This is a genomic window from Citrobacter sp. Cu231 (genome assembly GCF_030332265.1).
Taxonomy (GTDB): Bacteria; Pseudomonadota; Gammaproteobacteria; order Enterobacterales; family Enterobacteriaceae; genus Citrobacter; species Citrobacter meridianamericanus.
The window spans coordinates 57,672-114,953 of record NZ_JAOWIE010000044.1 but is presented as its reverse complement, the minus strand read 5'-3'; the positions used below and the strand labels follow the sequence as shown (position 1 = coordinate 114,953).

Annotated in this window: 58 protein-coding genes and 1 pseudogene (1 of these 59 cut by a window edge); 25 read left to right on the top strand and 34 right to left on the bottom strand. The window is 48.6% G+C overall.

What is annotated here, in order from left to right:
• Positions 1-193: 193 nt before the first annotated feature.
• Positions 194-1,144 (top strand): universal stress protein UspE, encoded by a 951-nt coding sequence (uspE, locus tag OGY15_RS18210; RefSeq protein WP_151219325.1) that lies wholly within the window; start codon positions 194-196, stop codon positions 1,142-1,144.
• 46 nt (positions 1,145-1,190) lie between these two features.
• Here uspE and OGY15_RS18205 read toward each other — a convergent pair whose 3' ends face one another.
• The gene (locus OGY15_RS18205) at positions 1,191-1,451 is read right to left on the bottom strand and encodes a DUF2534 family protein (RefSeq protein ID WP_003020403.1); all 261 of its coding nucleotides are present in this window, start codon (positions 1,449-1,451) and stop codon (positions 1,191-1,193) included.
• Positions 1,452-1,695: 244 nt separating this feature from the next.
• Here OGY15_RS18205 and OGY15_RS18200 point away from each other — a divergent pair, with 244 nt between their 5' ends.
• On the top strand, positions 1,696-2,727 hold the full coding sequence (locus OGY15_RS18200) for a mechanosensitive ion channel family protein (RefSeq protein WP_187252360.1): 1,032 nt from the start codon (positions 1,696-1,698) through the stop codon (positions 2,725-2,727).
• Positions 2,728-2,765: 38 nt separating this feature from the next.
• Here OGY15_RS18200 and OGY15_RS18195 read toward each other — a convergent pair whose 3' ends face one another.
• The gene (locus tag OGY15_RS18195; RefSeq protein ID WP_151219326.1) at positions 2,766-3,149 is read right to left on the bottom strand and encodes a VOC family protein; all 384 of its coding nucleotides are present in this window, start codon (positions 3,147-3,149) and stop codon (positions 2,766-2,768) included.
• Between the two features lie 118 nt (positions 3,150-3,267).
• On the opposite strand from OGY15_RS18195, the gene OGY15_RS18190 reads away from it, so the two are divergent.
• Entirely contained in the window at positions 3,268-4,038 is a 771-nt protein-coding gene (locus tag OGY15_RS18190; RefSeq protein WP_151219327.1) for a DeoR/GlpR family DNA-binding transcription regulator, read from the top strand.
• Positions 4,039-4,046: 8 nt separating this feature from the next.
• On the opposite strand, the gene OGY15_RS18185 is transcribed toward OGY15_RS18190, so the two are convergent.
• The 9 genes from OGY15_RS18185 to OGY15_RS18145 form a co-directional block, all read right to left on the bottom strand.
• Entirely contained in the window at positions 4,047-4,337 is a 291-nt protein-coding gene (locus tag OGY15_RS18185) for a Rho-binding antiterminator (RefSeq protein ID WP_187252359.1), read from the bottom strand.
• Between the two features lie 425 nt (positions 4,338-4,762).
• Positions 4,763-5,965, bottom strand: a complete 1,203-nt coding sequence (locus OGY15_RS18180; protein WP_093954599.1) for an MFS transporter — start codon at positions 5,963-5,965, stop codon at positions 4,763-4,765.
• A 4-nt stretch (positions 5,966-5,969) separates the two neighbouring features.
• Positions 5,970-6,998, bottom strand: coding sequence for a zinc-binding dehydrogenase (locus OGY15_RS18175; RefSeq protein WP_286540486.1), 1,029 nt, complete (start codon positions 6,996-6,998; stop codon positions 5,970-5,972).
• Between the two features lie 37 nt (positions 6,999-7,035).
• A complete protein-coding gene (locus OGY15_RS18170) occupies positions 7,036-7,554 on the bottom strand; it encodes a carboxymuconolactone decarboxylase family protein (RefSeq protein ID WP_286540484.1) in 519 nt (172 codons plus the stop codon).
• Between the two features lie 41 nt (positions 7,555-7,595).
• Positions 7,596-8,078 (bottom strand): OsmC family protein, encoded by a 483-nt coding sequence (locus OGY15_RS18165; RefSeq protein WP_220574224.1) that lies wholly within the window; start codon positions 8,076-8,078, stop codon positions 7,596-7,598.
• Positions 8,079-8,123: 45 nt separating this feature from the next.
• The gene (locus OGY15_RS18160) at positions 8,124-8,900 is read right to left on the bottom strand and encodes an SDR family NAD(P)-dependent oxidoreductase (protein ID WP_278237980.1); all 777 of its coding nucleotides are present in this window, start codon (positions 8,898-8,900) and stop codon (positions 8,124-8,126) included.
• Positions 8,901-9,079: 179 nt separating this feature from the next.
• The gene (locus tag OGY15_RS18155; protein ID WP_058842680.1) at positions 9,080-10,384 is read right to left on the bottom strand and encodes an aromatic amino acid transport family protein; all 1,305 of its coding nucleotides are present in this window, start codon (positions 10,382-10,384) and stop codon (positions 9,080-9,082) included.
• A 144-nt stretch (positions 10,385-10,528) separates the two neighbouring features.
• On the bottom strand, positions 10,529-11,716 hold the full coding sequence (locus tag OGY15_RS18150; protein ID WP_286540477.1) for a mandelate racemase/muconate lactonizing enzyme family protein: 1,188 nt from the start codon (positions 11,714-11,716) through the stop codon (positions 10,529-10,531).
• A 244-nt stretch (positions 11,717-11,960) separates the two neighbouring features.
• Positions 11,961-12,740 carry an AraC family transcriptional regulator gene (locus OGY15_RS18145; RefSeq protein WP_286540475.1) on the bottom strand — a complete coding sequence of 260 codons (780 nt, stop codon included), beginning with the start codon at positions 12,738-12,740 and terminating at the stop codon, positions 11,961-11,963.
• Between the two features lie 325 nt (positions 12,741-13,065).
• Here OGY15_RS18145 and OGY15_RS18140 point away from each other — a divergent pair.
• The 9 genes and pseudogenes from OGY15_RS18140 (at position 13,066) to OGY15_RS18100 (ending at position 21,642) form a co-directional block, all read left to right on the top strand.
• Positions 13,066-13,990, top strand: a pseudogene (locus tag OGY15_RS18140) (LysR substrate-binding domain-containing protein).
• 359 nt (positions 13,991-14,349) lie between these two features.
• Complete coding sequence (locus OGY15_RS18135; RefSeq protein WP_278237983.1) at positions 14,350-16,779, top strand: DMSO/selenate family reductase complex A subunit; 2,430 nt, start codon at positions 14,350-14,352, stop codon at positions 16,777-16,779.
• Between the two features lie 10 nt (positions 16,780-16,789).
• Positions 16,790-17,407 (top strand): DMSO/selenate family reductase complex B subunit, encoded by a 618-nt coding sequence (locus OGY15_RS18130; RefSeq protein ID WP_000213087.1) that lies wholly within the window; start codon positions 16,790-16,792, stop codon positions 17,405-17,407.
• Between the two features lies 1 nt (position 17,408).
• Positions 17,409-18,266: a dimethyl sulfoxide reductase anchor subunit family protein gene (locus OGY15_RS18125; RefSeq protein WP_278237984.1), complete on the top strand. Its 858-nt coding sequence runs from the start codon at positions 17,409-17,411 to the stop codon at positions 18,264-18,266.
• A 41-nt stretch (positions 18,267-18,307) separates the two neighbouring features.
• A complete protein-coding gene (dmsD, locus tag OGY15_RS18120; RefSeq protein ID WP_278237985.1) occupies positions 18,308-18,922 on the top strand; it encodes a Tat proofreading chaperone DmsD in 615 nt (204 codons plus the stop codon).
• Between the two features lie 236 nt (positions 18,923-19,158).
• Entirely contained in the window at positions 19,159-19,440 is a 282-nt protein-coding gene (locus OGY15_RS18115; protein ID WP_278237986.1) for a hypothetical protein, read from the top strand.
• A 34-nt stretch (positions 19,441-19,474) separates the two neighbouring features.
• Complete coding sequence (locus tag OGY15_RS18110; RefSeq protein ID WP_079807995.1) at positions 19,475-19,819, top strand: carboxymuconolactone decarboxylase family protein; 345 nt, start codon at positions 19,475-19,477, stop codon at positions 19,817-19,819.
• Positions 19,820-19,861: 42 nt separating this feature from the next.
• A complete protein-coding gene (locus tag OGY15_RS18105) occupies positions 19,862-20,545 on the top strand; it encodes a cupin domain-containing protein (protein ID WP_117103971.1) in 684 nt (227 codons plus the stop codon).
• Complete coding sequence (locus OGY15_RS18100) at positions 20,542-21,642, top strand: flavin monoamine oxidase family protein (RefSeq protein WP_286540465.1); 1,101 nt, start codon at positions 20,542-20,544, stop codon at positions 21,640-21,642. Before OGY15_RS18105 ends, OGY15_RS18100 begins: the two co-directional genes overlap by 4 nt.
• 192 nt (positions 21,643-21,834) lie before the next feature.
• On the opposite strand, the gene OGY15_RS18095 is transcribed toward OGY15_RS18100, so the two are convergent.
• On the bottom strand, positions 21,835-22,785 hold the full coding sequence (locus OGY15_RS18095; RefSeq protein WP_278237989.1) for a bifunctional helix-turn-helix transcriptional regulator/GNAT family N-acetyltransferase: 951 nt from the start codon (positions 22,783-22,785) through the stop codon (positions 21,835-21,837).
• A gap of 352 nt (positions 22,786-23,137) precedes the next feature.
• Between OGY15_RS18095 and OGY15_RS18090 the strand changes: the two genes are divergently transcribed.
• Entirely contained in the window at positions 23,138-23,362 is a 225-nt protein-coding gene (locus OGY15_RS18090; RefSeq protein WP_286540462.1) for a LysR family transcriptional regulator, read from the top strand.
• The gene (locus OGY15_RS18085; RefSeq protein WP_278237991.1) at positions 23,355-23,588 is read left to right on the top strand and encodes a hypothetical protein; all 234 of its coding nucleotides are present in this window, start codon (positions 23,355-23,357) and stop codon (positions 23,586-23,588) included. Before OGY15_RS18090 ends, OGY15_RS18085 begins: the two co-directional genes overlap by 8 nt.
• 17 nt (positions 23,589-23,605) lie before the next feature.
• Here the strand turns inward: OGY15_RS18085 and mppA are convergent, their stop codons facing one another.
• Entirely contained in the window at positions 23,606-25,219 is a 1,614-nt protein-coding gene (mppA, locus tag OGY15_RS18080; RefSeq protein WP_286540459.1) for a murein tripeptide ABC transporter substrate-binding protein MppA, read from the bottom strand.
• A 184-nt stretch (positions 25,220-25,403) separates the two neighbouring features.
• Here mppA and mpaA point away from each other — a divergent pair, with 184 nt between their 5' ends.
• Positions 25,404-26,132, top strand: a complete 729-nt coding sequence (gene mpaA, locus OGY15_RS18075) for a murein tripeptide amidase MpaA (protein ID WP_151219328.1) — start codon at positions 25,404-25,406, stop codon at positions 26,130-26,132.
• Here mpaA and ycjG read toward each other — a convergent pair.
• Positions 26,107-27,072 (bottom strand): L-Ala-D/L-Glu epimerase, encoded by a 966-nt coding sequence (ycjG, locus tag OGY15_RS18070; protein ID WP_151219329.1) that lies wholly within the window; start codon positions 27,070-27,072, stop codon positions 26,107-26,109. The genes mpaA and ycjG overlap by 26 nt on opposite strands.
• A 115-nt stretch (positions 27,073-27,187) precedes the next feature.
• On the opposite strand from ycjG, the gene tpx reads away from it, so the two are divergent.
• Complete coding sequence (gene tpx, locus OGY15_RS18065) at positions 27,188-27,694, top strand: thiol peroxidase (RefSeq protein WP_151219330.1); 507 nt, start codon at positions 27,188-27,190, stop codon at positions 27,692-27,694.
• Positions 27,695-27,746: 52 nt separating this feature from the next.
• Here the strand turns inward: tpx and tyrR are convergent, their stop codons facing one another.
• The 4 genes from tyrR to pspE form a co-directional block, all read right to left on the bottom strand.
• Positions 27,747-29,291 (bottom strand): transcriptional regulator TyrR, encoded by a 1,545-nt coding sequence (gene tyrR / locus OGY15_RS18060; protein WP_187259604.1) that lies wholly within the window; start codon positions 29,289-29,291, stop codon positions 27,747-27,749.
• A 147-nt stretch (positions 29,292-29,438) separates the two neighbouring features.
• Positions 29,439-30,500, bottom strand: a complete 1,062-nt coding sequence (locus OGY15_RS18055) for a YcjF family protein (protein ID WP_008322369.1) — start codon at positions 30,498-30,500, stop codon at positions 29,439-29,441.
• Positions 30,497-31,894 carry a YcjX family GTP-binding protein gene (locus tag OGY15_RS18050; RefSeq protein WP_151219333.1) on the bottom strand — a complete coding sequence of 466 codons (1,398 nt, stop codon included), beginning with the start codon at positions 31,892-31,894 and terminating at the stop codon, positions 30,497-30,499. Before OGY15_RS18050 ends, OGY15_RS18055 begins: the two co-directional genes overlap by 4 nt.
• A 142-nt stretch (positions 31,895-32,036) precedes the next feature.
• Complete coding sequence (pspE, locus tag OGY15_RS18045) at positions 32,037-32,354, bottom strand: thiosulfate sulfurtransferase PspE (protein WP_151219334.1); 318 nt, start codon at positions 32,352-32,354, stop codon at positions 32,037-32,039.
• A 228-nt stretch (positions 32,355-32,582) separates the two neighbouring features.
• Between pspE and OGY15_RS18040 the strand changes: the two genes are divergently transcribed.
• Complete coding sequence (locus OGY15_RS18040; protein ID WP_286540453.1) at positions 32,583-33,593, top strand: LacI family DNA-binding transcriptional regulator; 1,011 nt, start codon at positions 32,583-32,585, stop codon at positions 33,591-33,593.
• Positions 33,594-33,623: 30 nt separating this feature from the next.
• On the opposite strand, the gene OGY15_RS18035 is transcribed toward OGY15_RS18040, so the two are convergent.
• From OGY15_RS18035 to pspA, 15 genes are all read right to left on the bottom strand, one after another.
• The gene (locus OGY15_RS18035) at positions 33,624-34,529 is read right to left on the bottom strand and encodes an OmpG family monomeric porin (protein WP_286540451.1); all 906 of its coding nucleotides are present in this window, start codon (positions 34,527-34,529) and stop codon (positions 33,624-33,626) included.
• A 68-nt stretch (positions 34,530-34,597) separates the two neighbouring features.
• Complete coding sequence (locus OGY15_RS18030; RefSeq protein WP_151225504.1) at positions 34,598-35,680, bottom strand: ABC transporter ATP-binding protein; 1,083 nt, start codon at positions 35,678-35,680, stop codon at positions 34,598-34,600.
• A 10-nt stretch (positions 35,681-35,690) separates the two neighbouring features.
• Entirely contained in the window at positions 35,691-36,359 is a 669-nt protein-coding gene (pgmB, locus tag OGY15_RS18025; RefSeq protein WP_151219338.1) for a beta-phosphoglucomutase, read from the bottom strand.
• Positions 36,356-38,632 (bottom strand): glycoside hydrolase family 65 protein, encoded by a 2,277-nt coding sequence (locus OGY15_RS18020; RefSeq protein ID WP_286540448.1) that lies wholly within the window; start codon positions 38,630-38,632, stop codon positions 36,356-36,358. Before OGY15_RS18020 ends, pgmB begins: the two co-directional genes overlap by 4 nt.
• The gene (gene ycjS, locus OGY15_RS18015; RefSeq protein ID WP_286540446.1) at positions 38,629-39,684 is read right to left on the bottom strand and encodes a D-glucoside 3-dehydrogenase; all 1,056 of its coding nucleotides are present in this window, start codon (positions 39,682-39,684) and stop codon (positions 38,629-38,631) included. The genes OGY15_RS18020 and ycjS overlap by 4 nt, the downstream gene beginning before the upstream one ends.
• Before the next feature lie 10 nt (positions 39,685-39,694).
• Entirely contained in the window at positions 39,695-40,483 is a 789-nt protein-coding gene (gene ycjR, locus OGY15_RS18010) for a 3-dehydro-D-guloside 4-epimerase (protein ID WP_151225507.1), read from the bottom strand.
• Positions 40,484-40,499: 16 nt separating this feature from the next.
• Complete coding sequence (gene ycjQ / locus OGY15_RS18005; RefSeq protein WP_151219341.1) at positions 40,500-41,552, bottom strand: D-guloside 3-dehydrogenase; 1,053 nt, start codon at positions 41,550-41,552, stop codon at positions 40,500-40,502.
• Positions 41,553-41,579: 27 nt separating this feature from the next.
• Positions 41,580-42,422, bottom strand: coding sequence for a carbohydrate ABC transporter permease (locus OGY15_RS18000; protein ID WP_286540441.1), 843 nt, complete (start codon positions 42,420-42,422; stop codon positions 41,580-41,582).
• On the bottom strand, positions 42,409-43,290 hold the full coding sequence (locus OGY15_RS17995) for a carbohydrate ABC transporter permease (RefSeq protein WP_151219342.1): 882 nt from the start codon (positions 43,288-43,290) through the stop codon (positions 42,409-42,411). The genes OGY15_RS18000 and OGY15_RS17995 overlap by 14 nt, the downstream gene beginning before the upstream one ends.
• A gap of 20 nt (positions 43,291-43,310) precedes the next feature.
• A complete protein-coding gene (locus tag OGY15_RS17990) occupies positions 43,311-44,603 on the bottom strand; it encodes an ABC transporter substrate-binding protein (protein ID WP_187252351.1) in 1,293 nt (430 codons plus the stop codon).
• A gap of 16 nt (positions 44,604-44,619) precedes the next feature.
• On the bottom strand, positions 44,620-46,326 hold the full coding sequence (locus OGY15_RS17985; protein WP_286540438.1) for a sugar phosphorylase: 1,707 nt from the start codon (positions 46,324-46,326) through the stop codon (positions 44,620-44,622).
• Positions 46,327-46,489: 163 nt separating this feature from the next.
• Entirely contained in the window at positions 46,490-46,720 is a 231-nt protein-coding gene (gene pspD, locus OGY15_RS17980) for a phage shock protein PspD (RefSeq protein ID WP_286540436.1), read from the bottom strand.
• Between the two features lie 8 nt (positions 46,721-46,728).
• Complete coding sequence (gene pspC, locus OGY15_RS17975; RefSeq protein WP_151219345.1) at positions 46,729-47,088, bottom strand: envelope stress response membrane protein PspC; 360 nt, start codon at positions 47,086-47,088, stop codon at positions 46,729-46,731.
• Positions 47,088-47,312, bottom strand: a complete 225-nt coding sequence (gene pspB, locus OGY15_RS17970; RefSeq protein WP_151219346.1) for an envelope stress response membrane protein PspB — start codon at positions 47,310-47,312, stop codon at positions 47,088-47,090. Before pspB ends, pspC begins: the two co-directional genes overlap by 1 nt.
• 54 nt (positions 47,313-47,366) lie before the next feature.
• Positions 47,367-48,035: a phage shock protein PspA gene (gene pspA / locus OGY15_RS17965; RefSeq protein WP_286540433.1), complete on the bottom strand. Its 669-nt coding sequence runs from the start codon at positions 48,033-48,035 to the stop codon at positions 47,367-47,369.
• A gap of 155 nt (positions 48,036-48,190) precedes the next feature.
• On the opposite strand from pspA, the gene pspF reads away from it, so the two are divergent.
• A complete protein-coding gene (gene pspF / locus OGY15_RS17960) occupies positions 48,191-49,180 on the top strand; it encodes a phage shock protein operon transcriptional activator (protein ID WP_187252349.1) in 990 nt (329 codons plus the stop codon).
• Between the two features lie 95 nt (positions 49,181-49,275).
• Positions 49,276-49,920, top strand: a complete 645-nt coding sequence (locus OGY15_RS17955; protein ID WP_187259598.1) for a quinolone resistance pentapeptide repeat protein QnrB97 — start codon at positions 49,276-49,278, stop codon at positions 49,918-49,920.
• Positions 49,921-50,011: 91 nt separating this feature from the next.
• Here the strand turns inward: OGY15_RS17955 and OGY15_RS17950 are convergent, their stop codons facing one another.
• Positions 50,012-50,920, bottom strand: a complete 909-nt coding sequence (locus OGY15_RS17950) for an SDR family oxidoreductase (protein WP_286540429.1) — start codon at positions 50,918-50,920, stop codon at positions 50,012-50,014.
• Between the two features lie 359 nt (positions 50,921-51,279).
• Here OGY15_RS17950 and OGY15_RS17945 point away from each other — a divergent pair, with 359 nt between their 5' ends.
• The 6 genes from OGY15_RS17945 to sapF form a co-directional block, all read left to right on the top strand.
• Positions 51,280-51,672 (top strand): YdeI family stress tolerance OB fold protein, encoded by a 393-nt coding sequence (locus tag OGY15_RS17945; protein WP_151219350.1) that lies wholly within the window; start codon positions 51,280-51,282, stop codon positions 51,670-51,672.
• Positions 51,673-52,012: 340 nt separating this feature from the next.
• Entirely contained in the window at positions 52,013-53,656 is a 1,644-nt protein-coding gene (gene sapA, locus OGY15_RS17940; RefSeq protein ID WP_151219351.1) for an ABC transporter substrate-binding protein SapA, read from the top strand.
• The gene (gene sapB, locus OGY15_RS17935) at positions 53,653-54,618 is read left to right on the top strand and encodes a peptide ABC transporter permease SapB (protein ID WP_151219352.1); all 966 of its coding nucleotides are present in this window, start codon (positions 53,653-53,655) and stop codon (positions 54,616-54,618) included. The genes sapA and sapB overlap by 4 nt, the downstream gene beginning before the upstream one ends.
• Positions 54,605-55,495, top strand: coding sequence for a peptide ABC transporter permease SapC (gene sapC / locus OGY15_RS17930; RefSeq protein ID WP_151219353.1), 891 nt, complete (start codon positions 54,605-54,607; stop codon positions 55,493-55,495). Before sapB ends, sapC begins: the two co-directional genes overlap by 14 nt.
• Positions 55,495-56,487: a peptide ABC transporter ATP-binding protein SapD gene (gene sapD, locus OGY15_RS17925; protein ID WP_003020556.1), complete on the top strand. Its 993-nt coding sequence runs from the start codon at positions 55,495-55,497 to the stop codon at positions 56,485-56,487. The genes sapC and sapD overlap by 1 nt, the downstream gene beginning before the upstream one ends.
• Position 56,488: 1 nt before the next feature.
• Positions 56,489-57,282, top strand: partial view of a peptide ABC transporter ATP-binding protein SapF gene (sapF, locus tag OGY15_RS17920; protein WP_151219354.1) — the 5' portion only. 13 nt of this gene lie beyond the right edge of the window; only the first 794 of its 807 coding nucleotides appear in the window; its start codon is at positions 56,489-56,491; its stop codon lies beyond the right edge, outside the window.

Sequence of the window (57,282 nt, the reverse complement as noted above, 5' to 3'; positions counted from 1 at the left end):
ACAGCGCTACACCAGGATGCCTAAAACGGACACAAATTCGGAGGAAAGTCGTTTAGTTTTAGCAAGATGTGAATAAAATATATAAATTTTCCCAATTTATTGATCTGGCAGGAGGTTATCCCCTGTTTCAATCCACATTATTGGGTTACTCTTTTAGTTACAAACTGCGATGACAGTTGTAAGGAGACCCTGTATGGCTATGTACAAAAATATGCTGGTCGTCATCGATCCAAACCAGGACGATCAACCAGCATTAAGGCGAGCTGTTTATCTGCATCAACGGATTGGTGGCAAAATTAAGGCCTTTTTGCCGATCTATGACTTTTCCTATGAGATGACTACGCTGCTGTCGCCCGATGAACGTACGGCAATGCGTCAGGGAGTTATCAGCCAACGAACGGCATGGATACGTGAACAAGCGAAATACTATATCGAAGCAGGGATCCCTCTTGAGATAAAAGTGGTCTGGCACAACCGTCCCTTTGAAGCCATCATCCAGGAAGTTATCAGTGCTCAGCATGACCTGGTCCTCAAAATGGCGCACCAACACGACCGCCTCGAAGCCGTAATTTTCACCCCCACAGACTGGCATTTATTGCGTAAATGTCCAAGCCCGGTATGGATGGTCAAAGACCAGCCATGGCCTGAAGGGGGTAAAGCTCTGGTTGCGGTCAACCTCGCCAGTGAAGAGGCTTATCACAACGCGCTCAATGAAAAACTGGTCAAAGAGACGCTGCAACTGGCAGAACAGGTTAACCATACCGAAGTACATCTGGTGGGGGCCTATCCCGTGACGCCAATCAACATCGCGATTGAACTGCCTGAGTTTGACCCCAGTGTTTACAACGATGCGATCCGCGGACAGCACCTGCTGGCGATGAAGGCGTTACGTCAGAAATTCAGTATCGATGAGAAAATGACGCATGTTGAAAAAGGTTTACCTGAAGAAGTTATTCCTGATTTAGCCGAGCACTTGCAGGCAGGTATTGTCGTGCTGGGTACCGTCGGTCGTACCGGTATTTCGGCCGCGTTCCTTGGTAACACCGCGGAACAGGTTATCGATCACTTACGCTGCGACCTGTTGGTTATCAAGCCGGATGAGTATCAAACACCTGTTGAACTGGACGACGAAGAAGACGATTAACCGCGTAACACATGCCGGATGACGATATCATCCGGCATTTCAACACCTAGTGCTGCTCCTCACCGCCGAGGAAATAAATACCAAGCGGGATAGCCAACAAAATCGTAAACACCATACTGTAGACACAAATCATTGCAGATTGAATGGCGTACATTGAGGCGGTCCAGTCGGATAGCGGAATGTCATACTGTTCAATAACGCCACCGATCGTCGCTCGCGTCACGACCGACGCTGCGATAATAAACACCCCAAGCAGGCACAACAGAAACTTCCGCCCCTTTGCTGTCTTCAGCTTAGCCATGATCATAGTACTGTCCTTTTGCAGATGAAAACCTTGTTACTTTGCGCTAACAATACCATGACATCAACTGACTGTCTGCTACATAAACCATACACAGGGTTGACGCCAGCGCGATTTCGCCGAAAATAGCGCTAATTGCATTATTTTTCTATCCTGGAGAATAATGCTCTGATCGCCTGAACTGAGTAAAATATTCAAGGATTAGGATATCAGATGATATTTCGCTAACACGGAGCTGCCTGGAAGAATCATGATCGCTGAACTGTTTATAAATAACGCGTTTAATTTGACAGTAATTCTCAGCTGCTGTGCCGCACTGATCCTGATGAGTGTCTGGTATCATCGAGGAGAGCGACGCTGCAAAGGATTCATATTTCATGCCGCGCAATTTTTTATCTATGCCGTTATCATTGGGACGTTTGGCAGTATTGCCAATAACATTATCGAAAGTTACAGCCTGAAATTTATCTCCTCCAGCGTGGTCGATTTTATCTGCACCTCGTTGATTGCGCTGATCCTGACCACCAAACTCTTTTTGATGATTAATCAGTTTGAAAAAACGCAGATTAATAAAGGCAGAGATATCACCAGTGCGAGGATCCTGTCGCGTATCATTAAGATTACCATCGTGGTCGCTATCATTTTGCTGTACGGCGAGCATTTCGGCATGAGCTTATCCGGCCTGTTAACCTTCGGCGGTATTGGCGGCATCGCTGTAGGTATGGCGGGTAAAGACGTTCTGAGCAATTTTTTCTCTGGCATTATGCTCTATTTCGACAGACCGTTTAGCATCGGCGACTGGATCCGCTCCCCGGACCGTAATATTGAAGGCACGGTAACAGAAATCGGCTGGCGAATGACCAAAATAAAAACCTTCGATCATCGCCCGCTATATGTACCAAACTCGGTTTTCTCTTCCATCAGCGTAGAGAACCCGGGGAGGATGACTAACCGACGCATCAAAACGGTGATCGGGTTACGATATGAGGATGCTGATAAAGTCGGTAACGTTGTTGAATCAGTCAGACAAATGTTGCAAAACCATCCTGGAATAGACCAGAAACAAACTCTGTTGGTTTATTTTAATGAATTTGCTGATTCATCATTGAATATCATGGTGTATTGCTTCACGAAAACCACCGTCTGGCAGGAGTGGCTCGCAGTACAACAAGACGTTTATTTGAAGATAATTTCGATAGTCCAGGCAAACGGCGCCGACTTTGCGTTCCCAAGCCAGACGCTCTATATGGAGAACTCCACCACACAAGCGTCTGCCAATTAAAATGATGATACGGATCCTGCACCAAATTTTTTAAGGGATTAGGCTACTATCTCAATTAAATTTCCATCAGGATCCTGTATCACTGCTTCGTAATATCCGTCACCAGTAGTACGTGGGTCAGAGACTAATATCCCCTGTTCTTTTGCCAGTGTTGCCATAGCATCAACATTTTCTCTCCCCCCCACTGACATGGCGAGATGCACCCATCCTGAAGTGTTATTGTCAGGAGTTCGTTGTGTCAATCCAGGCTTCGTCATTAACTCAATCGCAATATCCTCACCAATAGTGACAAAATAAGATTCAAATCCAGGATTGGTTTTACTGCAGTATTTTTCGTTGATCTTTGCGTCAAAAAACGTAACCCAGAACTGCGCTTGCTGTTCAAGATCCCGTGTCCATAGCGCCATATGCGCAACTTTCATAGCGAACCTCTCTCATAATATCTACTACAGGACGCCCCTTTAAGGGGTGTTGACATCGTGAACCATAATGCACGATTATGCTTGTTATTGCTCGATGTTTATTTTTTCTGGAGTACACATGCTCGATTACGCCGCATTTCCGGAACAGCGCCAGGCGCTCATTTATCAGATCCTGCAGGAAAACGGCAGGGTCATCTGTTCCGAACTCGCCAGCAGGTTGGGCGTTTCAGAACACACAATCCGCCGCGACCTGCATGAGCTGAGTAAAGATGGCGTATGTAAAAAAGTCTATGGCGGCGCAGTCATTGCCCTCCCTGAATCCGAAGACATCAGCGTGCGTAAGCGTATTAATGTGGCGAAAAAGAGCAATATCGCGCAGAGATGCGCCCGGCTGGTTAAATCAGGAAGCTGCATTTTTATCGATACGGGCAGTACCAATATGGCAATGGCTGAAGCCCTGCCCGCCGAGCTGGCGCTAACCGTGGTGACAAATTCACCGGAGATTGCCGCCGTTTTACTAAAAAAACCGCTATTTGACGTCATTATACTGGGCGGTGCAGTACAGCGATCTTCAGGAGGATGTGTGGGGGCCGCCGCTATTGCACAGGTGCAGGGTATTTTATTCGATCAGGGATTTATTGGCGGTTGTGCAATGTCGCCTGAACCCGGCTTAACGGGATTTGATTACGCGGATTGTGAGTTCAAAAAAGCAGTGATCAAGCAGTGCAATGAAACTATCGTCGCGCTGACAGCGGAGAAGATCCCGGCTGTCGCCCGTTATGTCGTCACCGAAAGCAGCAATATCGATGTGATTGTTGTCGAGGATAATATTAGCAAAGAGTATGCCACGGCTTTCCAGGCGCACGATATTCGTATTTATACCGTATAACATCTGTACTACAGTTCTTTCTTTATGGCTCGCTGAAAACTCACCGTGCTAAATAGCGCCCCGGGCGTCAGCGCAGTGATCGTTGACAGGTGATCCAGACGTATTGTTTGCTGGTCTTCATCGTGCTCCACCAGCAGAAATTCTTCTTTATCCGTTGTGGTACACGTCGTCAACGCTTTGGCATCAAAACATCTGCTATCCGTTAGCTCAATGCGTAACCAATAGTGGTACAGGCAAGCGATTTCCAGATAATCATGAAGATCGCAATCTATCGGATAATATTTTTCCGTCGCTTTCATCACTCCACCTTGCCTTGTCTGTTCGGGAAATGGCTAACACCACGTCCCGAACGTGCCTGCAATATTAGTGTTTGGTTATGTACTCGTCCTGTAACACCTTGTCTGATAATGGTTTTTTCTTATCTGCAAAAAACCAACACCGTCATTTTTACCGCAGGCAAAAAAGTTTTCCGTTTTGTGATCTAGCAACGCTTTCAACAAAACGCTTTAGTCCATAGAGATAGCGTCACGAACACCTTCCAGGTCCGGCCAAAAACGGAATGCGTCCTCACGAATAATGGCAAGAATGATACCAGGGTGCCCTGTTGCTCTCTCAACCCAGGGATAAACACCAAAAAGCCGAAGCTCGAATTACGATTGCGTGTGTCGTTCCCCTCATTATCCCATAACTTACACCGGTTACCTTCCCGACACTGAGTTAAACATCACTCATGCTTTACGACAACTGTCTTACGATCCCCTTTTAAGATACACAGGAATGCAATGCCAACAGGGATAAGTGAACCCCACAATACGGCATTCCAGCCATAAAGATTCAGCAACGCACCGGATGAAAACGACCCGACAATCATTACGCCAAATACCACAAAATCATTCAGGGACTGCACCTGAGTCTTCTCTTCGGGGCGATGATAATCAATGATCTTCGCTGAAGCGCCAGTAAAGCCAAAATTCCAGCCAACTCCCAGTAATATCAACGAGAGCCAGTAGTGGAAGATATCTGTTCCGCTGAGCCCGGCAAGAACAGAACCAGCCGTGATAAGCAATCCAGTTGCTGAAATCCGCATAGCGCCGAAACGGTTAATCAGCCTGCCGGTAAAGAATCCAGGACCATACATAGCAATAACGTGCCATTGAATCCCCAGATTGGAGGCTTGTTGAGAGATTCCATGCATATGCATTGAAAGGGGAGCGGCGGTCATCAGGAAATTCATCACCATATATGCAACTGCGCCACTGAACACGGTCTTCAGGAAACCTGGCTGCCGAACAATTTCCTTCAGAGAACGCCCTCCTGATTTGGCTGTCACAGTTGGCTCGGCAGGAATCACGCCCTTAAGAATGAAAGCTGAAATAGCTGCTACCAGAGCCTGAGCTATAAAGGTAATAACAAATGTGTGTGGTGGCAGAAGATTCATTGTTCCCGTCACCAGCATTGGCCCAATGACACCAGCTACCACGCCGCCCCCCATTACCAGAGATAATGCACGGGCTCGCCTTTCGGATGTCACTCCATCCGTTGCAGCAAAGCGAAAACTAAGCGCCACTGCAGCGTAAGCCCCTCCCAGGAAAGCGGCAAGGCAGAATAGCAAAAATGAACTAATAAAAACCGCAAGGGCAGCAATCAAGCCAGTAATCACTCCGGCCCCCGTCCCGACCATAAATGCGGCTTTACGTCCCTTTTTTTTCGCCAGTGCGCCAAAAGGAAGAATGCAGGCGGCCATGCCCAGGACAAACATGGTGATGGGGAATGTGGACAGAGCGCCGCTGGGAGCTATGGCATTACCAACAATGGCACCGGTAGCGTAGAAGACAACAGAGTTAGCCCCGGCAAGCGCCTGAGCCGCAGATAAGCGAATGATATTATTATTCTGCGCAGCCACTGGCAGTGTATGTTCCAATGTCATTAGTTTAATTACCCTGATTCATGGTGAGTACAATCCGATAGCGTGCCTTTCCTGCTTTTAGCCTGTTAAGTGCGTCATTTGCCTGTTCGAAAGGCATAAGCTCAGTAATTGGCAGAGTCTGAAACAGATGGCTGAAATGTAATGCGCGCTCAGTTTCCGCAGGAGTACTGATAAAAGATCCAGAAAGAGAGCGCTCAGCGCCAATTAACATACCAGGCATTATCTGCATTGGCTTTCGCCCCGTACCAAGGAGAATAACTTTTCCTTGTGGTGCCAGGGCAGGAACCACCAATGAAATGGTTTCTGAATCAGGTGCTGTAGCCACAATAAAATCTGCTCCTCCCAGACTTTTCAGTCGTTCAGTCACATCCTCACGGTGGCTATCAATATAGTGATGACTACCCAATTCCCGCGCCTCAGCTTCATTTTCATGCCCACGGGCAATGCCAACAACTTCAAACCCCATTTTTCGCGCATACTGAATTGCCATATACCCCAGACCTCCAATACCCAGAATTGCCACTTTGTCGCCTGCTCTGGCCCCCGACTTTCGCAGTGCATTAAAAGTCGCAGTCCCCGCGCAGAGGACAGGTGCGGCATGGACTGAGGACAATTCTGAAGGTATGTTAATCAATGCGGTATGCCGAATAACGACATACTTCGCATAGCCACCATCGCAACTGAGACCGGGTGTTACCTGGTTTTCACACAGATGAAAAAGCCCGTTACGACAGGGTTTGCAATACTGACAGTAGCCGCCCAGACGCCCCACACCCACGCGCTGTCCAATATTCCAGTGCTCCGGTACGGCCTCGCCTTTACTAGCGATATGCCCGATAATTTCATGTCCTGGAATGCGTGGAGGGTTTAAAGCCTGTTGTGGTTTTTCACAGTCAGGAAGATCGGCTCCACAGACACCGCATACATCAATTTTAATCAGTACTTCATTGAAACCGGGAATTGGCATCGGCCTTTCAACCAACTCCAGCATCCCAGGAGAAGTGATCTGCATAGCACGAAAAGTTGTTTTCACGAAAAGTTACCTGTAGCGCGCAGTTCTGACAGTGTTGTTATATGGCGAGGGCGACGAGAAAACGTGACACCATGTTATAAGCGGCAACAGTTGCAACAGCCTCTACCGTCTCTTTTTCACCCAGCCGTTTTTTGAGCCCTTCAATAACCCCTTCTTCCACAACAACATCATAGGTGGATTGATCGGTAAGACTGATTAACAGCGACTCTGTCACATCAAACAGAGATGAAATATCTGCTAACTGCAACGCATTCGCTTTTTCAGGTGTACCACCCGCATCAAGATAGGCCGGATAATGCACATTCCATTCAAACTCAGCTTTATTTAGCCATGCCACACGCAGCATGATTAGCTCTCTGTATTCAAGATTCAGAGAAAATGCCTGGCGGACACGGACTAACAGTTCATTCCAGCCGGTCGCAAGAGGAAAGCTTTTCAGTAATACACGATCAATACCAATTAGATTACCGCCGGGGCGACGCGCCTTTATCGCCTCGAGAAGTGCCTGCTCTACAGGTTCTCCGTCTTGCCAGGGTGTAACGCGAGGGGTCGTCATAATGTGTTCCTATTTTTATTTTGAGTACAATGGTCATTGCCTCAGATCAGAATTAGATCGCCTTCAATCGTCATGTTTTGTGCCAGAAGCCATCTGTTTGGAGAGGCACTAATAACCCGGCAATGGATCTGCTCAAACTGGCGGATATTTCCATTTCCACTGACACGAATAACGTATTGAAGCCTATCAGAGCTATTATCTGCGGATGATTGGCAACGCGCGGATATATTTGTCATGAGTTCTCCGCACGTCTGAATTTCAAGATACGTAAGGATGATCCCAACCTGCTCTGCCTCATGAGCAAAAGCAGCTGTCATACAGGCATTAAAAGCAGCCAGCATGAGTTGCTGAGGATTCGCAGCCAGCCCTTGTCCGCCCAGCATTTCAGGTTCATCTGAATCAATAACATAATGTGAAGAGGGTTGAATTTGTTCCCCGATAATGCACGATCGGCAGCATGTTTGGCTGGCTTTGCCCCCCTTCCACGTCGTTACAAGATCATATTTCGCAACGTCGTGTTCCATATAACCTCCTGCGCCGCACACGGTTGTCCGCGTGCGGCATTGTTATCAGGCGTTACGACCGGCCATCACACCACCGTCGATATCCCAAATCGCGCCAGTAACCCAGCCTGTCTTGTCAGACAGCAGGAATGCTACCGTTTCAGCTATATCAACCGATGTCCCTACACGACCAATCGGATGGAAGCTATCGAAGCTGTTCATGACATCCTTCACATCGTCTTTAGGGATAAAACCTTCGTAAATCGGTGTATGTACGACCGCAGGAGAAACTGCGTTCACACGAATCCCGTTGCTGCCCAACTCAATCGCCAGATTTTTAGTCAACGCATGAAGACCCGCTTTTGCCATGGAGTAAGCTGAAGACGGTGTAGCGCCTATAGCTTGCTGTGCCCACATAGAGCCAATATTGACGATAGATCCCTTGATACCTGCCTCAACCATATTGCGCACAACATCACGGGTAATGAAGAAAGTGGCACGGTTAATGCTCATATACATGTCGTAATCGGAAGCTTCATGCTCGGTAAACGGTTTCGGGAAGAACACGCCAGCCGCATTCACCAGCAAGCTAACGTCTTTATGCTCTGCATTGATGGTATCCAGCACATGTTTCATTCCTTCTTCGGTCATCAAATCGGCAACAATAATGGCAACCTGACCTTCTGCCGCCAGAGCCTGACGGGCTTGCTCTGCTTTGTCCTGGCGATTGCCAATCAGCACCACGCTACCACCGTTTTTCAATACCAGTTTCGCTGTTTCGAAACCCATACCGCTGGTACCACCTACTACTAACAATTTTTTACCTGTAAATAATGCGCTCATCGTTAACCTCTTGAAGGATTGATTACTGCTTTTGTGTGAACGAATGATGGCATCAACGACGAGGACTGACGAATCAGAAGATTTTGCTGGCCGCTAAAGAAAATCTATCTCGCAATTAGCAACATCTAAGAGCCAGATTATCTCTTAGATGTTATACCGTTTAAGGACTTGTAAAACCTTTATTTTTCAAGGAGCTTAAATAATGGTGATACAACCAGCATAAAGCCCATAAGCGATACGAAAATCACCGCAGGGGATTTATATTTTTGTAAAGATGGCACTCGCCAGATCAGGTAGCATGGAATAAGGCAAGAAACTAACCCAAAGGTTCCCACAGTCCATTGGAGTAAAGCCATTGTAGACACATCGGCAACAACCCATCCCCAAAGAAGAACGATCGCAGTAAGTGTAACCAGATAAGGGAGAAAATTATTAAATTTCTTACCACGTACAATGAAGCGGTCTGCAATATTGATAATAATTCCTGATAATGCATCGTAAAAACCGAGATAAATACCGAAAAAAGAAGTTAAAATAGCAGAAATACTTAATAAAACTGATAGTACTGGTATAAATCCACCAGTGTTTTCAGGGATAATCTTTGCCATCAGCGCTAGAGCTGAGGTATTTTGAGAAATCCCCATCTCTGCTTGCTCAGGTGTGGTCGAAAACATAAATGAAAACGCAAAAAACAGGACAGACACAACAAGGATAATATATGCTATTCGACTTGCCCGGAGAGCGCGAAATGTAGCGATTTTAGGGTCTGATTCAATTTTTCTGAATGCAATATTCATTGGATTAAGAACCTGAATAAATACAATCGAAAATAATGCAAAAGGGAGAGAAACCAAAACATCTCTCATTAAATCAATTAAACTGTCAGGGCTTGTCATACTGACATTATTGATGTTCCAATAAGGGACCATCAATGCACCTAACACAATTATAACCATGAGTTTAAATACAATAAATGGCCCAGAAATTTTAAAGAGCAAACGTTCCCCACGAGAGGCAACCAGAACCATTGCTACCAACAATACCAGAGGAAACCATAACGTATCGGATAGTGAATGTTGAGTAACACCAAAACGCTGCAAATAACTCGATGTATCATTAGTTATAGTAGCCGCATAACCCAACATCCCCTTCAATATTGTAAAAAAATAGAGAAAGCTCAAAAAAGCCCCCCAGTTTCTCCCTAAATATTGCGTTATAGTTCCCGCATAATCTGTCTGTTGTGTTTCGGAAAGAGAGGTAATATACAATTTTGTTAATAGATAAACTATAGGATATGTAATGAGTAATGCAATCGCAGTTGCCCAAAAACCTTTAACACTCATTTGCAATGGCATAAATACAATTCCGGAGCCAATTGCCATGCCGATACACATGATTACCCAACCGACATCATAAGAAGTAAATGGGATTTTATTTTTTCCAACATTTTCCTTAACATTGTCTAATGCCATTTCTTGTTTCATTTATTAATAAACTCCAGGACAGATGTTCAGTAGGCAAAGCTTTATATTAGATCTTATTACTTAGATCATATGGGAAGAAAAGATTCTGCTATCAGATCTATTTCCCCATACTATTTAATTAGCAAAAATTTATTTTACCAATAATTATTTTTCACAGATGGTTACTATATTCATCCGTTTTTCGGCATCTTTTCTAAGTGTCATACCAAAACCGGGGGTTACAGGAACAGCAATTTTTCCATTTACTGGCTGTAAATCTTCTTCAAACAACTCCCGGTTACAAGATTTAAGATTAAAAGAGTGGTGCTCATGGATCTCAAAATTTGGAATAGCTGCTTCAAATTGTAATGCCATCGCGATAGCAAGTGGCGAACCACAATTATGCGCCTGAACCCCGACGTCAAAAGCATGTGCCAAATGAGCGATCTTCATACCTTCTGTGATACCACCAACCAGGCCAATATCAGGTTGAATCATGTCGATGGCACCTTGTTGTAGATACGGCAGGAATCCCCATCGGGTATATAATCGCTCCCCTGTTGCAACAGGAATGGATGATTCCCTGGAGACTTTTATTTGCGCCTCTGGACTATTGTAGTGGGTAGGTTCTTCCATGAACAAAATATTTAAATCAGAAAAGTGATCGGCAAGCTGTAACGCTCCGGAAGTTGAAGTAAGTGAATTCCATTCAATAATGATGTCACACTCCTCACCAATTCCTTCACGGACCGCCTCCATACGAGAACGCGCCAGTTTGCGTTCGGCTGGAGTAAACACCCCCCGTTTACGAATACGTTCCCCATTAGCATCAACATAAACAGGGCAAAGCTTCACGCAATCATAGCCTTCAGCTCGCGCAATTTGTGCTGTTTCTCGAAATTCAGCAGGATCGTTAAGCATCAATGATTCATCGGTCCAACCAAAGTGAAGCTGGCTCGCATAGCAACGCAAAGGTTCTGGTGTTTTTGCTCCCAGCAGGCGATGAACCGATAAGCCTGCGGCTCTGCCTTTTATATCCCAAAGTGCCGCATCCAAAGCGCTCATAGCCCCAAATATCACGGGTCCTTCCCCTAAGGCCCAAAATGAACGCTGTCGCATGATTTCCCATAGCGTTTCAGTATCATTAGGGTCCTGTCCCAGAAGAAAACGTTCAGCAAGTATACGAATCATCGGAGCAATAGCCTCTGATGCCGTACCATAAGCAAGGCTCGCTTCCCCCATACCAGAGATTCCTTCATCAGTATGTATTCGCACGTAAATTGGTCGCCACAAATCAAGTCCATTTTGCCCGGACAGATCAATTTCAAGTGTTTCTATCTTCGTAATCTTCACTCTAAAAACTCCTTTAGATAAAAATTTTCATCTGGCCGAATTTATCGCCCTGACTTTTGTTATTACTAAGTTCTTTCATTTATATATTATTTGGTACCGGAAAATTCTATACGCCTAATAGTTACTTTGTCATTTCTAAAAAAAGACAGATGATGTAGAGCAGCCGCCATTTATGTTACAGCGAAGAATATAAAAATTAACATACTTATTCAGTGAGTGAGGCAAGTCACATTTATAAAAAAAACTAATACCTTTTCTTCATATAATCCAGAGGAGCATGTCCCATAGTAAGATGAAATGCATAAACAAATGCAGAACTAGAGCTATATCCTAATTCTATCGCTGTTTCTGTTACTCCTTTACCACAGTCGAGTAACTCAATAGCTTTCATTAACCGCAGACGTTTTTTCCAGGAACGAAAACTCATTCCTGTTTCGATAGTAAAACGTCTTGATAATGTACGCTCCGACATTCCCAGTTCATGGCACCATTCTTCCTGTGATCGTGTATCCGAAGGGTTTTCGCATAATGATTCACATATTTTTACCAATGATCGATTTTGAGGCCAGGGTAAAATAAATTGAGCACTACGAACATTTTTCAGATGGTATAAAATTAACTGTATTAGTTTCTCTATATAATCTTCATCATTTATTCTTCTGTCTGATATTTCTAAGATAAGCGCCTTAAGGAATGGGGAAACATCAAAAATGGTGGGTTCCGATATGTCAAATTGATTGTGAGCATCGTTAGCTATCCATAAGCTATTAAAATAAGCTCCTTGTGATGAGCCGACCTGATGTTGAGTTCCCGCAGGCAACCAGACAGCCTGTAATTTCGGTGAAATCAAAAATGATTGTTCAATTGTTTTAACCATTAAATCACCTGCTGTCGCATAAACGACCTGATGCCATTTGTGCTTATGCTCAGGAAAATAATGATTTGCAGGTATAAATTCTTTCCGTATGGTTAACGGATTCGGAGCGGTGATATGGTGCGCTATATTCAGTGAAGTCCATTCCATAATATCGCCTAAAATATAAAATTATTACATTAAATATACTGTCACTGTTAATGAATGCACACCAATGAAAAAACATTTCAACATCAAATAGAATAAATTACTTGACTGATAAAGCAAAACACGATAATGAGATTTTTATATCAGCATCACAGATGCCAGAAAAAAATCATCATAAACAAAGAAATAAATCATCAGCTTATTATTTTATTCAAGATAAGCAAAACAACGTTTATTCGGTTCCGCATGAGTATTTAGATTGAAAATTGAGGAAGAAAATCTATCTCGATCACGTATACTAGTTCCATCGTATGAGATGGAGAATAAAATGCGTTCGCTTAATCGCTTGAAATGGCTGCACGCTTTCGAAGCAACTGCGCGTCATGGTAGCTTCACAGGTGCAGCCAAAGAGCTAGGCGTCACCCCAGCAGCTGTAGGACAACTGGTTCGGGCTCTTGAAGACTGGGTAGGCCACCCCCCTTTTGCACCGGACACGTTCTGGTAAAGAAAGGCTCACGCTCGTGACTGAGGCTCAGGATGCGCTTAAAGAGATCACTCAAGGGCTCGATAGCCTTGAGTCAGGACTTAATAAACTGCGCGGTCGTCAGGCTCGATCCGTCGTCATCCTCACGGCCTCACAAGTTCTGGTGATGAACTGGTTAATGGAAAAATTAAATCGTTTTTCCGAAACGCATCAAAATATCGAGCTACGCCTGAATGTGACGGAAAAACTCATGGATGTGGCTCACGGAGAGGCAGATATTGGTGTTCGTTGTGGCAAAGGAGACTGGTCGGGGGTAAATAAGACATGGTTAATGGATGAGGAAGCTGTTCTGGTATGCAGCCCACGCATTGTACCGCCTGAGAAAATTACGTGTGGCGAATGGCTGGCAGAACAAAAACTCATTCATGATGATACCCTGCACCCTGGTGCAAATTTTCCTTCATGGGAAGAAGTCTTAGCAGCAACGCAAGCTCCAGCTACGCGTTATACAGGATTGCATATTAACTCTACCTCAGCGGTTATTATGGCCACGCTTAGCGGCCAGGGTGTGGCAATTGTCCGCCGTGCGCTGGTTGAACAGTTAATTGCCACAGGACAACTGATACAACTTCATCCAAATATACGCTGGCCGCTAACATGGTCCTATTACATTGTTACACCACAAAAAGCAGTGATGCGTCCTGAAGTAAAAGTTTTTCATGACTGGTTAATTAATGATATTTTGATTAAAAATAGCCCAACCTCCTGAATTTCAGGAGGTCATCCTTTTAATTTTAGTGACAAAAGCCATCAAAGGCTATTTTTCATACACTTAAGATAGAAAATCTTTACTGCCACTAAAGTTTATCTCCCTTGCCCGTGACATTATCCACTTCGATAATACCCACAATGAAGTAAAGGGTTCGTTTTCAGAATAGAGAAAAATTTGAATTTTACTCGTAAGGTAAATAGCTCAAACTTTCTTCGCCCTTAACTCAAATATATTATATAAAACCAGCCTAATGTTAATTAATATCATTCATTATTACACAAAAATGAATATTGATATTTTAACACTGGCTATTTTTGTATGCTTTTCAAACAATGTCATAATAACAGGTGAACGTAATGGATCGTTGCGAGGAAGAACGGTTAATCGAAGTTCCTGTCTCCCGGAGAAAGCTAATTCAGGCTGGGGCAACAACAGGACTAATGGCCGCAGTGGGAGGATTATCATTACCATTCAGTTTCACAAGTCAAGCCGCGAACAAAACCGCTATCGTCGAAGATAAGGCCGTCTGGAGTTCCTGCACAGTAAACTGTGGAAGTCGCTGCCTGCTTCGATTGCATGTAAAAGATGATTCTGTTTACTGGGTAGAATCTGATACCACAGGCAACGATGAGTACGGAAACCATCAGGTCCGGGCCTGCCTTCGTGGACGCTCCATTCGTCGTCGTATGAATCATCCTGATCGATTGAAATATCCCATGAAACGCGTTGGTAAGCGCGGAGAAGGTAAATTTGAGCGGATATCCTGGGATGAAGCACTGGATACTATCGCGGATAATCTGAAACGAATTATTGCAAACTATGGCAATGAAGCAGTACATATTATTTACGCCACAGGTGTCGCTGGCGGAAATATTACTAAATCATCAATGCCCTTCCGCCTGATGAATTCCTGCGGTGGCTTTTTAGGTCGTTACGGAACCTACAGTACTGCACAAATCACAGCGGGCATGAATTATCTCTATGGTGGCAGAAGCGGAAACAGCCCGGATGATATCGCTAATACTAAATTGGTTGTAATGTTCGGAAACAATCCAGCCGAAACACGCATGAGCGGCGGTGGTGTTACCTATTATGTTGAACAAGCGCGCGAACGCTCCAATGCGCGGATGATCGTTATCGATCCTCGCTACAACGATACCGCAGCCGGACGAGAAGATGAATGGCTCCCCATTCGTCCAGGAACGGACGCCGCCTTAGCTGCAGCACTTGCCTGGGTTCTCATCACCGAAGATATGGTAGATAAACCCTTTCTTGATAAATATTGTGTAGGCTATGACGAGGTTACGTTACCAGCAAGCGCACCAAAAAATGGTCATTATAAAGCTTATATACTCGGCGACGGTCCGGATGGTATAGCAAAAACACCTGAGTGGGCAGCTCAAATCACAGGTATTCCGACAGACAAAATTATTAAGCTGGCGCGTGAGATCGGCCAGGCGAAACCAGCCTATATTTGCCAGGGATGGGGGCCACAGCGTCAATCAAACGGAGAACAAACGTCAAGAGCCATTGCAATGCTCGCCATTTTGACCGGCAATGTCGGTATTTCTGGCGGCAACTCTGGCGATCGAGAAGGCACCTTTGATCTCGGTGTTGAAATGTTTTCCCCTCTAAAAAATCCTGTTAAAACTGAAATATCCTCCTTTACCTGGACCGAAGCTATTGAGCGCGGAACTGAAATGACCTCTACTCGTGATGGCGTACGAGGTAAAGACAAACTGGATGTGCCAATAAAATTCATGTGGTGCTACGCCAGCAACACGCTGATAAATCAGAACAGCAATATTAGTCGCACACATGAAATTTTGCAGGATGAAAATAAGTGCGAAATGATTGTCTGCATTGACCATTTCATGACTGCCTCAGCAAAATATAGCGATATTTTACTCCCTGACCTGATGCCTACTGAGCAGGAAGATCTTATCCCGCATGAAGAGGCTGGGAATATGGCATATGTTATTTTGGGACAACCATCAACATCGCCAAAATTTGAACGCAAGCCCATTTACTGGACAATGAGTGAAATAGCAAAACGTCTTGGACCTGATGTTTACCAGACCTTTACCGAAGGCCGTACACAACATGAATGGGTTCAATATCTTTGCGCCAAAACGAAAGAACGTCATCCCGATATGCCGGATTATGAAGAGATGAAAACGGCAGGTATTTATAAACTTAAATGTCCGGATGAGCATGTTGTCGCGTATAAGGATTTTCGCAAAGATCCTATTGCCAATCCCCTTAAAACACCATCGGGAAAAATAGAAATCTATTCTGAGCGACTGGCCAATATCGCAAAAACATGGGAACTGAAGCCTGATGAAGTCATCGATCCTTTACCCATTTACACTCCAGGCTTTAATGGCTGGGAAGATCCAGCTCGTCGCAAGTATCCATTGCAAATGACCGGGTTCCACTTTAAAGGCCGCGTACATTCAAGCTACGGCAATATTGATGTTCTGAAACAGGCCTGCCGACAGGAGATTTGGATAAACCCCATTGATGCCCGGGATCGTGGAATCAAAAACGGAGACACCGTTCGGGTATTTAATCAGTATGGCCAGACGTTGATTCCCGCAAAAGTCACACCGCGTATCATGCCTGGCGTTACTGCTATGGGCGAGGGAATGTGGCTGAATGCCGATATGTTTGGTGACAAAGTCGACCACGGTGGCTCAATTAACATCCTGACAACACATCGCACTTCACCGCTGGCAAAAGCTAATCCTTCGCACAGTAATCTCGTTCAGGTCGAAAAGGCATAAGGAGTAACCGATGACAACCCAGTATGGATTTTTTATTGATTCCAGCCGTTGCACCGGTTGTAAAACCTGCGAACTGGCCTGCAAGGACTACAAAGATTTAACCCCGGACGTCAGCTTCCGTCGCATTTATGAGTATGCGGGTGGTGACTGGCAGGAGAATAACGGCGTCTGGCATCAGAATGTCTTTGCCTATTATCTCTCTATTTCATGCAACCATTGTGCCGACCCGGCCTGTACCAAAGTCTGTCCGAGCGGAGCGATGCATAAGCGGGAAGACGGTTTTGTGGTGGTGAACGAGGATGTCTGCATTGGCTGCCGCTACTGCCACATGGCCTGCCCGTACGGCGCGCCGCAGTACAACGCCGCCAAAGGTCACATGACCAAGTGCGACGGCTGCCACGACCGGGTGGCGGAAGGCAAGAAGCCGATTTGTGTCGAATCCTGCCCGCTGCGCGCGCTGGACTTCGGGCCGATTGACGAGCTGCGTAAGAAACACGGCGAGCTGGCGGCGGTAGCGCCATTGCCGGGTGCGCACTTCACGAAACCGAGCATAGTGATTAAACCTAATGCCAATGCACGTCCGTGCGGCGATACCACTGGCTATCTGGCCAATCCGAAGGAGGTGTAAAATGGGAAATGGATGGCATGAATGGCCGCTGGTACTGTTTACGGTACTGGGACAGTGTGTCGCGGGTGCGCTGGTTGTCAGCGGACTTGGTTGGCTGGCGGAAAAAAACGATCCGCCCGCCAGGCAACGTATTGTACGCGGTATGTTTTTTCTTTGGGTGGTGATGGGGCTGGGCTTTCTGGCGTCAATCATGCATCTGGGTTCACCCATGCGGGCGTTCAACTCGCTCAACCGCGTCGGCGCGTCCGGATTAAGTAATGAAATTGCCGCAGGGTCGATCTTTTTCGCTGTCGGCGGTTTCTGGTGGCTGGTGGCCTTTCTGGGGAAAATGCCAGAAACGCTTGGTAAACTCTGGCTGCTGTTCAGTATGGTGCTCGGTATAATCTTCATCCTGGCGATGACCCGTGTTTATCAGATTGAAACCGTCCCCACCTGGTATACTGGGTATACGACTCTCGCGTTTTGCCTGACAGCAATCCTCGGCGGCCCACTGTTTGCCGCACTCCTGTTCCAGGCGTCCAGAGTCCCCTTTAGCAGCACAATATTTGCCAGCATCAGCTTACTTGCTCTATTGGTCTGTATTGCTGTCATCGCATTACAGGGTATGGCTCTGGCCAGCATTCATAGCTCAGTACAGCAGACCAGCAGTCTGATACCGGATTATGCTGTATTGCAGGTCTGCCGTGTGGCGCTTCTTGTCATCGGCCTGGGCTGTTGGATCTGCCCATTGGTGCGTCGCAAAGAGCCACATATCGTTGGGTTACTACTGGGTCTTATCCTGGTGCTTGGCGGCGAAATTTTAGGCCGCGGCCTGTTTTATGGGCTACATATGACTGTCGGTATGGCAGTGGCAGGTTAACAAATTAGTGCGGGGAAACCCGCACTTTACGGAATGGTTTTATGACTGATTTCACACAACGTGACAACTTTTCCATGACGGCACGCGTACTGGGCGCCCTCTTTTACTTTGCGCCAGAGAGTGCTGAAGCCTCTCCGCTGGTTTCAGCATTCACATCTGATGAATGGCAAACACAATGGCCGCTGCCGTTGGAGGAGTTGCCTCAACTGGCAAGAATGTTTAAAGATGGCGGCGATGACTCTCTTACTGAGTCCTTTCAGCGTTTATTTATAGGGCCTTATGCCTTACCGTCACCGCCATGGGGCTCCGTCTGGCTGGATCGTGAGAACGTTTTATTTGGTGAATCCACACTGGCGCTGCGCCAGTGGATGCGGGAGAACAGTATTCAGTTCGAGATGCAGCAAAATGAGCCAGAAGATCACTTTGGTTCTTTATTACTGATGGCGGCCTGGCTTGCAGAGCAAAGTCGACACAGCGAATGTGAACAGTTACTGGCATGGCATCTGTTCCCATGGTCATCCCGTTTCCTCGGGGTGTTCATTGAGAATGCCGGACATCCTTTTTATCTGGCTTTGGGAAAACTGGCGAGTTTAACACTGGCAAAGTGGCAAACCATGTTATCAATCAATACTAAAAACCTACCTCTCCACCGCTAATATTGCCTATACAAGGGGCTTTGTTCAAAACAAATATTCTAATGAGGCCCCTATATTCCAGCCCTCCAGGTGAATTAAGTCCTCGTCAGCACAATACACAACATAGAAAATCTTCTCCGCCACACAAGAATATGTGATTTGTTAGATCAGACGGTCATGTTGATAATTCCCCTACTGTCATTCGTCAATGACTGTGAATACTTTGCACATCTCGGTCCCTTTTGAAGGAGAATACTATGGCTTACTTACAAATCACGCTTAATATCAGCAACCACAACCGCCCTGCCGCAGCAAATGTTTATCAAAAATATAAAGCGCCATTTTTAAATATCATTGCCGGAGCGACCTCAAAAGAATTGCTTATTCGGGATGATGATGTGCAAGTTTTACATGGCTTTGAAACTACTGCTCAAGCGCAGGCGTATCTTACCAGTGAATTATTTACAAAAGATGTTGTGGAAGAATTGAAGCCTTTTCTGAACCAGGCACCAGATATTCGCATTTATGATGTGATCTGAATACACAATCCTCTAATATAAAACAGGAGCAGATATGCTTTCAAACTGGAATGAATATCGTAGTGGCCTGCTGGCTGCCATTGGTAAATTTGCAAAATTACAGCCGGAGTTCATGAAAGGCTTTCAGCAAATGGACAAGGGGACTTTAGAAAATGGGCATCTGGATCCCAAAACACAGGAATTGATTGCGCTGGCCGTGGCGGTTACTACCCGTTGCGATGGTTGCCTGGCAGTGCACGTCGATGCGGCCGTGAAACATGGCGCAACCCGGGAAGAGATTTCTGAAGCATTGTCCGTGGCTATAAAAATGAACACTGGAGCAGCCCTCACCTACACAGCGCGCGCACTGGATGTGTACGATAACCTGCCGAATAAATAACCCTTCATACGGCATCCAATGGATGCCGTCTAATGGCAACATATGATGCAACTTAATTCTGATTTCTCACAGCACACTATCGTCACGCCAAATAATTACCAGTGGGTTTGCTCACCTCGTTCGGGTGTAAAGCGAATGATGTTTGACCGGATAGGCAATGAACAGGCAAGAGCAACAAGTCTTGTCAGATATGAGCCAGGTTCAATTTTTCCAATGCATAATCATCCCGGTGGTGAAGAAATTCTGGTATTAAGCGGCATCTTCACTGAATACAACACTGACTATTCAGCAGGATGGTATTTGCGTAGTCCTGACGGTTCTTCACATCAGCCCTCCAGTAAAGTTGGGACGACCATTTTCGTAAAACTTCGTCAGATGACTGCTGAAGAAAACCAGTATGTCAGGATAGACACTAATGACCCCAAAAACTGGCATTATTATGCACAAGGAGAAGTATGTCCTTTGTATAAGAGCGTCCGTGAATGCGTGGTATTACTGAAAGTCAAAGCTGGAGAACGTCTTTTTTGCTCACCACTGAATGGTGGAGCCGAAATTCTTCTTCTGGAAGGCGAATTAACAGATCCATTTGGTCGTTATGAAAAGGGAAGCTGGCTCAGGTTACCACCAGGAGATATGCCCTCCCTGATAGCATCAGCATCAGGCGCTAAATTGTACTTAAAAACAGGACATTTGAGTCCAGCGACTTTAACCGGAGCTATACCATGAGTAAAAGTAAAGTTCTTATCATCGGAGCTGGGGTGAGTGGACTCTATGCTGCCACGCTTCTCGAAAAAGCAGGGATCGATTACCGACTTCTTGAAGCACGGGAGCGTGTTGGTGGTCGCGTATTGTCGAGCCAGATTTTAGATGGTACCCATATCAATACACATATTGATATGGGCGCTACGTGGTTCTGGCCTGATATTCAACCTGTTCTTTCTCATCTGATTCGACAACTTGGTATTCCGATCATTCCTCAAACCAGAGCTGGGGATATGCTCTTTGAACGTCAAAATAACGTTGCTCCTGAACGTTTTCCTGCCTACGCATCCGCACCAGAATCATTCAGATTAAAAGGCGGCATGCAGGCATTCACGACCCAACTGCTGCAGTTTTTACCGGCAGAACGCATCTTACTCAATGAGCAGGTTGATGCAATTACCTGTTCCGGCGAGGATATTTTGGTCAGAACATGCTCTAATGAGGGTAAAAACACAATCTTCACTTGTGGACATGTCTTTATAGCAATGCCTCCAGCACTTGCAGCCGGAATCAAATTTACGCCTGCATTACCGGATGGTCTCCAGTCGAACTGGGAGAAAATACCGACCTGGATGGCCCCCCAGGCTAAGTATGCCGCTATTTACCAAGGGGATTTTCTCACAGGAAAGAATCTGTCCGGGGATGCCAGTAGCCGGATAGGACCAATGGTAGAGATACACGATGTATCAGAACCTGATACCGGATTTACTGCAATATTTGGTTTTATCGGTGTTCCTGCAAAAACACGATGGACTGTTTCCGAAACCGAGCTTAAACAACTGTGCCGCAATCAACTCATACGATTATTTGGGCCTGAGGCTTCGGACCCTATTGCAGAATTTATCAAAGATTGGGCATCAGACCCATTAACAACAACAGATTTTGATCTTTTGCAGGAGGCCAGCAACGTCTTACCATTCCCGGCCCCAAAACAAGGTATATGGAAAGGTAAAATCACGTGTATTGCTAGCGAGTGGTCTCCAGGATTTTCCGGGTATCTTGCTGGCGCTATTGATTGCGCATTCGAAGGTGTTCAAGACTGGTTGTTGCATTCCAGATAGTAATGAGTGCAAATTAAATTTCACCGATATAACTGGCAGCCAGCCCACAGATTGCCAGTTAATCTGCTGTCAAATCTATCCTGGCAGGCTGCTTCGTGTCGGGAGCCGACATGACTAATTTAGGGCAGAGAGAATAGTCGAAACAAGTCAACTAAGAAATCATGTCCAAAAGGGATAAGTGGTTAGGAATGTTTAGATGACTTTTCGGGTGAACTGTTGCTCAGTAATAGTACTACCCCACTGATCGCCATCCCATTCTTTCGATAATTCAAATCCGAATGATTCATACAATCGTCTTGCCACTGTAAGTTTGTTGAATGTCCACAATTGTACCGAAGTGAACCTCTGCTCATCACAAAACTTCATCGCTTCTGCAATGAGTCTCCTGCCCAATCCGCTACCACGGCATCCATCGTCAAGGATGAACCACCGCAGATGCGCCTCATTATTTCCCAAATCCTCACCGTCGATTGCAACTGAGCCGACGATGCGCTCGTTAACCATTGCAAGCCAAATCTGATTACATGGTTTGTCCAGACGTCCTGAAAAATCAGCAAGGCCTGCTGCAACCTTCCCTTCAAAAAAATGGCCGAAGTTATGCTCTCTGGCGTAATAGCCACCATGCATTTCAGTAATGCGTCCAATCATACCTGCATGATAACCCGTAACAATTTTGAAGCTGTTTCGCACTTTACCTTCGATGTTTTCGCGACAGGCTTTCAACGCGCTGGCATAAGAAGAAAGGCCCCGTGATAAAACTTCCTGGGTAAACGGATCGAGCTGACCAAGTGCTGCTGACACACGTTCGTCAGCGTAAGTATTTATGCTATGCACGGTCTCTGTGCCCTTCCCGGTGAGGCTTAGCTGTTTCGTCCTCGCATCTTCAGCGGAAGGGCTTTCTTTGAGTTCTCCTGCTTCGACAAGTTTAGCGAGCATGCGGCTGACGCTGGACTTCTCAAGCCCCAAAATCTGCACCAATTGAGCAGCAGTCAGTGACCCATGTGTTTCAATTTCAAGCATGGAGTGAACGGCTGAAGGTGGATAGTCAGTTGCAGCCAGATTTTGGTTCATGAAGCCCAGCTCTCGCACCATTAAACGTGATGCCGCACGTATATTTTGTATGTTCTTTAGTACAGAAACCATTAGCGTTACCCTTTCAGCATAGTTGTATTATACAACCATTTACATAGGGAATTTGTCAATCCGTTACTTTATTTCCGCTTCACGTCCTGAGGCATTCAACAAGTTTTTTATGGCAGTCTGGTTTCAAAGTCCTATTTGTCAGTGCCGTAAAGCAACCCAGCAACACTCACTAGTCAAAGTAGATAACTGCCAATTTATCGCAATAAAGCACCCTTGAACCGACCAAAAAACCATACCCGGAATCACTGCCTCTCGCATTTTTCCGTTCAGTAAGCACTTTTACATCTACAACGATATAGTAACTAAAAGAAACTAAATTCACAGAATCTCACGCACTAAAGGATCCCCCGCCATGCGCCTGAGACAACTGCGCCACTTTCTGGTCGTTGCGGAAGAGAAAAGTATCAGTCGGGCAGCGGCACGCCTTTGCATTGAGCCCTCACCACTTTCACATTCAATCATAAAGCTTGAAGAACAGTTAGGAATGACGTTATTTCACAGAAACGGCGCATTACGTCTGACCCGTGCCGGAGAGTCCTTCACGGTCTGTTTTTCTCTCTGGCTTTCAGATGTTTAAGCCCGGTATCAGTCAGCATGACGGTATCCTCTGCTCAAATCTACCGTCATTTCAGGGAAAGTGTGACGGTATAATCCGCAATTTACCGCAACCGCTTTTTGTTGAATACGTCAAAAATACCGTCAGAAAAGCCATGCTTTCAGCTGTGGCGGGTGATGGTCAGAAGGAGAAACTGGCGCTGCAAGCCGCGCCAGCACTGAGTTTATCCGTGGTTACCTTGCGTTAACATGAGGCCAGTACTGATTAGTGCCTCACAATATACATTGTGCGACTGTATGCCACATCTTCAGGGTTAGTAATCGGATACCCTTTCAGCCAGGGTTTGATTAAACGCCCGTTGGTATACTGATAGATAGGCGCAATAGGTGCTTGTTCCATCAGAATTTTCTCTGCTGCGTTATAATCGGCATTCCGCGCTTTTTCTGTATTCTCCAGAGTAGCCTGGGTCAACACTTTATCGTACGCCGGATTATTAAAGCGTGAGATATTACCCGTATGGGTCGATGTTAATAATGACAAGAAGGTAGAAGGCTCATTATAGTCACCCACCCAGGAGGCACGGATCACATCAAAATTACCGGTATTGCGGCTATCAATGTAAGTTTTCCACTCCTGATTTTGCAGTTTTACGTCAACGCCGAGGTTTTTCTTCCACATAGACGCGACTGCGATAGCAATCTTCTGATGGTTTTCAGAGGTGTTGTACAGCAGTGTAAGTTTAAGCGGTTTCTGTGGACCATAGCCCGCTGCACGCAGCAGCGTTTTCGCCTGGGCATTAAGCTCTTCCTGACTCATTTGTTCAAAGGGTGACGGTTCTGGCATAAATCCTGCTGTGACATCCGGCGTAAAATGCCAGGCGGGTTTTTCACCAGTCCCCAGGACTTTTTCCGCCATCAGGCGACGATCGATCGTCATGCTGAGCGCCAGACGCACGCGGGAATCAGCAGTCGGTCCCTTCTGGGTATTGAAGGCATAATAGTAAGTGCCAAGCTGAGGCGGGGTATAAACCTGGCCCGGAATATCCTTCAACAGTTTCTGATACATGTTTTTCGGAAAGGATTCAGTGATATCAATATCACCCGCAAGGTAGCGCTTGGTGGCTGCCGACTCCTGATTAATTGGCAGAAAGGTCACTTTTTGCAGCACCGTTTTGGCGTTATCCCAATAATGCGTGTTTGGCACAACTTCCAGTTTTTCGTTCACGACGCGATCTTTGAGCACATAAGCGCCGTTACCAATCAGATTGCCGGGTTTGGTCCACTCTTTGCCGCTCTCAACATTGGCTTTCTGTACCGGATAAAACGCAAAACTCGCCGTCAGATTGGCAAACCATGGCAGCGGTTTATCCAGTTGAACCTTCAACGTACGCGCATCAATCGCGCTAACGCCAAGCTTATCCGGCGTGGCTTTTCCATCGATGATGTCCTGTGCATTGTTAATGCCTGCCAGCGCAGCAAACCAGGCAAACGGCGACAGCGTTTTCGGATCAACCAGACGCTGCCAGCTATAGACAAAATCCTGTGCCGTTACCGGCGTACCATCAGCCCATTGCGCATTGTCGCGTAGCGTAAACGTCCAGATACGGTTATCGTTGCTTTTCCATTGAGTGGCAACGCCAGGCACAATCTCGCCCTTCTCATTCTGGTTGACCAGTCCTTCAAATAAATCACGAATAACCTGGATTTCAGGAAGCCCGACAGCCTTTGCCGGATCCAGTGACGCCGGTTCATCTTTTATATGACGCACCAGTTCTTGTTTCTCTGCCAGTACCGTTCCGCTGGGAACATCAGCAGCCCAGGATAATGAAATGCTGCTAACTAACAGCGCACAACAGGTTACTGAAACAGAATGCTGCATAAGATACCCTCAATTCCGGCTACTAAGTGAATGTGTAATTATTTGTATCGCCAGCAGGAAATGCAATTAACTTCCGACAAGAAAGTGATATTACACCTGAAAAGTTAAATGTGTGAAAACGATTTGATTATCCATAAATTTTGCACAACACTGCGAGTAACTATCCAATCATTCAGAGATGACTATGACTGTTACCCGCCCCCGTGCCGAGCGCGGCGCATTTCCGCCAGGTACCGAACATTACGGACGTTCATTGCTCGGCGCACCGCTGATCTGGTTTCCCGCAATGGCTGCCGATCGTGAAAGCGGTCTGATACTGGCAGGAACGCACGGCGACGAGAACTCATCGGTCGTCACCCTTTCCTGTGCATTGCGTACGCTTAACCCTTCCTTGCGTCGTCACCATGTCGTGCTGGCGGTTAACCCTGACGGTTGTCAGCTCGGACTGCGTGCCAATGCGAACGGCGTGGACCTTAACCGTAACTTTCCCGCCGCAAACTGGAAAGCGGGTGAAACGGTGTATCGTTGGAACAGCAGCGCAGAGGAGCGCGATGTGGTGTTGTTGACCGGCGAAAACCCAGGTTCAGAACCAGAAACCCAGGCACTGTGTCAGCTTATTCACCGAATTCACCCTGCGTGGGTGGTCTCTTTTCACGATCCGCTGGCCTGTATTGAAGATCCCAGACGCAGCGAATTAGGCGCGTGGCTGGCGCAGTCGTTTGAATTGCCGCTTGTAACCAGCGTAGGTTATGAAACGCCCGGCTCTTTTGGAAGCTGGTGCGCAGACCTGAACTTACACTGTATCACCGCCGAATTCCCCCCTATTTCATCAGATGAAGCGAGCGAGAAATATCTGCTGGCCATGTCCAATCTCCTGCGCTGGCACCCTAGAGATGAAGCTGTCCGGTCGTAAAATGCAAGGCTGGTTCCGCATCGGTTGCAAGCCAGGTTGGGCCATCAAGATCGGCAAAACTAACCAGTGGCGTAAGGGGTAACGCCGCGCTAATCGCCCGGGAGGTACACAGCATACAGCCCAGCATTAGCGCAAATCCTTGCTCTCGTGCTTCAGTTGCCAGCGCGAGCGCTTCCGTCAGACCACCGGTTTTGTCGAGTTTGATATTGACCATTTCATAGCGTCCATGCAACGCTTTCAGACTGCTACGGGTGTGGCAGCTTTCATCTGCGCAGATGGGCAGCGGATGCACAAAATTTTCCAGTGCGGCATCGTCCTGTGCCGGCAGTGGCTGCTCCAGCATCGCAACCCCTAAATCAGCCAGCAGTTGACAGCGAGCCGCCAGGCCTTCTGCCCGCCAGGACTCATTAGCGTCGACAATAATTGTGGCATCGGGTACAGCGGCACGAATGGCAACCATCCGCTCGCTAATTAAGCGCTCATCCAGTTTCACTTTCAGCAGTTTTGCGCCATTACCCCATAGCGCAGCCGCGCTCGCCGCCATTTGCTCCGGCGTGCCAATCACCACGGTTTGCGCCGTCGTCACTATCTCAGCCAGTTTACTTCCTGCTAATTCTGCCAGCGACTGCTGCTGTTGACGCGCACTCAAATCCCACAACGCGCAGTCCACGGCATTACGCGCCGCTCCCGCTGGCAGCAGTTTTTGCAGATCTTCACGCGTCAGTCCGTTTTCCAGTTGTGGCGCAATGCTCATAATTTGCGCCAGCACAGAGGCATCGCTTTCGCCGTAGCGTGGGTACGGCGTACACTCGCCAATACCTGTGACGCCGTTTTCTGCCACTTCGACCACCACCACATGCGCTTCAGTTCGACTCCCACGGGCAATGACAAAGGGAGTGTGCAGCGGCCAGGCTTCCTCATATACCTTAACTGTTCTCATTTGTTTTCCTTAATACAGTCCCTGAAGCGGATATCCGCAAATAGCGTTTGCCGTGTTAACTGTTGATGGCATAAACTAGCCTCGACGTTAACTATATGTAAACAGGAAGATAACCATGTCACAAACCGTTCATTTCCAGGGCAACCCGGTTGCAGTTGCCGGCTCTATTCCTCAGACTGGAAGCAAAGCTCAGGCTTTTACCCTTGTGGCTAAAGACCTGTCTGACGTTACGCTGGGCCAGTTCGCAGGCAAGCGCAAAGTGCTGAATATTTTCCCAAGCATCGATACCGGCGTTTGCGCGGCATCGGTACGTAAGTTTAACCAACTGGCGACAGAAATCGACAATACCGTCGTACTGTGCATCTCAGCCGACCTGCCATTCGCCCATTCTCGCTTTTGCGGCGCGGAAGGTCTGAGCAACGTTATCACGCTGTCCACCCTGCGGAATGCAGAATTCCTGAAAAACTACGGCGTTGAAATCGCTGAAGGTCCGCTGAAAGGCCTGGCCGCACGCGCCGTGGTTGTTATCGATGAAAATGACAACGTCGTTTTCAGCCAACTGGTCAATGAAATCACCAACGAGCCAGACTACACCGCTGCGCTGGACGTTCTGAAAGCTTAAGCCAGCCTACATACAAAAATGCCTCCGGATGGAGGCATTTTCATTTATGGCATTACTCTTCGCTTTTTTTCTGCTGACTCAGTCCATACTCTCGCAATTTGTTAGCAATCGCGGTATGCGAAACACCGAGGCGTTTGGCGAGTTTGCGCGTGCTGGGATAATTCATATAAAGCTGCGTCAGCACTGAGCGTTCAAAGCGGCTGGTAATTTCATCCAGCGATCCTTCCATCACTTCTTCTCCGACCGCTACCGTAGCCGCATCATAATCCGGCAGTAAAATATCCTGCGGACGCAACTCATAGCCTTCAAGCTGGGTCAGCGCCCGATAGATAGCATTTTTAAGCTGGCGCACGTTACCCGGCCAACCATAACGGGTTAACACCGTGCTAAGATCGGCGGACAACTTCGGACGCGGTACGCCCTGCTCGTCGGCAAAACGTGCCACAAACAGTTCGGTAAGCGGCATAATATCTTGCGGGCAATCGCGCAGCGGCGGTAGGTTTAGCGTCAGTACATTCAGACGATAATAGAGATCTTCACGGAAAAGCCCTTTTTGCACCAGCTCCAAAAGGTTCTTTTGCGTCGCGCAAATCACGCGAACATCAACATGAACTTCATGATCTTCTCCCACGCGACGGAACGTGCCGTCATTGAGAAAACGCAGCAGTTTGGTCTGCATACGCGGCGACATTTCGCCAATTTCATCCAACAGAACCGAACCGCCATTCGCCTGCTCAAAGAAGCCTTTTTTGCCTTCCGGCGCATGACCAAATAGTTCGCTTTCGACCGCATCTTCAGGAATCGATGCGCAATTGAGCGCCAGATACGGCTTCGACGCACGTGGACTCGCCAGATGGCAGGCATGGGCAAAGAGATCTTTGCCAGTGCCGGTATTACCGGTAATCAGCAGCGGCGCACTCAGCGTTGCCAGCTTACGCGCCTGTTCCACAACGTGTTTCATTTTGGCGCTGACGGCAATAATCTGGCTGAACGCGCTTAGATCTTGCGTGGTCATATTTTGCAACTGACGTCCCATCCGGAGGGTGGAACGTAGCATAACAACGGCACCGGTCAGCATCTGCTCCTGATTTTCTCCCTGCAAATGGACTGGCGTAATTTCCATCAGGAAGTTCTGTCCGTTAATCACCACATGCTCGCTATGCGAATCCTGCGGATTGCTTTCGAGCCAGCGCTGGAAATTGAACCCGTTGATTAACTGGGCCGCGGTATGATTGCGCATACGATCCTGCGTGTGAGTGAAAAGCTGACAGCTCGCAGGATTCGCCATCTCAATTTTGCTTTTCATATCCAGAGAAAGGACCGGTTCTGGTAGCGCCTCAAGCAGCGCACTCAGCGCAAGATGTTCACGCTCTGAAGGCATCCAGGGTACGGTACGTACATCCGTAACGCCAGAAATACGGCGGATTTCAGCCATCAGGCTACTGAAATTGGTGAACTCCAGTTCCGCAAAATTGAGGTAAATTCGCCCGATGGGGTCAATCTCGATACCGCGCAAATCAATGCTTCTCAGCACCAGTAAATCGAGCAATTCGCGGGTCAGACCAAGTCGGTCTTCACAAAAGACTTCCAAACGCATAGGAACCTTCACCTGGACAAGGGATTATGTATTAAATGATAAGACAGTATTGGGTTTGCAGGAAGAACTCTGTCAACAAATATTGACAGCTCGTTGGAAAAACGGGCACCTGGACGTAAAGCTGTACGATCGGTGCCCGATTATTGGCTAGCTTTCGCGCGGAGATTTATTCTTTTGTAAGGTCTCTTTCACCTGACCAATCAGTTGGCGGCGAAAATCGCCCAGTCGAGGCTTATCGTCATCGATCCACGGTAGCGGTCGGCATAGTTCCATGGCTTTGATACCCAGACGCGCCGTTAATAAGCCCGCGCCAATGCCCTGAGCGGCACGTGTCGATAAGCGGGCGGCTAAATCCTGCGACATCCAGTCCATTCCCACTTCCCGCACCAGTTCACTGGCTCCGGCAAAAGCAATATTCAGCAGCACCAGACGGAACAAGCGCAGGCGGCTGTAATAACCAAGTTCAATACCATACAGCGATGCGATGCGATTAATCAGCCGCAGATTGCGCCAGGCGATAAATGCCATATCCACTAGCGCCAGCGGGCTGACGGCAATCATCAGCGTGGACTCCGCCGCTGAACGGCTAATCTCACGCCGGGCTTGCGCATCCAGAACCGGCTGCACAAGATGCGCATACAGGCTAACTACTTCACGATCGTTCTGCGTTTCATGAATTGAGGCATACCAGCGCTGAAGCGCCGGGTGGGACTGATCGATACCCGCCTGCTGCGCCAGCTTTTCACAAAATGCGCGTCCTTTCCCGGTTCCGTGGCTGTGGAGCAGATCTCGCGCTTCATCGCGCTCGTGCGCGCGCTGGCGCAAACGCCATAACCGACGCCACTCTGTCGCAACCGACCCCACACCCGCGCCAATAATCAATGCGCCAGCAGCACATCCTCCCAGCGCAACCCAGTCCTGAGTCTGCCAGGCATTCATGGTCCACTGCACTCCCTGAGCGACAACGCTCACGCCAAACAGTGCCAGCCCACCCATCACCATCTTGCGCCACAGACTGCGTTTAGGGCGAAGGGCCGCATCAATGACGGCTTCTGCCTGACCTTCATCTTCCAGTGGTTCATCCACTGTCGCCGGAGAAAAAGTCTGCGCTTCCGTTTCGTTAAACATCTGCTGTGCTTTAAACGCCGCATTTTGTTCCACATCCAGCGGACCTGAGAAATCGATACGCGGTTTTAATGGCTCGCTCATCGCAATTTATCTCCTATTAAAAACTCCAGCGCGGCATCAAGACGGATATGCGGTAAGGGCTTATCGACATCCATCACCTGCGGGCGAAATGCCTCAAACTGGAAACCCTGGCTGTCCCAAAACGCTTGTCCAGGTAAACGTGCGGGTACTTCACCAGGATAGACCGTCAGCGGTTCGCCATCGCTCAGGCGATTACCACGCAGCGCGGGGATCTTCTCACCCTTCACATCGATCAGGCCGCTGGTGGTTGCCTGCACCGATGCCAGACCCAGACAATCCATGCTGATGCCTTCGAATGCGGCGTTTTGCCAGGCATCCTGGATCAACTGCTGCAATAGCGACACCATATTAGCGTGCTGATCGACGGTGACATGGTCCGCTTTGGTGGCGGCAAACAGCAGTTTGTCGATCACCGGTGAAAACAGCCGACGAAACAGCGTGCGCTGTCCGTAATGGAAGCTTTGCATCAGTTGGGTCAGCGCCAGACGCATGTCGTTAAACGCCTGTGGCCCGCTGTTGAGCGGTTGCAGGCAATCAACTAGCACAATCTGACGGTCAAAGCGCAGGAAGTGATTCTTATAAAATCCCTTCACGACTTTTTCACAGTAGTAATTAAATCTGTCGCGCAGCATACCCGCATTGGTGTGCTTATCTGCCTGCGCCAGCTTCGATTCTCCCCAGGCATCAACGTCCGGCCACGGGAAAAACTGCAACGCAGGCGCGCCCGCCATATCTCCTGGCAGGACAAAACGGCCCGGCTGAATAAAGTGCAGCCCCTGCTGCTTGCATTGATGCAGATACTCCGTCCAGGCAGCAGCGATTTCTGCGAGGCGGTTTTCATCAGCAGGTGCCAGTGGATCAAGCCCGTGGCTTAACTGCCGCCATTTTGCCGACCATTCACCACGCTGCCCTTGTAATAATCCGGTCATTTGACGCGACCAGCTCAAATAGTCCTGTGCCAGCATCGGTAAATCAAGCAGCCACTCTCCCGGATAATCGACGATTTCCAGATACAGCGTGGAGGTGTCTTTAAAGTGGCGCAGTAACGAGTCATTGGACTTGTAGCGCAGCGCCAGGCGTATTTCACTCACACCACGTGTCGGTGTTGGCCAGGTCGGCGGAGAGCCATACAGCTGAGCCAATCCTTCATCATAGGTAAAGCGCGGAATGCCAAAGTCGCGTTGTGGAACCCGCTTAACGCCGAGCAGACGCTCTTCGCGTACGCAACTGAGCAACGGCAGACGCGCACCAGCATGAATATTGAGTAGCTGGTTTACCATCGCGGTGATAAATGCTGTCTTACCGCTACGGCTAAGTCCGGTGACAGCCAGCCGCAAATGCCGGTCTACGCCGCGATTAACCAGCGAATTGAGTTCATTTTTAAGTCGCTTCATCGCCATCCCGTTTTGCTGAAGGAACCGAATAAATTATAACAAACAGGAAGTAAAGATAGGGGTCAATTCTTACTTATCAACTACCTGAGCGATATCAGGCGGTATAATTCTTACCGCCTGTAGCAGAAGAAATGCGAGCGGTTTACTTATTTTCTACTTTTGGCAGCGCAATCTGATTGATGCCACCTTCGTTAGTCACCTGCGTGTAGCCCATTTCAGTCAGCATGTCCTTCGCCTGCCCTGATTGACGCCCGGAGTTGCAGTAGAGCTTCACGGTATCGTTCTTATCAGGAACTTCAGTTACGATACGCGCCTTGAGCTCTTTTAACGGGATGTTGACAGCCCCCTGAATATGCTGCTGTTGATACTGTTCAGGAACGCGAACATCAATCCAGTGCTCGGCAGCATAAACCGGCATGCCGATGACCAGTGCCAACGCGAATACGCTTTTCTTCAACATAATATCTTCCTGGCTGATAGTTGGATTTAACCCCTACACTATACGCCAGTTCTTAAGAAAATATTGCGATCGTATTATCACCGTCTGCGTCCGTGGACGATTGTTCATCAGCACACACATAGTGCGGTTAGCCTTTTGATTTTTCTAACCGTATTCCGAGATTGTTGTCATTCGCCAATTAACTCCATAATATGTCCGCCATTGACTCTCGGACGGAGCCTGGGAACTATGTCTCCTACCATTTATGATATTGCACGAGCCGCTGGCGTATCAAAATCCACGGTATCGCGCGTGCTTAATAAGCAAACCAACATCTCGCCAGAAGCGCTTGAAAAAGTGCAGCGCGCTATTGATGAGTTACAGTATCAGCCCAATAAACTTGCCCGCGCCCTCACCTCTTCCGGGTTTGATGCAATAATGGTGATATCTACCCGTTCTGCAAAAACAACCGCCGGGAATCCGTTTTTCTCTGAAGTGCTGCATGCAATTACTGCTAAGGCTGAAGAGGTCGGTTTTGATGTCATATTACAGACGTCGCGAAGCACTGAAGATGACCTGCAAAAATGCGAGAGCAAAATTAAGCAGAAATTGATCAAAGGGATCATTATGCTGAGTTCTCCCGCCGATGAATCATTTTTTGCAAGGCTGGATAAATACAATGTTCCGGTCGTAGTTATTGGTAAAGTCGAAGGTGACTATTCCAATGTTTATTCTGTAGATACCGATAACTATCGCGACAGCATTACGTTAACCAATGCACTAATTGAGAGTGGACACCGCAATATAGCCTGTTTACATGCACCGCTTGACGTTCATGTTTCTATTGATCGCGTTAATGGTTATAAAGCCAGTCTTGAAGCGCATAATATCAAAATGCATGACGAGTGGATTATTGACGGGGGATATACCCATGAAACCGCCCTGCTCGCATCACGAAAATTACTAAGCCAACAGCCGTTACCCAACGCTGTATTTGCCACCGACAGCTTAAAGTTAATGAGTTTATATCGCGTAGCGGCCGAGCAAAACATTACTATCCCGCAACAACTTGCCGTTGTCGGTTACAGTAATGAACTGCTGTCTTTTATGCTGACCCCAGTTCCTGGCGGAATTGATGTACCCACCCAACAACTGGGTGAGCAAAGCTGCAATTTGTTATTTAAGCTGATTGCCGGTGAGAAAGGATTACAGAATATCACGGTAAGCACACAAATATCATTGGCCGATTCACTGGTGTAAAAACTGGGGCATTATATGCCCCAGTACATTTTAGAATGCGTAATTCACACCTACACCAGCATAATGGAATCTGTCACTTTCACCTTCGTCATGATCTTCCCACTCATAAGCATATTCCAGTGACATGGATAAACCGTTCTGGAAATCATAGGCATACAATAAACCAAGACGATTAAAATCATGACCTTCGCGTTCCGGATCGTCCTGCCAGTCCCAGTTTGACCAGCGATCAAGCCCTATACGAGTATACGGTGTCAGAGTCGTATTGCCGAAAGACAGCGGCAAATAAGCACGAATTTCCTGGGTTGAGAACTCACCATTATTACGTGAATCAGCCAGATTGAAACCGCGTTCAAGATAATAGTTAACCGTTAAGCCCACCGTTTCGTTAAACGTATAATTCAGCCCAGTCTCACTCTCGACACGACTATCGGCGTAACCCGTAGTGCTCAAATCATTGACGAATTGATACATCGCCAGCCAGCCACTAAAACGCAGATCGTCGGTCAATTTAACATCCCAGTCCGGCTGAACTTTCCAACGCTGCATATTGGCGGTATCTTTTCCCGGTTCATTGACATAGTGATAACCGTAATTACGGAAACCACCGGTCAAACCGAAATTAACATCGTCGCTTTCGAGGAACTGATAACGGACTTCGAGTTCCGGGCGATCAAACCAGGTCCCACGTTTGCCCTCGCTGTAATCAACCGGTCCTTCCTGATAATAGGCCAGCGATATTTTCCACGGTCCATTGGACGCATTGAAATAGACGGACGGTTCAGCAAGTCCATCCATATCTTCGCCCTGACCTTCAACGTTTTCTATTTCGTACATAGCACCGATATTAAAGTGCCAGTCATTCTTTTCAGTAGCCTGCGCGCAGGCCATTCCTGCGCTGATTATCAGCGCAGTCGCGGACAGTAGGGTTTTCATTATTATTCCTTGTTAAAATACTCGCAAAAATGCCCCAAGGGTTGGGGGATTTTTATCCCCCCGGAATTTTATTGAATAGCCACTTCAGTTTCAGCATCAAAGAAATGGCATTTCGCCATATCAAAATGAATTGTGATGTTTTCTCCTGCGTGATAATCATTAACTGCACCGGCACGGACCACCAACTCATGCCCCCCAACAACGGTATAAAGCATAAATTCAGCGCCGGTGAGTTCTGCAACGCTAATTTTTGCCAATACACTATTTTCATTTTCAATCTGCGGATGTATATCCTCAGGGCGAATACCCAGCGTGACCGCCTGATGCTCATAGCCCTGTGCTTTTAATTTTGCCAATTTAATTTCTGGAATCGTTAACTTCAGTGTTTCAGTAACAAACTTATTTCCGTCAATCGCACCACGAATAAAGTTCATTGCAGGTGAACCAATAAAACCGGCGACAAACATATTTGCTGGGTGGTTATAAACCGTTTTTGGTGCACCAACCTGTTGAACTATGCCATCCTTCATAATCACAATACGCGTCGCCATGGTCATGGCTTCGGTTTGATCGTGGGTAACATATATCATGGTGGTATTGAGTTTCTGATGCAGTTTGCTAATTTCTGCCCGCATCTGAACGCGAAGTTTGGCATCGAGATTCGATAAGGGTTCATCCATCAGGAAAACCCCCGCCTCGCGAACAATTGCACGCCCCAGCGCCACGCGCTGACGCTGGCCACCAGATAATGCACCGGGTTTACGCTGCAGATAATCGCGAAGACCAAGGATTTGCGCCGCCCAATTGACGCGTTCCTCAATTACGGCAGGCGAAATTTTCTGCATTTTAAGGCCAAACGCCATGTTGTCATACACGGTCATGTGCGGGTACAACGCGTAGTTCTGAAAAACCATTGCTATGTTGCGTGATTTGGCCGGCACATCGTTCATCCGCTTACCGTCAATCAGCAGATCGCCACCGCTGATCTCCTCCAGACCGGCGATCATACGCAGCGTTGTTGACTTCCCACATCCGGAAGGGCCAACAAAAACAATGAATTCTTTATCTTCAATTTCCAGATTAAAGTCTTTAACGACATGCACCTGGTTATCGTATATTTTTTGGATGTGTTGCAACGAAAGCTGTGCCATGTTGAATCCTTTACTTGTCGTGTTGCCAGAAAGCCGATAAGCACGGCCACGTCAGAAATTCGGTTGCAGGAAGCTGCAAGCCTGCCTCGTTCAGCCCTGTACCGATGCCAACAGAAAGCATGCCGCAAGCGTTGATCGCCTCAATTCCCGCTTGAGCATCTTCTATGCCAATACACTGCCGCGGGTCAACGCCAAGCCCCGCACAGGCTGCCAGGAAAATTTCCGGATCCGGTTTTGAGCGGGTGATCAGCGCCGCATCCGCACAAAAATCAAAATAAGAGCTAAGATCAAGCGCGTGTAAAATAGCGGGAGCATTAAGCGATACAGAAGCTAGTCCCACCGGAATCTGCTGTTCACGCAACGTCATCAACAGCTCACGAATTCCCGGTAATACTGAGTTAACCGTTAGCTGGCGCAAAGAGTGGACGTAGAGTCTGTTTTTTCTCTCGGCCAATTGTGCGCAGGCTTCAGGAGAAAACGCCCCCGCTTTCCCGCCATATTGCAAAATACGCTGTAGCGATTCGCCGCGACTAATCCCTTTCAGGCTGGCATTAAATGCTTCGTCGATCTCAATTCCTATTTCATCAGCTACCTGTCGCCAGGCGAGAAAATGCAGATGTGCAGTGTCGGTAATCACGCCATCTAAATCAAAAATGATGGCCTGTGGTTTGAAGATCATTCATCGCCCCCTTTCGTGGTAGCGGTCCCATGCATAGGCGAAATGATGCCGCTATTGCTGAATACGGTCTCTCCTTGCAACGAGACTTTTTCGCCATTGACCCAAAGGGTAATCTGCTCAGTGCTGTGAATACGGATTTCGGCATCATTGATAGTTATCTGCAGAGTGGAGCCCTGCCAACGCAGCGGAAAAGAGAGCCTCTGCCAGTGAGCAGGTAATACTGGCGCAAGATGTAACTCCCCGTAACGCACGTTCACACCAGCAAATCCCTGGATTGCCCCCAGCCAGATGGCCCCCGTCGCTGCTGCATGAATACCGTCATCGCAGCTATGTGGTGCCTCTCCGAGATCGATCAGCGATCCTTCTCGCCAGAACCGATACCCCTGAGCCGAATCACCACAACGCGCAGCCACAATCCCATGGATCGCCTTACTCAAAGAGGAGTCATGAATTGTGCGCGGCTCGTAAAAACGCAGATTTGCCAGACACGTTTGCAGACTAAATTGCTCTGGCAACATGTAGGTCAGCATCACGACATCGGCCTGTTTGAGAATTTGCATCTCATTGACTTCCGCGCGGGAGTAATCGAGCAAAATCGTCTGCTTGCCCGCCTGGGCTTTGTACTGCGACAGATCGATAGCCGGTTTGCGCAGGAACGTATCATCCTGAGGCAGCACGCCATCGGGCTGCACTTCCGGTCGCCACAGATGCTGTAAAAAATGTTCTGCACGATAAATAAACGTTTCATCGCTATACCCGAATCTACGGGCAAAACCCAGCGCCTGCTCTACGTTGTACCAGGCCATGTAGTTGGTGAACGCATTGTTGTTCACATGCTCAGTGTATTCATCCGGGCCAATCACATCGTGGATCTCTAAACGACCATTAATCATGACAGCCCTGCTAATCCAGAACTTCGCCGTTTCCATCAGCAGCGTCATGCCCTCACGTGTCATGAAGTTTAGATCCCCGGTGGCATGCCAGTAATGGATTACCGCCCAGGCCACATCCGCCACGAGGTGATGTTCAGCCTGTGCGGAGGCCACTTTTTGCCGCAACCCGGTACGAATGTTGATCGCCGCGAATTCAGGCGTTTCCTCATCACCGCTGCGAGCGCTCTCCCACGGGAACAGCGCGCCCTGCCAACCGTTGCGACGGGCTTTCTCACGCGCCCCCGGCAGATTATGCCAGCGGTAACGCAATAGACTTCTCGCGGTTTTCGGTTCGGTAAACAGGTGAAATGGTAACAAAAAGACCTCAGTATCCCAGAAGATATGCCCTTTATACCCTTCGCCCGTCAGACCTTTGGCCGCGATACTGCTGCGCTCATCGTGGTCTGGGGTCATCACACGCAGATGATAGAGCGCATAGTCCAGTGCCTGCTGATCGCTGATATCAGTACTGGTAATCTGAACACGACGGCTTTGCCACCAGGCATGCCAGTTGGTGCTCGACTCAGCCAACAGAGCGTCATATCCCTGTTGCGCGCATTCTTCAATGTTACGCAACGACTGGCGTCCCCAGGTCTCAAGCGACAGGTTGCGTTCGCTCGTCCAGTCAACCCAACTCATTTTCGTCAGCGTGACGCGCTGCCCGGCTTGCGCCTGCACGGTGTTGTGTTGTAATAAGCGACGTTCTTTCGCAGTGAAGCAACGCTGCGCTGCGCCATCTACATCGCAATATGTGGTGATAGCGATGTCATTACGATTATCCTGGGTGGTGTAAATCCCTTGCATAAGATGCTGTCCAAAGACCCGGACCTGCGTTTCATCCAGATGCTGGCGACCATGATTGGTGATCGTGGCATCAATACCGGTCGAGATACCAATGCAGGCATCGGCATCCAGAGGCGTAATGACGATTTCCATCGCCAACAATGGCAGTTTCTGGGCCGAGGCAAAACGCCGGCTCTCAATGGCAAAACTCGCCCCATCAGATGCACACCAGATAAGCTCACGGCGAACTTCCCCGCAGGAAAAATCCAGTTCACGATGCCAGCTTTCAATCACGCCGCTGGTTAGCGAGAAAATCTCGCCATTAAGCGTGATCTCCACTCCGACTACATCGGGTAGATTAACCAGTTCATTAATTTCGCCTTTACCTGCCCGGTGATAAAGACCTGCAAGGTACATACCGCGCGTCTGTAAAGTGTAAGCTTCCTCGTGGCTGGCGCGGATCCCCATATAGCCATTACCGATCGTCATAAGTGACGCATATTTATTCAGATTGTGTGGGCAAAAAACTGGTTCAGTTAACTTTACTGGCTTCGTCATAAGTCTACGTAGGTCCCTGTTTCAGCCGATTGATACAGTGCGGCAACCAGTTGTTGAATAACGACGCCCTGCTCTGCGTCAGCAATAGTGACAGGCTCGCCCTGGACATGGTTAACGAAGGCTTCCATGCTGCGATAATGACGGTTGTCGTCGGCCATTTCGCGCGCAAGCAGCACGTCAAGCGTACCACCACGGTCGGTGTAAACCTGGGCCGGGAATAACGTCGCCCCCGCCAAATCGCCGCAGAAATTAACGTTCATAATCGATTGTTCAGGAATATTCAGCGCGAAAGAGGTTTCCAGGCGCAGGATACCGCCGTTATGAAATTCAATCGTGCCGAACAAAGAATCCTCCACGGTATACGCCGTGGGATCCCATTTCCCAAACTGCCCACTGTTTTTACGCGTTCCAATACGTTGAAAGCTGTGCGCGTTAACACGCTTTACCGCCGGGAACCCCAGCACATACATGGCGGCATCCAACATATGAATACCGAGATCAATTAGCGGTCCACCGCCCTGCAGTTCTTTATTGGTAAACACTCCCCAGCCGGGCACGCCGCAGCGGCGCAAAGCGCGGACATTGGTGACATAGATTTCACCCAGAATACCGGCCATCACCTGCTCACGAAGTAGTTGCGTATCCAGCGCAAAACGATGATGAAAATCATAAGCCAGTACTTTTCCCACCCGACGCGCCGTTTTACACATTTCCAACGCCTCGTCTGGCGTCATTGCCGGAGGTTTCTCGCACATCACATGGCATCCAGCGTTCAATGCCAACATGGTGTGTTCATAATGAAAGCGATTAGGCGAGCAAATGCTGACGATATCTGGCTTAGCTTCACGTAACATCGTCTCTGGATCGTCCCAAACCTGCGGATTCCCGTATTTCTCTGCAAACAGCCGCGCCTGTGCCAGGCGGCTGTCACAGACAGCCACCAGTTCCAGATCGTTGCGGGTGCAGTAGTACGAAGCATGAACTTTATCCGCCACCTGCCCGGCGCCGATAATGGCGACCCGAAGCGAAGAGCTTGTCAGTGCACTTTTCACGGAAATCCTCTTAGCAGGTACGCAGCCAGGCCAGTGACTGACGATACGCTTCCGGCAGATTCTCTGCTCGTACGCGCCCTTCGTACACAACGTAACCCTGATAATTATCTTCACGTAACTGGTCAAACAGCGCTGTGAAATCCAGCGTACCGCTTCCCGGCTGATAACGATGGTTATCCGCAATATGGACGTGACCCAGCAGATCGCGATTGTCATGTAGCGCCTGTGCCATATCGTCTTCTTCGATATTCATATGGTAAAAATCACCAATGATTTGCACATGCTTCAGATTATTTTCCACGATATAGCGACGGGCATCCGCCAGAGTGTTGATCATATGATCCTGATAGCGGTTGAGCGGCTCCAGATACACCACCGTCCCCGTACGCCCGGCAACGTTATCGAGGTAAATCAATGAATCACTGACGGCTTTACGATCGCCCGCAAGGCTACGCGGTGAGGTCATCGGCGGTAAGCGGAAGGTAAACATGCCCCATGCAGCCGGGACAATAATGCCTTGCCCACCGACTTCGGCCAGTGCTTCGAGAATGTGAGTGATCTGCTGTAAACCGTTCAAGCGACGCTCTTCGATAAAATCACCAATCCAGCCGTCATAACCTCCACAGGCAGTGGTGACGGGAAGACCCGTTTCTTTGATCGCCGCTTTTACTTCCGCAAGGTTATTAACCAGCAATTTGCCGTCAATTTCAAAACCGTCAAACCCCATCTCTTTGATGTAACGGAATTTCTCGAGAATATTTTCCGGAAAAAAAGCCTGATTCTGTGTTCCAATTTTCATCTTCTGCATTCCTTAATTAAAACGTCACACCCATTTTGATGCTCTTTTCCGGATGGCGATCGACATACTGCATATAGCTTTCCGGGCTGCTGGCAAAAGTCACAACCGGGTCGATCAGTTCTTCACAGTTCAGGTAACCGTTCATCAACAGTTCCCAACAGGTTTCCTCGATGCGCTTGCGGCTCCAGCGCGGATAATCTGGATTCGGTTCACTGCAGGCGCGGGAGAAGACAATTTTGGCGTTGTTAAAGTGCGCTTCACGGCCAAGGTTGAAGCCTTCTGCAAAAGGCTTGGCAAAAGCGACATAAGAAATGGTGCCACCATAGGCCAGACCGCGTAACGCCGACTGCAACGCATCCGCATAGCCGCTGGTTTCGATGATCACATCCGCGCCCTGCTTGCCGGTCAGCGTTTTAATCTCTTTACCTACGTCGGTACCGATCGGGTTCAGGCAGAAGTCCGCGCCATGACGACGCGCGATATCACAGCGATGTTCAATAGGATCTACGCCGATCACTACCGACGCGCCCGCTTTTTTGGCCAGTTGCACGGCTATTTGACCAATTGCCCCTAAGCCCACGATGACCACAAAGTCACCAACGCGTACGTTAGCGTCGCGCACGCCGCTCATGGCGAACTGGGCCGGGTCATAGCAGACGGCGTTTTTCCACGAGCTGCCCTGCGGCATTTTACGCAGCTTATAGTTATTCACCGCGTTGATGATGACTGTTTCCGACAGCGGACCGTAGCCGCAAACTGAATCGCCAACGGCGTATTCGGTCACATCGCTGCCACACTCAATAACATCGCCCACCACCATATTGCCAAGCTGGAATTTACCGAATTCGATCCCGCGCGGTGCCCCTTCCGGACGCGGCATAAACATTTGCCATTCACCGTTAAAATCTTCGTCAATAAACGGGCTGGCTGCGCGAAAATCGACCACTTCCGTGCCGTGTTTCGGCGCGCCAAATTTAACGCGAACTTTAACTTCATTGGCGGATACCGCTCTGTCTTCATATTCCACCAGCGCTGCAACGCGCGGTTCTGTGGCAACTAACTTCTTCATTTACAACTCCTTAATTAAACTGGCCGCTTAACCTTTCACGCCGCCAGCGGTCAAACCACTTTTAATAAAACGTTCGGAAAGCGCATACATAATGACCACCGGCAATGCGGTGACTAACGATGCAGCCATCATGCGTCCCCAGATATAGTCAGGTGTACTGAACAGCGCGTTCAGACCGACCGGTAAGGTAAAATTGCTGGCGCTGGAAAGGAAAATCGAAGCAAACAGGTAGTCATTCCACGCCACCATAAAGCAGTACACAAAGACCGAAACCAGACCAGACATTGCCAACGGCACGGTAATACGAAAGATGATCTGCAGACGGTTCAACCCATCCATCATCGCGGCCTCTTCTATCTCATCCGGAATGGTGTCGAAGTAGCTTTTCAGCATGAATACCGCTGTCGGCAACGTCTGGGTAACCATAGTGATAATTAGCGCCATTTCAGTGTCATAGATGCCAAGAGCCGTAATGATTTTGAATAGCGGCACTACCAGCAGGATCCCTGAAAACATGTACACCGTGTAAAAGCTGGCATTGATGGTCATCCGTCCCTTAAAACGCAGGCGGGAAAGCGCATACGCGCCAAGCACGCCGAGAAACACCGCCACCACAGAAGAAGTCACCGATACCACCAGGCTATTACGGAAGTAGTCAACAAACGGGAAAATCATCGGGTTGAAGATGTCGATGTAATGTTCCAGCGTCCATTGCTGCGGTAACAGCGTTGGATGCAGCGAGATCGCCTCTTTTGCGCTTTTAAATGAAGTCATCAGCATCACAAATAATGGAAATAACGTGATGCCCAGGAAGACAATTAATCCACAGTAAAAGCCAATGCGGCCAAGCGTGCGCTTATTTGTTGCCATTGAGGTTCACCCGTTTTCTGGTCAGCAGGATAACAGCGAAAATGATGACGAAGAGGACAACAGAGATCGCGGCCGCTTTACCTAAGTCATTAAATGCAAAAGCTGTTTTATAGAGATAGACCCCGAGAATATCGACTTTCGTGGTCAGCAGATAAACATCGGCGAACATGTAGAACATCCAGATCGTGCGCAGCGTCACCACGGTCGCCAGCACGGGCATAATCGCTGGCAGCGTGACGATGCGAAACCGTTGCCAGGCGTTCGCGCCATCCATTTCCGCTGCCTCATATAACGATTTATCGATAGTCTGCAAAATCGCCAGAAACGAAATAAAGGCATACGGAAAATAGCGCCAGATAGCGAACAGTACGACCAGCGCAAAGCTGCTACCGGGATTGTCGAACCACAGCGGCGCCTGATCGTAAAGATGCAACAGATCCACGCCGAGGTAGTTCACAATGCCGTAGCCGTTGTTGAACATGTATTTCCAGGCAAACACCAGCGATATTGATGGCGTTACGTAAGAGAGGATGACCAGTGAGCGCGCCGTTTTCCGCAGACGAAACTCACGGTTAAAGAACATCGCCACGCCCAGTCCCAGTATCGTGCTCCCTGCCACGACCAGCGCGGTATACCAGACCGTCATCCACAGTGAATGCCAGAATCCAGGATCGGATAAGATACGGATATAGTTGCTCAGGCCGACAAACGTTGACTCGATTTGCGGATTCAGCGGCAGACGCATAAAGCTGATTTCGATGTTAGATATCATCGGCCACGCCACTAAACCGCCCAGCAACAGCAAGCTAGGGGCCAGCAGCAGCATGGCGAATGGCATATCGGATCGGCCTGAAAAGAACTTATTCATCACGGCTTTCCATTTCCCCATTAGCGCTGTTCAATAAGGTCATCCAGTTTTGTCTGGCTTGCCTTGATAGTCGATGAAAGGTCAGCTTTTCCTACCGTCACGTTGTGCACCATGGTACTCACGACACCCGAGCCGGTTACGTCGCCCATGCGGGTAAAGTTCTTATCACCCACGGCGCCAAAGACCTGAATATTTGGCAGTTCGGCAATCAGTTGATCGGGTAATTCACCCAGCGCTTTGATGACAGTGTTATCTTTCCATGTCGGGGTATTCACCACCGCTTTGTTGACCGGCAGCGCGGCCCCTGGCGACATCATGACCCAGTCCGCAATGTTGTCGGCCTGTTCCATAAAGATGACAAATTTCTCTGCTGCTTCTGTTTCTTCAGATTTTTGGCCCGCGGTAATGGTTAGCGACGTCAACATGCCGTAAACAGCGGAAGTTTTTTCTGTCGGGACCATAAAGCCGACATTTTTAGGATCGCCCTCTTTAATCACCGCCGGAAGGATATAGGTAGAGTAAATCGCCATCGGCGCCGTGCCGTTCATGAAAGCGTCTTTAACTTCCATGATGTCGTTAGAGCCCGGCATAGTGTTCATGGCAAGTTGGCGGTAATACTGCAGCGCCTGGGTCATCTCAGGCGTGTCGAGCGTTATCTTTCCCTGCCCATCAAAAACGTTGGCCTGGTTAGAAAGCGCGAACTGGGAGAATGACTGTTCGGTCAAAACGCTTTCCGCCGTAGGCAGCGCAATACCATATTTCTTACTGCCAGGATTATTGAGCTTCTGCGCCGCTTCCAGTAGTTGCTGCCAGTCTTTGGGTTCCTGAAGTCCAGCTTTAGCCAGCACATCTTTGCGATACCAGATCCCGCCAATCCAGGCGCTGACCGGAACTCCGGTCCATGCAGTTCCGTCTTCAGTGCGCACTATACGCAGAACGCCATCATAAAAAGCATCTTCACCTACGCCGTTGATGACTTGCGCCACCGCTTTACGATCGATAAGGGATTCTTTATCCATAACTTTCGCGTAGTCATGGCTGGTTTCAATCACTTCAGGCAATGAACCGCTGCGCGCCAGGGTAATGACTTTGGTGTTGTAAGCATCTTCTTCCACTGGAACCTGTTTGACACTGATGCCCGGGTTCTCTTTTTCAAAACGCTCAATCAGTTTCGCAATAACCGCCTGACGCTCCTGCTCTACAGAGGAGTGCATAAATTCAATCGCGACAGAGGACTTTTTATCATCCTTGCACCCGGAAACCAGGGCGCAGGAAACCAGTGCTGAAATCAGCACAATTTTAGCTTTAAACATGAAATGTTCCTTTTTATTACTTAACCCACATGACCTGCCAGGCGTGCAACGTTAATTCCTTACCCGAAATAGCTTTATCGCTAATCAAATCAAATCCATTTTCAATATCAATACTAATGGTTTGAGTATGATCGCTGACATTAAATACCCCGGTAATTTTTTCGCCTGTATCTGCCGTACGTTTAATTAGCATTACTGCCGGTGTAACACTAATAATTTGAAAATCACTATCAGGATGAAAGGCTTTATTATTACGGCGAATGACGATTAATCTGGATAATTCATAATAAACAGCATAGCGCAAACTGGTTTCAGCTTTCAACTCTGCTTCTATTTGTCTTACCGAATATTTTTTACGATTAATCGCACGGTTGTACCCTAATATTTCCACCCCTTCATAGTCATTTCGTGATCCAAGAATGCTTTGAATATAAACCGCAGGTATGCCCGGAAAACTCAGCAAAATGGCATGTGCGAGAATAAATCGGGAGAACCGTTCGGCATCACTGCAATTACCAGGCGTTAGCGCATCCAGATATGTCACGTTAATTTCATACGGACTGCGACTACCATCAGGATTATTTTTCCAGTTAACCAGCGCGCCTTCCTGCTGTAATTTTGTCACCAGTTGCGTGATTTCATCTTCAGGTAACAGACCCCGTAATGGGTTGAGACCAATACCATCATGTGATGCAAGGAAATTAAACCAGGTCGTCTCCCTGGAGGGGAGTTCCAGTGATTGTGCCCACTGACATAAAGTTGTCGTATCCTGGCGTTGTACCGCATGCAGCACCAGCGGAGGCAGCGAGAATTGGTACACCATGTGCGCCTCATCATGACCGTTACCGTAGTAAGACACGTTATCCTTATGCGGAACGTTCGTTTCAGTAATGATCGCCGTACCCGGTGCAACGACTTCTGCAATCGCGCGGAACAGTTTAATAAGCTGATGCGTTTTATCCAGATGAATACAGGTCGTCCCCGGCTCTTTCCACATAAAACCAACCGCATCCAGGCGGACATAATCCGCGCCCTGCTCAAGATAACTCAGTAGCACATCGACCATCGCCAATAACACCAACGGATTGGCATAGTTGAGATCGATCTGGTCGTCGCTAAACGTCGTCCATAAATGGCGCACGGTATTATCTTTCAGCGTAAAAGGCGTCAGTAACGGTAATGCGCGTGGACGCGTTACGTTGCTCAGGTCCATTTCAGGATCCATTGCAATAAAGAAATCCTCATAACCGTCAAGCTGTTGCAAATAGTTATTAAACCATTCACTTTTGGCTGACATATGGTTACAAACAAAATCAAACATCAGTCGACTGGATTCATCCAGTTGCTTAATATCATTCCAGTCACCGGTCTCTTCAGCAACCTGATGATAATTAATCACCGAAAAGCCATCGTCCGAAGACCACGGATAGAATGGCAACAAATGCACATGAGAAAATGTCGACTTAAGCCATTTATTATAAAACTGATTAAACGTCGGCAGCGGTTTCTGATCAGCCCCGTGGAATTGATCGGCATAGGTAATAAGAACAACATCACCCTCGTCCCAATGCGTTTTACGCTTTTTTTTAATTAATTTCTGTGATTTTTCTAAACGTGCAACCAGCGCTTGATAGTGACATGAAGTCAATGCATCACCATAAACTTCAGTCAGGCACTTTTGGATCTTTTGATTCACTTTTGATTTCCGTGGTAGCGGTCCCATGAATCAAGAGACTACTCTGACGAAAATAAGCTGTCAATCAGCCGAGGTACTCCTGAGGGGGGTATAAAAGAAATTTGGCAGCCAAAAAATCGTATTTGTGAGCTGCCGCAAATTAACTGAGGGGATGTTGATTAGTTGTTGCTTGCTTTTGCTGATTCAGATATCAGGTTTGATTACCTGAATAGCGTTTCGACAATTTTGCTGCAGCCCGATTCAATACCGGCTCCAGAATCAGCGCCAGCAGCATTTTTAGCGGGCGTCGGGCGACGGATTTCACCGCCCACCCTGCTACCCCCGCCGGGCCGTAGCGCAGCGCAGTCAGAAGCACCAGCTTACCTGCTATTTTGAAGCCCGGCTTAACCCTTTGCCCGGCACGTTGCCAGCGATTGTTCATTTCTAACCTCACAGTTGGCGGAAGCGGCTGCGTAATGAAAAGGTATCAGACGTCACATAACGCTCCATTTCACGCAAACGCTTTTCACTTGCGGCCAGCTCACGATCGACAGCGTCCAATAGTTCACCGCTTGAAGGCTGCTGCTCGCCGGAAACCACATTGTCCGGCATCGGGTCCAACACAAACGTCAGCACGATGTAGGCGACGAAGGTAAAAAAAGCCAGACCAAAAAAGACTGACAACACCACCAGGATCCGTACCAGCTTCACAGGCACATCGAGATAATGCGCAATCCCAGCACAAACCCCCTTCACCATGCCCCGCTGCGGAATACGCCACAGTTTTTTGTTCAGGTTAACGCCTCCCATTAGCGGTCCCTCCAGTTTGGATGTTCAGCATCAAGGATGTCTTCCAGCGCCTGAATGCGCTCGCGCATCCGCAGTGCGTCATCGTTGAGTTCGACCAGACGTTGCTGTTCACTTTGCGACAGTTCGCCACGACTGGAACGGTTGCTGTAATGCAGCCAGAGCCAAATCGGTAAAACAAACAACACAAAGATGGTTAACGGGATAGCCAGAAATAGCGCGCTCATGAGTACTCCTTACAGGTGATGAGCGGCGGCGCGTTCGGGCGCCGCCAGATGTTATTATTGCTTGTCTTGCTGCATTTTGGCTTTAAGTTGCGCCAGCTGCTCGCTGATTTCATCATCTGCTTTCAGGTCAGCAAATTGCTGATCCAGAGACTTCTGTTTGCCGAAGTTATGACTTTCAGCCTCAGCCTCCATATGATCGATACGTCGCTCGAAAGATTCAAAGCGCGCCATCGCTTCATCCAGCTTGCTGCTGTCCAGTTGACGACGAACATCGCGGGAAGAACTCGCCGCCTGATGGCGCAGCATTAACGCCTGCTGACGAGCCCGGGTTTCACTGAGTTTATTTTCCAGCTCACCGATCTCTTTTTTCATACGCGTCAGCGTATCGTCAACCAGCGTCACCTCATGCTCGAGAGAAGCAATCAGGTCGGTCAGTTTCTGCTTTTCGATTAACGCAGAACGCGCCAAATCTTCTTTCTCTTTGCGCAGCGCCAGCTCGGCTTTTTCCTGCCACTCTGCCTGTTGTGCACTCGCCTGTTCGATACGGCGAGATAATTGTTTCTTTTCTGCCAGTGCGCGGGCGGAGTTTGACCGCACCTCAACCAGGGTATCTTCCATTTCCTGGATCATTAACCGCACCAGCTTCTGCGGATCTTCAGCCTTTTCCAGCAACGCATTAATGTTGGCGTTCACGATGTCGGCAAAACGAGAAAAAATACCCATAATGTAATCCTCACTTACTGTTCTGATATCGGGCGATGCCCTGCTGTTTACGTAATGCACTTGGCGTGCCAACTTTTTAAAATATTGATTTTAATAGTTATATCTAATTTTACCTGACGAGATAATTAGGGTAAATTGGTGAATAACACTAACAAATGGTGAATTTCATCATGGCAGGATACAAAGACAATCTACTGGGCGAAGCAAACAGCTTTATTGAAGTACTGGAGCAGGTTTCTCATCTGGCACCGCTGGATAAACCTGTACTGGTCATTGGTGAGCGAGGTACTGGGAAAGAGCTTATCGCCAACCGCCTGCACTATCTCTCCACCCGTTGGCAAGGCCCGTTTATCTCGCTTAACTGCGCGGCCCTCAACGAGAACTTGCTGGATTCCGAACTGTTTGGTCACGAAGCAGGGGCTTTTACCGGGGCGCAAAAACGCCATCCAGGGCGTTTCGAACGTGCTGATGGCGGTACGCTGTTTCTTGATGAACTGGCGACCGCACCAATGCTGGTGCAGGAAAAACTGCTGCGCGTAATTGAATATGGCGAGCTGGAGCGTGTCGGCGGCAGCCAGCCCTTGCAGGTTAACGTTCGCCTTGTTTGTGCGACCAATGAAGACCTGCCACGTATGGTCAGCGAAGGCACTTTCCGCGCAGATCTGCTGGATCGTCTGGCCTTTGACGTGGTGCAACTGCCCCCGTTACGCGAGCGTCAAAGCGACATCATGTTAATGGCCGAGCATTTCGCTATTCAGATGTGCCGCGAGATCGGGTTACCCCTGTTTCCTGGGTTTAGCGCTGAGGCCAGAGAAACCCTCCTCCACTACCGCTGGCCGGGCAATATTCGTGAACTGAAAAACGTTGTGGAGCGCTCCGTATACCGGCACGGTACCAGCGATTTCCCATTGGATGAGATAATCATTGACCCCTTCTGCCGTCACGTTTCGCAGCCGCAGGTAGCGGAAACAACACCGGCATCTGTTGCTTTACCGCTGGATCTGCGTGAGTTCCAGCGGCTGCAGGAAAAAGACTTGTTACAGACTAGCTTACAGCAGGCAAAATTTAATCAGAAAAAAGCCGCTGAATTATTAGGTTTGACTTATCATCAGCTACGCGCTTTGCTGAAGAAACACCAGATTTAATCTACTTTTTTCTACGTGATATTGGATGGTTTGACGCATAACGTTAAAACAGCTTAACATGCCATTCCACTGTATAAAAAGACAGGCACCAGATTATGACGTTGTCACTAATTGGCGAAAAAATTGACAGAAACCGCTTCACCGGTGAAAAAGTTGAAAATAGCACTTTTTTAAACTGTGATTTTTCGGGCGTCGACCTTAGCGGTACTGAATTTATCGGCTGTCAGTTCTATGATCGAGAAAACCAGAAAGGGTGCAATTTCAGTCGCGCAATGCTGAAAGATGCCATTTTTAAAAGCTGTGATTTATCAATGGCGGATTTTCGCAACGCCAGTGCGCTGGGCATTGAAATTCGTCACTGCCGCGCACAGGGTGCAGATTTTCGCAGTGCAAGCTTTATGAATATGATCACCACGCGCACCTGGTTTTGCAGCGCATATATCACTAATACCAATCTAAGCTACGCCAACTTTTCGAAGGCCGTGCTTGAAAAGTGCGAATTGTGGGAAAACCGATGGATGGGAACTCAGGTGCTGGGTGCGACCTTCAGTGGTTCAGATCTCTCCGGCGGCGAGTTTTCGTCGTTCGACTGGCGGACTGCAAATTTTACGCATTGTGATTTGACCAATTCCGAACTGGGTAATTTAGATATTCGGGGCGTCGATTTACAAGGTGTCAAATTGGACAGCTACCAGGCCGCGTTGCTGATGGAGCGGCTTGGTATCGCTGTGATTGGTTAACATTCAGGGAGCGGTAAGTACCGCTCCCGCCCTTATACGATGGTGTCCGCACTCACCTTAAAAGTGACTTTAAACGCAGAGCGCATGAGCGTCAAAGAGTTCCTGTCCCCCCATCAGAGCACCAGACCTGGCCGGATGTATAGCTGTTCTCTTCAGCGGCCAAAGTGACATAAAGCGGCGCAATCTCCACCGGTTGACCAGGGCGACCCAGCGGCGCATTTGCACCAAATTTCTCCACTTTTTCCTGGGGTTGACCACCACAGCACTGCAGCACAGTCCAGTATGGTCCCGGCGCTACAGCATTTACCCGTATCCCTTTCGGGGCCAGTTGCTTCGCCAGCGATTTAGTAAATGCCACGATCGCTGCCTTGGTCTGAGCATAATCAAGCAGGATTTCACTTGGTTCATAAGCCTGTACCGAGGAGGTATTAATTATCACGCTGTCTGGTGAAAGATGGGGTATAGCCGCTTTGGTTATCCAAAACATAGCGTAGACATTGGTCTTGAATGTTGCATCAAAATCTTCTGTGGTGAGTTCCTCAATTGACTCGCAAAATTGCTGACGCCCCGCATTATTGACGAGGATATCCAACCCTCCCAGTCCTTTTACCGCCTGTTTTACCAGATTGCCGCAAAAAGTTTCATCACGGATATCTCCGGGGATAGCCAAAACATTTCTGCCTGCTTTTTTTATCAGGTCGACTACTTCACGCGCATCGTCTTCTTCTTCAGGTAAATAGTTGATCGCAACATCAGCACCTTCACGAGCATAGGCAATAGCAACAGCACGACCAATTCCCGAATCCCCACCGGTAATTAATACCTTGCGCCCATTCAAGCGACCGCTTCCCTGATAGCTGTCTTCTCCATGGTCGGGACGCGGTTGCATTTTCCCCGCCAGCCCAGGAAAGGATTGTTGCTGCCGTGGAAAAGGCGGCGTCGGAAAACGCGCAGAATTAGTTTTATTGATGGTCTTTTTTTCCTTATTTAAGTTAGCCATTCAATTACCTCTCATTAATTATCACAAAGACTAATAAGCGTAGACCAAAATGAGTGACATGACCTATATTACTCACCTAAACCTAATTCCTCATAATATTAATTCTCGCTCCCACACACCGCTGCATTTATAGCCGAGTCACGACTTCAATGTACACAATGAGATTAATCCAGGTTTAATATCAAAAATAATAAATAGATATAAATCATAGCGTTATATAAAAAATCACCATTTTAATCTCAGCGCACCCATCAGCGTTAGATTTAATTTGCACGTAATCATTTGAGACTTATCTAGTTCGCTTTATTAATAAATAGCAACCATAATTAATATCTCAACCCTCTCAAAATGGAGAACGTATGAAATTATCCATAGCGCCATTATTGTGTTGTTTTTTATTGTCGCCAGCGCTTGCTGATGATATCGGCGGGTTGAAAAAGGATACTGCTCCACCGCCACCCCACGCTCTGGATGATGGTTATCGTGGGACTGAAGATGCAAGAATTATGACTGTCGAACAGGCCAAAACTATGCATGATGGTGCGACCATTTCTCTGCGAGGTAATCTCATCGAGGATCAAGGCGGAGACAAATTTATCTTTCGTGATAAAACCGGCAGTATCCATACTTTAATTCCACTCGCGGTTTTCGATGGTCGAACGGTTAAACCCGATCAAATGATCAGTATTAACGGTAGTCTCGACGCGAAAATGCAACCACCAGTAATACGAGTAAATAAACTCCAGAAGTAACGCAATAACCGGGAAAGAAGCCACTCTTCCCGGTAGATTTTCATTATTCTCACGGTTTTGCTAATGCTCTCTTCTGCCCGTCATGGTCATTTCTCCCCCTCTCTCCCCTCACATTTTTCTGTCTGCCAGCGAATCCCACGTTTAAGCGAGTCAGATGGGTCATGAAAATGCTAAGATAGTTAATAGAGTATATTCAAAGTGGATAGTGGGTATGAATTTTGACCATGTTGCGAGGTTGAATTCGCGGTTATCACCCCTGACGTCCCCAAACACAAACGGTAATGGCAAATGTCATTAAGTATTAGTAAGATAGCCTCTTTTAAAATAACCCTTTAAAATTATGCGCCTGGTTTTATCATCTCTGATCGTGATGGCTGGATTTTTGAGTGGTCAGGCTGTTGCTGCGCCTGAGCAGGCCTCGCAAGCTGATATTCGTGACAGCGGCTTCGTCTATTGCGTCAGCGGACAGGTCAATACCTTCAATCCACAAAAAGCGAGCAGCGGCCTGATCGTCGACACGCTGGCGGCTCAATTGTATGACCGACTGCTTGATGTCGACCCGTACACATATCGACTCGTGCCTGAACTGGCTGAAAGCTGGGAGGTACTGGATAACGGCGCAACTTACCGCTTCCATCTGCGTCGCGACGTACAGTTTCAGAAGACCGCATGGTTTACCCCCACCCGCAAACTGAATGCGGACGACGTGGTATTTACCTTCGAGCGAATCTTTGATCGCCAGCATCCGTGGCACAATGTGAACGGTAGCAGTTTCCCCTATTTTGACAGTCTACAGTTTGCCGATAACGTCCAAAGCGTACGCAAACTGGACAACAACACCGTCGAATTCCGCTTAACACAACCTGATGCCTCCTTCTTATGGCATCTCGCCACACATTATGCCTCCGTGATGTCGGCAGAATATGCGGCTAAGCTGGCAAAACAGGATCGCCAGGAACTGCTTGACAGACAACCTGTCGGCACGGGCCCATACCTGCTTTCTGAGAATCGCGCTGGACAATATATTCGACTGCAACGCCATGAAAAATTCTGGCGTGGTACTCCGCTGATGCCGCAGGTGGTTGTGGACCTTGGCTCCGGCGGCACCGGACGTCTATCGAAACTTCTGACCGGAGAATGCGACGTTCTGGCCTGGCCTGCCGCCAGCCAGCTCAGCATTTTGCGTGATGACCCACGCCTGCGCCTGACGCTGCGCCCAGGCATGAACATTGCCTATCTGGCATTCAACACCAATAAACCGCCGTTGAATAACCCTGATGTGCGGCATGCGCTGGCGCTGGCCATTAACAACCAACGGTTGATGCAGTCCATCTACTATGGAACGGCAGAAACTGCAGCATCTATTTTGCCTCGCGCCTCGTGGGCTTATGACAACGAGGCTAAAATTACAGAGTACAACCCGGCAAAATCGCGCGAACAGTTAAAAGCGCTGGGGCTGGAGAACCTGACGTTAGAGCTTTGGGTTCCCACCAGCTCTCAGGCCTGGAACCCAAGTCCACTGAAAACCGCCGAGCTGATTCAGGCAGACATGGCTCAGGTAGGTGTGAAAGTGAAGATTATTCCGGTAGAAGGTCGTTTTCAGGAGGCGCGATTAATGGATATGAACCATGATCTGACGTTATCCGGTTGGGCGACGGACAGTAACGATCCTGACAGTTTTTTCCGACCGTTGCTAAGTTGCGCCGCCATCAACTCGCAGACCAACTTCGCCCACTGGTGTAATCCGGAGTTTGACCGCATTCTGCGCAAAGCCCTCTCTTCACAGCAGCTATCATCGCGAATCGATGCCTATGACGAAGCGCAAAATATTCTTGCGAAAGAACTACCGATCCTGCCGCTGGCCTCTTCACTGCGTCTACAGGCTTACCGCTACGATATCAAAGGGCTGGTGCTCAGCCCGTTCGGCAATGCCTCTTTTGCCGGGGTTTCCAGGGAAAAGAAGGATGAGGTGAAAAAACCATGATTATCTTCACCCTGCGTCGATTTTTGTTGCTGCTGGTCACCTTGTTCTTTCTGACCTTTATTGGATTCAGCCTGAGCTACTTCACACCTCATGCGCCGTTACAGGGCGCATCGCTGTGGAATGCCTGGGTGTTCTGGTTCAATGGCCTCATTCACTGGGATTTTGGAGTGTCCAGTATTAACGGCCAGTTGATCTCGGAACAGTTGAAGGAGGTGTTCCCGGCGACGATGGAATTGTGCATTCTGGCCTTTGGTTTTGCGCTAATGGTCGGCATCCCCGTTGGCATGCTGGCTGGTATCACGCGCAACAAATGGCAGGACCGTTGTATCAGTGCATTAGCGTTGATGGGATTTTCCATTCCAGTTTTTTGGCTGGCATTGTTACTGACGTTGCTCTTCTCACTGACCCTGGGCTGGCTTCCCGTTTCAGGGCGGTTTGATCTGCTCTACGAAGTGAAACCCGTTACCGGATTTGCCATCATCGATGCGTGGATCTCCACCTCTCCCTGGCGTGATGAAATGCTGATCAGCGCAATCCGTCACATGGTGCTTCCGGTGTTAACGCTTTCCGTCGCCCCTACCACGGAAGTGATTCGCCTGATGCGTATCAGCACCATTGAGGTCTTTGATCAAAACTACGTTAAAGCGGCTGCCACGCGCGGTCTGTCGCGGTTCACGATTTTACGTCGCCACGTGTTGCACAATGCCCTTCCGCCGGTGATCCCACGCCTGGGATTACAGTTTTCGACCATGCTGACGCTGGCGATGATCACCGAGATGGTCTTTAGCTGGCCAGGCCTTGGCCGTTGGCTGATTAACGCGATTCGCCAGCAGGATTACGCAGCGATTTCAGCGGGCGTCATGGTGATTGGTTCACTGGTTATCATCGTCAACGTCATCTCTGATATTTTGGGTGCTATGGCTAACCCTCTGAAACATAAGGAATGGTATGCCTTACGATAGCGTCTACAGCGAAAAGCGCCCGCCGGGTACGCTGCGCACCGCCTGGCGCAATTTCTACGGCGATGCGTCGGCGATGATCGGCCTGTATGGCTGCGCGGGATTGGCGATTCTGTGTATTTTTGGTGGTTGGTTTGCGCCTTATGGCATCGACCAGCAGTTTCTCGGTTATCAGCTTTTACCGCCTTCATGGTCGCGCTATGGTGAAGTCTCATTTTTCCTCGGAACTGACGATCTGGGGCGTGACGTACTAAGCCGCCTGCTCAGCGGAGCAGCCCCAACCGTTGGTGGCGCGTTTGTCGTCACCCTCGCCGCCACGCTGTGTGGTCTGCTGCTGGGCGTGGTTGCCGGTGCGACGCACGGTTTGCGCTCAGCGGTGCTAAACCATATTCTGGACACCTTGCTCTCGATCCCTTCGCTGCTGCTGGCGATCATCGTGGTGGCCTTTGCCGGGCCGCATCTGACGCATGCAATGTTTGCCGTCTGGTTGGCATTACTGCCGCGCATGGTCCGCTCCGTCTACAGCATGGTGCATGACGAGCTGGAAAAAGAGTACGTTATTGCCGCGCGTCTGGACGGCGCAACTACGCTCAATATCCTGTGGTTTGCCGTTCTGCCCAACATTACCGCCGGGCTTATTACTGAAATCACCCGTGCGCTGTCGATGGCGATTCTGGACATCGCCGCGCTGGGTTTTCTCGACCTTGGCGCGCAGTTGCCATCACCAGAATGGGGCGCCATGCTTGGCGACGCGCTGGAGTTGATTTATGTCGCACCGTGGACAGTCATGCTGCCAGGCGCGGCGATTATGATAAGCGTGCTGCTGGTTAACCTTCTGGGTGACGGCGTACGCCGCGCAATTATTGCGGGGGTGGAATAATGCCATTACTGGATATCCGCAACCTGACCATTGAATTCAGGACCGGCGACGACTGGGTGAAGGCGGTTGACCGCGTCAGCATGACCCTCAATGAAGGTGAAATTCGCGGCCTGGTCGGCGAGTCTGGATCCGGCAAAAGTCTGATCGCCAAAGCCATTTGTGGCGTTGCTAAAGATAACTGGCGCGTAACCGCAGACCGCATGCGCTTTGATGATATCGATCTGCTGCGTCTTTCCGCCCGTGAACGACGCAAGCTGGTTGGCCACAACGTTTCCATGATCTTTCAGGAACCGCAGTCGTGTCTCGATCCGTCCGAGCGGATCGGACGACAGCTAATGCAAAATATTCCGGCATGGACTTACAAAGGCCGCTGGTGGCAGCGCATCGGCTGGCGCAAACGCCGCGCAATTGAGCTCCTGCACCGCGTCGGAATAAAAGATCATAAAGATGCTATGCGCAGCTTCCCATATGAGCTTACCGACGGCGAATGCCAGAAAGTGATGATCGCAATCGCATTGGCTAATCAGCCGCGCTTGCTGATTGCCGATGAGCCGACGAATGCGATGGAACCCACCACCCAGGCGCAAATTTTCCGCCTGCTGACGCGGCTAAACCAAAACAGCAATACTACCATTTTGTTGATAAGCCATGACCTGCAAATGCTCAGCCAGTGGGCAGACAAAATCAACGTGATGTACTGCGGACAAACGGTGGAAACAGCGCCCAGTAAAGATCTGGTCACCATTCCGCACCATCCTTATACCCAGGCGCTAATTCGCGCCATTCCTGATTTTGGTAGCGCAATGCCGCATAAAAGCCGCCTGAATACCATGCCAGGAGCCATTCCATTGTTAGAACAATTACCCATCGGTTGTCGTCTGGGCCCACGCTGCCCTTATGCTCAGCGCGAATGCATTGAAACCCCAAGACTGACCGGAGCAAAGAATCATCTCTACGCCTGTCATTTCCCGCTGAATATGGAGAGAGAGTGAGATGGTAGAAACCCTGCTCGAAGTGCGTAATCTGAGCAAAACTTTTCGCTACCGGACGGGCTTATTCCGCCGCCAGACTGTTGAGGCCGTTAAGCCACTAAGCTTCACTCTACGCGAGCGCCAGACGCTTGCCATCATTGGTGAAAATGGTTCCGGCAAGTCCACGCTGGCAAAGATGCTGGCAGGTATGATTGAGCCCACCAGTGGTGAGCTACTGATTGACGATCACCCGTTAAAATATGGCGATTATTCATTCCGCAGCCAGCGTATCCGTATGATTTTCCAGGATCCGTCAACGTCGCTCAATCCACGGCAGCGTATCTCGCAAATCCTCGATTTCCCGCTACGTCTGAATACCGACCTTGAACCTGAACAGCGCCGTAAGCAGATCGTTGAAACCATGCGCATGGTTGGGCTACTGCCCGATCACGTAAGCTACTACCCGCATATGCTAGCCCCAGGGCAAAAACAGCGTCTGGGCCTTGCTCGTGCGCTCATTTTGCGTCCAAAAGTCATTATCGCTGACGAAGCCCTGGCCTCTCTGGACATGTCGATGCGTTCACAGCTCATCAACCTGATGCTGGAATTACAGGAAAAACAGGGAATATCGTATATCTATGTAACCCAACACATCGGCATGATGAAACATATCAGCGATCAGGTATTGGTCATGCACCAGGGCGAAGTGGTTGAACGCGGCAGTACAGCGGATGTTCTGGCCTCCCCGCTGCACGAACTTACCCGCCGCCTGATTGCCGGTCATTTCGGCGAAGCGCTTACCGCTGATGCCTGGCG

What these genes read in the sequence shown, in the direction of transcription:
- uspE (WP_151219325.1), top strand. Translation starts at nt 194, where the DNA reads ATGGCTATGTACAAAAATATGCTGGTCGTCATCGATCCAAACCAGGAC.
- OGY15_RS18205 (WP_003020403.1), bottom strand. Translation starts at nt 1,451, where the DNA reads ATGATCATGGCTAAGCTGAAGACAGCAAAGGGGCGGAAGTTTCTGTTG.
- OGY15_RS18200 (WP_187252360.1), top strand. Translation starts at nt 1,696, where the DNA reads ATGATCGCTGAACTGTTTATAAATAACGCGTTTAATTTGACAGTAATT.
- OGY15_RS18195 (WP_151219326.1), bottom strand. Translation starts at nt 3,149, where the DNA reads ATGAAAGTTGCGCATATGGCGCTATGGACACGGGATCTTGAACAGCAA.
- OGY15_RS18190 (WP_151219327.1), top strand. Translation starts at nt 3,268, where the DNA reads ATGCTCGATTACGCCGCATTTCCGGAACAGCGCCAGGCGCTCATTTAT.
- OGY15_RS18185 (WP_187252359.1), bottom strand. Translation starts at nt 4,337, where the DNA reads ATGAAAGCGACGGAAAAATATTATCCGATAGATTGCGATCTTCATGAT.
- OGY15_RS18180 (WP_093954599.1), bottom strand. Translation starts at nt 5,965, where the DNA reads ATGACATTGGAACATACACTGCCAGTGGCTGCGCAGAATAATAATATC.
- OGY15_RS18170 (WP_286540484.1), bottom strand. Translation starts at nt 7,554, where the DNA reads ATGACGACCCCTCGCGTTACACCCTGGCAAGACGGAGAACCTGTAGAG.
- OGY15_RS18165 (WP_220574224.1), bottom strand. Translation starts at nt 8,078, where the DNA reads ATGGAACACGACGTTGCGAAATATGATCTTGTAACGACGTGGAAGGGG.
- OGY15_RS18160 (WP_278237980.1), bottom strand. Translation starts at nt 8,900, where the DNA reads ATGAGCGCATTATTTACAGGTAAAAAATTGTTAGTAGTAGGTGGTACC.
- OGY15_RS18155 (WP_058842680.1), bottom strand. Translation starts at nt 10,384, where the DNA reads ATGAAACAAGAAATGGCATTAGACAATGTTAAGGAAAATGTTGGAAAA.
- OGY15_RS18145 (WP_286540475.1), bottom strand. Translation starts at nt 12,740, where the DNA reads ATGGAATGGACTTCACTGAATATAGCGCACCATATCACCGCTCCGAAT.
- OGY15_RS18135 (WP_278237983.1), top strand. Translation starts at nt 14,350, where the DNA reads ATGGATCGTTGCGAGGAAGAACGGTTAATCGAAGTTCCTGTCTCCCGG.
- OGY15_RS18130 (WP_000213087.1), top strand. Translation starts at nt 16,790, where the DNA reads ATGACAACCCAGTATGGATTTTTTATTGATTCCAGCCGTTGCACCGGT.
- OGY15_RS18125 (WP_278237984.1), top strand. Translation starts at nt 17,409, where the DNA reads ATGGGAAATGGATGGCATGAATGGCCGCTGGTACTGTTTACGGTACTG.
- dmsD (WP_278237985.1), top strand. Translation starts at nt 18,308, where the DNA reads ATGACTGATTTCACACAACGTGACAACTTTTCCATGACGGCACGCGTA.
- OGY15_RS18115 (WP_278237986.1), top strand. Translation starts at nt 19,159, where the DNA reads ATGGCTTACTTACAAATCACGCTTAATATCAGCAACCACAACCGCCCT.
- OGY15_RS18110 (WP_079807995.1), top strand. Translation starts at nt 19,475, where the DNA reads ATGCTTTCAAACTGGAATGAATATCGTAGTGGCCTGCTGGCTGCCATT.
- OGY15_RS18105 (WP_117103971.1), top strand. Translation starts at nt 19,862, where the DNA reads ATGATGCAACTTAATTCTGATTTCTCACAGCACACTATCGTCACGCCA.
- OGY15_RS18100 (WP_286540465.1), top strand. Translation starts at nt 20,542, where the DNA reads ATGAGTAAAAGTAAAGTTCTTATCATCGGAGCTGGGGTGAGTGGACTC.
- OGY15_RS18095 (WP_278237989.1), bottom strand. Translation starts at nt 22,785, where the DNA reads ATGGTTTCTGTACTAAAGAACATACAAAATATACGTGCGGCATCACGT.
- OGY15_RS18090 (WP_286540462.1), top strand. Translation starts at nt 23,138, where the DNA reads ATGCGCCTGAGACAACTGCGCCACTTTCTGGTCGTTGCGGAAGAGAAA.
- OGY15_RS18085 (WP_278237991.1), top strand. Translation starts at nt 23,355, where the DNA reads ATGTTTAAGCCCGGTATCAGTCAGCATGACGGTATCCTCTGCTCAAAT.
- mppA (WP_286540459.1), bottom strand. Translation starts at nt 25,219, where the DNA reads ATGCAGCATTCTGTTTCAGTAACCTGTTGTGCGCTGTTAGTTAGCAGC.
- mpaA (WP_151219328.1), top strand. Translation starts at nt 25,404, where the DNA reads ATGACTGTTACCCGCCCCCGTGCCGAGCGCGGCGCATTTCCGCCAGGT.
- ycjG (WP_151219329.1), bottom strand. Translation starts at nt 27,072, where the DNA reads ATGAGAACAGTTAAGGTATATGAGGAAGCCTGGCCGCTGCACACTCCC.
- tpx (WP_151219330.1), top strand. Translation starts at nt 27,188, where the DNA reads ATGTCACAAACCGTTCATTTCCAGGGCAACCCGGTTGCAGTTGCCGGC.
- tyrR (WP_187259604.1), bottom strand. Translation starts at nt 29,291, where the DNA reads ATGCGTTTGGAAGTCTTTTGTGAAGACCGACTTGGTCTGACCCGCGAA.
- OGY15_RS18055 (WP_008322369.1), bottom strand. Translation starts at nt 30,500, where the DNA reads ATGAGCGAGCCATTAAAACCGCGTATCGATTTCTCAGGTCCGCTGGAT.
- OGY15_RS18050 (WP_151219333.1), bottom strand. Translation starts at nt 31,894, where the DNA reads ATGAAGCGACTTAAAAATGAACTCAATTCGCTGGTTAATCGCGGCGTA.
- pspE (WP_151219334.1), bottom strand. Translation starts at nt 32,354, where the DNA reads ATGTTGAAGAAAAGCGTATTCGCGTTGGCACTGGTCATCGGCATGCCG.
- OGY15_RS18040 (WP_286540453.1), top strand. Translation starts at nt 32,583, where the DNA reads ATGTCTCCTACCATTTATGATATTGCACGAGCCGCTGGCGTATCAAAA.
- OGY15_RS18035 (WP_286540451.1), bottom strand. Translation starts at nt 34,529, where the DNA reads ATGAAAACCCTACTGTCCGCGACTGCGCTGATAATCAGCGCAGGAATG.
- OGY15_RS18030 (WP_151225504.1), bottom strand. Translation starts at nt 35,680, where the DNA reads ATGGCACAGCTTTCGTTGCAACACATCCAAAAAATATACGATAACCAG.
- pgmB (WP_151219338.1), bottom strand. Translation starts at nt 36,359, where the DNA reads ATGATCTTCAAACCACAGGCCATCATTTTTGATTTAGATGGCGTGATT.
- OGY15_RS18020 (WP_286540448.1), bottom strand. Translation starts at nt 38,632, where the DNA reads ATGACGAAGCCAGTAAAGTTAACTGAACCAGTTTTTTGCCCACACAAT.
- ycjR (WP_151225507.1), bottom strand. Translation starts at nt 40,483, where the DNA reads ATGAAAATTGGAACACAGAATCAGGCTTTTTTTCCGGAAAATATTCTC.
- ycjQ (WP_151219341.1), bottom strand. Translation starts at nt 41,552, where the DNA reads ATGAAGAAGTTAGTTGCCACAGAACCGCGCGTTGCAGCGCTGGTGGAA.
- OGY15_RS18000 (WP_286540441.1), bottom strand. Translation starts at nt 42,422, where the DNA reads ATGGCAACAAATAAGCGCACGCTTGGCCGCATTGGCTTTTACTGTGGA.
- OGY15_RS17995 (WP_151219342.1), bottom strand. Translation starts at nt 43,290, where the DNA reads ATGAATAAGTTCTTTTCAGGCCGATCCGATATGCCATTCGCCATGCTG.
- OGY15_RS17990 (WP_187252351.1), bottom strand. Translation starts at nt 44,603, where the DNA reads ATGTTTAAAGCTAAAATTGTGCTGATTTCAGCACTGGTTTCCTGCGCC.
- OGY15_RS17985 (WP_286540438.1), bottom strand. Translation starts at nt 46,326, where the DNA reads ATGGGACCGCTACCACGGAAATCAAAAGTGAATCAAAAGATCCAAAAG.
- pspD (WP_286540436.1), bottom strand. Translation starts at nt 46,720, where the DNA reads ATGAACAATCGCTGGCAACGTGCCGGGCAAAGGGTTAAGCCGGGCTTC.
- pspC (WP_151219345.1), bottom strand. Translation starts at nt 47,088, where the DNA reads ATGGGAGGCGTTAACCTGAACAAAAAACTGTGGCGTATTCCGCAGCGG.
- pspB (WP_151219346.1), bottom strand. Translation starts at nt 47,312, where the DNA reads ATGAGCGCGCTATTTCTGGCTATCCCGTTAACCATCTTTGTGTTGTTT.
- pspA (WP_286540433.1), bottom strand. Translation starts at nt 48,035, where the DNA reads ATGGGTATTTTTTCTCGTTTTGCCGACATCGTGAACGCCAACATTAAT.
- pspF (WP_187252349.1), top strand. Translation starts at nt 48,191, where the DNA reads ATGGTGAATTTCATCATGGCAGGATACAAAGACAATCTACTGGGCGAA.
- OGY15_RS17955 (WP_187259598.1), top strand. Translation starts at nt 49,276, where the DNA reads ATGACGTTGTCACTAATTGGCGAAAAAATTGACAGAAACCGCTTCACC.
- OGY15_RS17950 (WP_286540429.1), bottom strand. Translation starts at nt 50,920, where the DNA reads ATGGCTAACTTAAATAAGGAAAAAAAGACCATCAATAAAACTAATTCT.
- OGY15_RS17945 (WP_151219350.1), top strand. Translation starts at nt 51,280, where the DNA reads ATGAAATTATCCATAGCGCCATTATTGTGTTGTTTTTTATTGTCGCCA.
- sapA (WP_151219351.1), top strand. Translation starts at nt 52,013, where the DNA reads ATGCGCCTGGTTTTATCATCTCTGATCGTGATGGCTGGATTTTTGAGT.
- sapB (WP_151219352.1), top strand. Translation starts at nt 53,653, where the DNA reads ATGATTATCTTCACCCTGCGTCGATTTTTGTTGCTGCTGGTCACCTTG.
- sapC (WP_151219353.1), top strand. Translation starts at nt 54,605, where the DNA reads ATGCCTTACGATAGCGTCTACAGCGAAAAGCGCCCGCCGGGTACGCTG.
- sapD (WP_003020556.1), top strand. Translation starts at nt 55,495, where the DNA reads ATGCCATTACTGGATATCCGCAACCTGACCATTGAATTCAGGACCGGC.